We start from the raw sequence: 57,671 nt of genomic DNA, 5'->3' as shown, positions 1-57,671 counted from the left end.
ATTTATATTCGAAAAAATTAGAAATAGTTTTTTTCAGGCCGGCCGTACTTAACATATTCAGAAAACCCTGATTTGGATCATACTTCTCAACCAGCGTCATCAAATCAAACCGGCCCGGGTCAATGGAACCGCGCACGGCACCATAAAAATGAAAGACCGAATAAGGAATAAGGTTTTCCTGTATTGCCTTTTTTCCTTCTGTAGCCAAAAACTCGCTTTGTTGTTCAAATGTCGGTAATTTTTCAACCTGAAGGTAAACTGAATCCCTCCATTGATTGGCTGCTTCTGCACCTTCTTTCTGGGCTTTGAAAAGATAAAGATTGTAGTCAATCAGGTTGATATTCTGCATGGATGAAAAATGAAAATAACCTGTCCTTTCCTTGTTAAAACCCATATAGCCAATTGTGAGCAGTAACGGCAGAAACACAGAAAAATGGAAAGTCTTTGTCCTTACAAAATAGAAAAGAAAAAATAAAAGACTAACAATAGGGAAAAGATAGAAAGCTGGTTTTAAAAATACCAATACAATACCAATGAGCTGTATACGGAATGTCTTTTTTGAATCGAGTTTTCCGGTTAATTGCAATGCCATTAAAAGAGATAGAGTCATAACAAGCGCCTCGGTCATGACCAAATGCGTATAAATAAAAATGGAAGGAGTCAGCAGGACTAATGCCGTAACCAATAGGAAGGATTTTCCTCCCAGTTTTTTAAATAATTCTAAGGTTAGATAGATATTCAAAAAGCCTAACAAAGTTTGGAGCAGGACAATTACCAAATCGTTTGAAAAACCAGGAAAAAGAATTAATATGGGATATAGAAAGGGTCTTTTGGTCAACAGCGTCGCCATGCCAAAATCAGTTGATGAAGAAAAATATTCCCCGCTTTTCAAAAGTTCGGCAGTTGCAAAATAATCTTCCGAATCCGCTAACCGGAAATCACCCTGAATAATTCGGAGAGCCAGAAAAAACAACATAAAAAAACTGAGAAACAAAAAATGCTTTCGGAATTCAGAATCGTTAAGGTTGTTGAAAAAAGTTGTCAATTGTGCTTTTTTAAGAGTTTTCAGGCAAACAAACTTACTCAAAATATTGGAAACTAATTTTAGGAAATGTAGATTTGTCAACCATAGGATTAAGATGAAAACTAAAAAGGCAATTATTATCGGAGGCGGTCCGGCTGGCTTGACTGCTGCTTATGAATTTATTCAGAATACCGATATCCAGCCTGTTGTTTTAGAGCAGAGTGAATTTTGGGGCGGAATCTCCAGAACCGTAAATTATAAAGGAAACCGCATTGACATTGGCGGACACCGTTTCTTCTCAAAATCAGACGTCATTATGGACTGGTGGTGTAAAATCCTGCCTATTCTCTCAGAAGAAAAAGCAATCAGGATTTCCTACCAGAATAAATCGAAGGAGTTGAATACTATTGAATTTCCGTCGGATGTCAAAAACCTTGACAATGTCATGCTGGTCCGTAGCAGGAAATCAAGAATATATTATCAGAAACAGTTTTTTGATTATCCAATAGCACTCACACCGGAAACAGTATGGAAACTGGGTCTGTTCAATACGTTCCTGATAGGAATGAGTTATCTTAAAAGTGTTGCCTTTCCAATTCGCCATGAAAAGAATCTGGAAGACTTCTTTATCAACAGGTTTGGAAAAAAGCTCTACAAGACATTTTTTAAGGATTATACAGAAAAAGTCTGGGGCATAAAATGCACCGAAATAAGTTCGGAATGGGGGGCACAAAGAATCAAGGGACTGTCAATCAGAAAATCGGTTGCCCATTTCCTTAAAAAAAAGTTCTCAAAAAAAACGGATAAAAATATCAGCCAAAAAGATACGGAAACGTCGCTGATTGAATATTTCCTTTATCCAAAGTTTGGTCCCGGCCAGATGTGGGAAGAAGTAGCCCGAAAAGTTACTGACAATAAAGGAGAGCTGCATCAGAATTTGAAAGTGATAAAAATTCAGGCAGAAAACGATAGAATCAAGGCGGTAACAGCGCAAAACCTGTTGACCAATGAAGAAATAGTCTTTGAAGGCGACTATTTTATTTCGACTATGCCGGTTCAGGAACTTATTGCTTCTCTGGAAGTGGAAGTACCGGAAAAAATTAAGGATATTTCTGACGGACTGGTTTACCGAGATTTTATAACCGTAGGACTTTTGTTAAGGAAAATGACAAAAGAGGAGATTACAGACAACTGGATTTACATTCAGGAACCTTATGTTAAAGTAGGAAGGTTGCAGATTTTCAATAACTGGAGTCCGTTTATGGTTCAGGACCCGAATACGACCTGGGTTGGTCTGGAATATTTCTGCTATGAAGGCGATGCGCTCTGGAACAAGTCCGAAGCCGAAATGAAAGAGCTGGCAATAAAGGAAATGGTTGAAATAGGAATGATTAATAGGGAAGATGTTCTGGACAGTGTTGTCATCAAAATGCCAAAAACATATCCCGCCTATTTCGGAACCTATGAAAAGTTCAATGCAATTATTGATTATACTGCTCGGTTTGAAAACCTGTACCTGATTGGCAGAAACGGGATGCACAAATACAATAATCAGGACCATTCCATGCTTACGGCCATACAGGCAGTACAGAATATAAAAAACGGTATTTCCGGCAAAGAAAACATTTGGGCCATCAATACCGAACAGGAATATCACGAAGAAAAATAAACTTAACAAATAATAAAAAAGCCTTTTTTATCTTTGTCTAAAGCCAAAAGCTATGTTGCAATTAAATGTAAAAAACGAAACTTCAAGATTAAGAGCGGTAGTGCTGGGTTCTGCTGTAAATAACGGACCAACGCCAACTGCAGACGAAGCCTATGACCCAAAATCATTAGAACATATTCTAGCAGGAACCTATCCGGTAGAAAAAGATATGGTAGAAGAAATGGAAGCCTTTAATAAAGTTTTCCAGAAATATGATGTAAAAGTATACCGCCCGGAAATGATTGAAAATTACAATCAGATTTTTACAAGAGATATCGGGTTTGTTATTGATGATGTTTTTGTGAAAGCCAATATCCTTCCGGACAGAGAAAGAGAACTGGATGCCATTCAATATGTTATAGACCAGATTGACCCGAAAAAAGTGGTTCGTCCGCCGGATGAGGTGCATATTGAGGGAGGCGATGTAATGCTTTGGAATGATTATATTTTTATTGGAACTTACAAAGGATCGGATTATAAAGACTATATTACAGCACGGACCAATATGGAAGGTGTGAAGTATATCAAAGAATTGTTCCCGCACAAAAAAGTAAGGGAGTTTGACCTTGTCAAATCAAAACTGGAAGCCAGAGACAATGCCCTGCATTTGGATTGCTGTTTCCAGCCGGTAGGAAAAGATAAAGGAATTATTTATAAAAGCGGTTTCCGTCAGGAATCGGATTATATCTTTTTGGTAAACCTTTTCGGTAAAGACAACCTTTTCCATATTGACAGGAACGAAATGTACCATATGAATTCAAACGTATTTTCTATTGCTGAAAATGTAGTGGTGTCCGAAAGGAATTTTACAAGACTGAACAATTGGCTTAGAAGCCAGGGATTTACTGTTGAAGAGATTCCTTATGCTGAAATTGCAAAACAGGAAGGCTTGTTGCGATGCTCAACCTTGCCATTGATTAGAGATTAATTTGTTTTGGAAAGCGTTTCTTATTGAAACAGAATAACCCCCAAAACGTTATACCAAAATATATGAAACAAACAACAAATTCCATTTTGATGATTCGTCCGGTAGCTTTTCGGATGAATGAACAGACGGCGGTAAATAATTATTACCAGAAGGTATTGGATGGACTGCATCCGGAAACTGTGAACGCTAAAGCACAGCAGGAATTTGATGCTTTTGTAGAGAAATTAAGAGCGGCAGGAATCAATGTGATAGTGGTAGAAGATACCAAAAGTCCGGATACTCCCGATTCTATTTTTCCAAACAACTGGATTTCATTCCATGAAAACGGAGACGTAGCGCTTTATCCGATGTTTGCAGAAAACCGTCGTGAAGAGCGCCGCGAAGATATTTTAGATTTACTGGAAGACCAGGGTTACAGAATTGATAACATCGTTGACTATACCTCTGCGGAAGAAGATAATATCTTTTTGGAAGGAACGGGAAGCCTGTTGCTGGACCGTGCCAATGGAAAAGCCTATTGTGCCCTTTCGCCAAGAGCAGATGAAGAGCTCCTGATTGAATTTTGTGAAGATTTTGATTATGCCCCGGTTATTTTTGAAGCCTTTCAGACGGTAAATGGCGAGCGTAAATTGATTTACCATACGAATGTTATGATGTGTCTGGGAGAAACTTTTGCTGTTATCTGTGCAGATAGTATTGATGACAAGCAGGAACGAAAAATGGTATTGGATAACCTTAAGGCAGATGGAAAAGAAGTAATACTGATTACAGAAGACCAGGTTAATAATTTTGCAGGAAATATGCTGGAAGTAAGAGGCAAGGATGACAAGCGTTATCTGGTGATGAGTGCTGCGGCATACAAAAGCCTGAAACCGGTACAGATTGAAAAGCTGGAATACCATTGCGAAATCATCAGCTCCAGCCTTGATACCATTGAAGCTTGCGGCGGTGGAAGTGCAAGATGTATGATGGCTGAGGTATTTCTGCCAAAAGAATAAAAAAAGTAAAAACATAAAAAAAGCCCTGAAATTCAGGGCTTTTTTTATTGTGACGAGATTGTTTTCAGGATGTTTACAACCGAACTGCTAATGTATTGTACACCTATGGCAATAACAATAAAACCAATGATTCTCGAAATGGCGACAATCCCGGAAGCTCCCAGAATTCGGGATAAATAATGGGCACTTCGCATTACCAAAAAGATAACGATAGCAACAGCCGCTATAGATAGGCATACGATAATTTGTTCATTCAGATGTTGGTAGTCCTGATAAAGCGCAATCAATAAGGAAATAGAGCCTGGTCCGGCCAACATTGGAATGGCCAAGGGCGTGAGTGCGATATCGTTTCTGTTTTGGGCATCGTTTTCTACTTTTTTATTGACCCCTCGTGTTTTGTTGAATCTACCCGAAAGCAATGCAAATCCTGAATTTAAGATAATAAGCCCTCCCGCAATTCGTAAGGCGTCAATGCTGATTCCGAAGAAATTCAAAACATATTGGCCCACAAAAAAAGAAATGATGAGGATTATAAAGACGTTGATAGCTGTCCAAAGTGAAATTCTCGAGCGTTCTTCTTTGGTGTCCTGCTGGGTAAGCCCGACAAAAATAGGTATGGCACCAAGCGGATTGATAACTGAAAATAGCGCTGCAAATACATAAATGAAAATTTCCATAGTTTTTGTTGTAAAATTAGAATTGGAAATGCGGGATATAGTAAAGTTATAAATAAATTATTATTATCAAACACCGGGTTATATTTTGTCGGATATTTCAAGCAAGTTTTAGATTCATTATATTTGTATTTCACCCTTAACTTTTGCAAATGAATTTTTTTAAGAACCTTTTTACTATAATAGTACTTTTGATTAGCTTTCAAGGAGCTTATTCCCAGGTTTTGGAAGGGCATGTATATGATATGCAAAATAATGCCCTGCAGGCAGCAACCGTCTATTTGGATGGTTCAACAGTAGCGACAACGACAGATGCAGAAGGTTATTTCAGGATTAATGGTAATGCCAATAGCCGGGCTACTTTAATAGTCAGTTATATGGGATATAAAACCATACGGCTTGAAAATCCTTTCCAACATAAGAAAATAAAGGTTTTGATGGAAGAAGATGCCATTACAATGCCGGAAGTAGTGCTTCAAAAAGGGCCTTTTACCCGAAAAGAAATGATGAAGGCGTTCAAGGAGCAGTTTTTGGGAAATACAGATGCAGGAAGCTCCTGTAAGATACTAAACGAAGATGATATCAATCTGTATTATGATATTGCTACAAATACACTAAACGCCACTTCACACAAACCAATCAAGATAAAAAATTCCTATCTTGGTTATGAAGTGTTTTTTGAACTGGCAGACTTTAATGTGGTATACCGAAGAAGAAGCCTTTCGAGTTTTTCGATTGATAAAAGTTATTTTTCAGGAACTACATTCTACAAAGTGTTGTCCGAATCTAAAAAAACGGACAAGAGAAGACTGGCTTCTTATCTGGGCTCCACTTCCCATTTTGTCAATACAATTGCCAATGAAAGCTGGGATAAAGAAAAACTGGCTCTTTTTGTAGACGGATTTAAGGTTGACCCGAAAAAATATTTCGAGGTAAGTGACACGTTGGGATTTAAAAAAATTACAGTTCTTAAGGAGCCGATGCAGCAGGTTCCGATATACAAAAAAGAATTTCCTGAAACAGCAAGGAAAGGAAAGACCATAACCATTGGTTCAAAACCTGAAATTACAGGTTATAATGAGGTTGAGGTGCCGTTTAATGTTCTGTTTGACAACAAACATCAATCCTTAGCAGATTTTACTGAGAAGGTTATTTTTGTTGATGAAAATGGAAACTACAGTCCGGTATATGGAGTAATGGTAGGAGGTTACATGAGTTCTTTAAAAGTAGGAGACATGCTTCCTACTGATTATTATCAATCCGTCAAAGGAAAATATTGATGTTATTGTTTTGATAAAAAGCGTTTCTTTGCCTGAAAAATCAAGTAAATTTATAGTCTATAGACACATTCATGAAAAATAAAAAAACATTAGTATTGGGCGCATCAGCCAATCCGGCGCGTTATTCTTACATGGCCATCCGAAATTTAACGGCAAAAGGGCATTCCGTAGTTGCGATAGGTCTTAAGGAAGAAGAAGTGTTTGGAGTAAAAATCCAGACCAAACAGATTCCTTTTACCAATGTCGATACGGTAACGCTATATCTGAATCCGCAAAGACAGAGGGATTATTATAATTATGTCGTTTCCTTATCTCCAAAAAGGGTGATTTTTAATCCGGGAACAGAAAATCCGGAATTTTACCAGCTGCTCAAACTGAATAATATTCAGGTAGAAGTAGCTTGTACATTGGTACTGCTTTCAACAAATCAGTTTTAAAAAGAAAGGCCTGGAATTTCCAGGCCTTTCTTTTTTTAAGAATTATATTTTGATGAATTTCCGTACCAACTTTTGCGTCTTTGCGTGAAAATAATTGCTCGCAAAGGTGCAGAACCGCAAAGGATCAATAGTTTGATTAAAATCGCGTTTGCGTAGTTGCTTTTTTACTAATCAGCAATAATCCTAAAAAGGTTAGCCCTCCATTCAGGATAATCAATTCCTCTGCGAACTGATAATTGCCAAACAATTCCGTAGAATAGGAGCTGATTAAAAATGTAATGCTCGGAGCCAATATGCATATAATAGGGACATAACGGTCATTGACAGTTTTGGTTTTCATAAATAATCCAAAAGAATACAAGCCTAACAATGGCCCATAAGTATAGGCGGCAACTTTGAAAATTAATCCGACGACAGCATCACTGTTTAAAAGATAAATGACAAGAATAACCAGAAACATCAGTAATGAAAACCCGATGTGGACAAGATGGCGGGTACGAACCATATTCGGATTCATAGCATTTTCGGCCTTATCCATACCTAAAAAGTCAACACAAAATGAAGTGGTCAGTGCTGTCAATGCAGAATCTGTGGTTGCAAATGTTGCTGCTGTCAAACCCAATAAGAATACGATTGCGGGAACCAATGTCAGGTAATTGAAGGCGATTTCAGGGAAAAGAAGGTCGGTTCTGGGCTTTCCGGTTACAGCATCCAAAGGAACACTGATTCCGTTTTTCTCTGCATACATATACAGCAAAGCACCCACACTCAGGAAAAAGATATTGATAACTACAAAAATCCCTGTAAAAGTAAACATGTTCTTTTGGGCCTCGCCTATGTTTTTGCAGCTCAGGTTTTTCTGCATCAGGTCCTGGTCAAGTCCAACCATAGCCAGTGTCACAAATATACCTCCCAAAATCTGTTTCCAGAAATAATTGCTTTTCAGCCAGTCTTCAAAGAAAAATATCTTTGAATAACTGCTCTCTTTTACGGCTTCAAAAGCCTCTGGTAGGTTATAATCCAGGCTACTGCAAATAAAATAGATAGTAAAAATAACGGAAGAAACCAGGAATAAGGTCTGTAGCGTATCAGTAATGATAATCGTCTTGAGTCCACCGCGATACGTATAAGCAAAAATCAATCCTAAAGAAATCAGTACCGTTACCCAAAAAGGGACGCCAAAGGCGTTAAAAACATAGCGTTGCAATACGATAACGACAAGATAGAGCCTTGCTGCAGAGCCAATTGTACGGCTTATTAAAAATATAGTAGCTGCCGTTTTATAGGCAACATGACCTAAGCGCTGTTCGATATAACTGTAAATTGAAGTCAGATTCATTCGGTAATACAGCGGAAGTAGTACTTTGGCAATGAGTATAAAACCAATAGCATTTCCTAAAACAAACTGAAAGTATTTGAACTGTATATCGGGTGAGCCAACCTGTCCGGGAACAGAAATAAAAGTCACGCCGGATAGTGCCGTTCCAATCATCCCGAAAGCCACCAAATACCATTTCGAATTCTTGTTAGCCTTAAAAAAGGCATCGTTCCCCGAATCCTTTTTACTGACGATATTGGAAATCAATATCAATATGCCAAAATAAATAATGATTATCAGGAGAATGGTAAGTGGTTTCATCTAAGTTTGAGTTTATTGCAAAGCAAATAAAATTTACCCAAAAATAGCAATTAATCCCAGTTTTATCCTAAATTTGAAATAAATCAAAAAGAAAATTAGATGAGAAAAATCATTACTGCAATTGCCCTGTTTTTAGTTTCATATGCAGGATTTGCACAAGAAGATGCCGTTTCTGAGGTCAAGATTGACATGAATTTCAATAAATCGCTTTTCCCAATGGCAGAAGGAAATATGTACATGTCAGCAGAGCCTGTCGCCTTTATTATGGCAAATATGATGGCACAAACTTATGAAGATGCAAAAGCAGAAATGCAGGCTATCTCGGAGGACAAAGATTTAACCGATGTAAAAAAAGGAGAACTGAAAGAAAAAGGGAAAGATATTCTTTATCAGACTGCCTTAATCAAGAATGACGAAGGGCAAGATCTTGTTATGGAAATTTATGTCGTAAAAGTCGATAAGCAGAACACGATTATGGTTTCTGGCGGATACGATTTAAAAGCCAAAGAAACATTTAAGGATGAGATAAAAAAAGCGGCATTGTCTGCAAAGGCCGTAAAATAACCCTTTATAAAACAAACAAAAGCTTCCGGTTCTTCAGGAAGCTTTTTTGTTTAAAACAGTTTTGTCTCTGCTAAAAATCAGGACTCCGTTTAGTATATTTGCACTCTATGGAATTTTCTTCGAAACTTTTAGAAAAGGCAGTTTATGAGATGTCTCAATTGCCGGGAATTGGCAAGCGAACTGCATTGCGTTTGGTATTGCATTTGCTAAAGCAGCCAAAAGAACAGACGGGTTTGCTGTCGCAGGCACTTTTGACGATGCGGGAAGAAATCAAGTTTTGCCAGAGCTGCCACAATATTTCAGATGTTGCGGTTTGTGAAATCTGTTCCAATTCCAATCGCGACCATCAGTTGATTTGCGTTGTTGAAGATATCCGCGATGTAATGGCTATTGAAAATACCGGCCAATTCAGAGGGATTTATCACGTATTGGGAGGAAAAATATCTCCTATTGATGGCATTGGCCCAAGCCAGCTGAACATTCCTACCTTGGTCGAAAAAGTCAAATCGGGAAACATCAGGGAACTGATTTTTGCCCTAAGTTCCACTATGGAAGGCGATACCACTAATTTTTATATCTACAAGCAGATTAAAGATTATGATGTAATAACTTCTACAATTGCACGGGGAATTTCTGTAGGCGATGAACTCGAATATGCAGATGAAGTCACACTCGGGAGGAGTATCCTGCACCGGGTTCCCTTTGAAAATTCATTTAAAAATACGTAGATTGTTGTCATTTTCTAATTGAAGAACTCTATATTTGTTTACTAAAAAATTGATAATGAAGAAATCACTCCCGTTTCTTTCAATAGCAATAGTAATAGCTATTATATTTACCTCATGTGTGCCCAGCCAGGATTTGATATACCTTCAGAACAAGAACAATTCTGAAACGGCTTCTTCAGTCAATCCAGTTGTTGCAAAACCCTATAGAGTACAAACAAACGATATCCTGAGTATTAAAATTAAAGCATTGGACGCCGCTTTGGTAGAAATGTTCAATGCCACAGACGGAAATGTAAATAACCTGAACGAACAAAATTTATATTTTAACGGATATTCTGTTGACGACCACGGAAACATCAGAATTCCGGTTCTTGGTGAGGTGAAAGTTGTTGGGCTTACATTGGAAGAAATCCGGATTAAGATTGAAAAACAACTATTGGACGAATATTTCCACAAAGAAGCAAACATCTTTGTAAATGTAAAACTAACCGGTCTTCGTTATACCGTAAACGGAGAAATCGCATCGCCGGGAACAAAGGTATTGTTTCAGGAAAAAGTCAACGTAATGGAAGCCATTGCAAATTCGGGAGATATAACAATGGTGGGAAACAGGAAAGAAGTAACCATAATCCGCCAATATCCGCACGGAACAGAAATGCACACACTGGACCTGACAGATGCCAATGTCATGAAGTCCCCTTATTACTATATACAGCCCAATGATTATATTTATGTTAAGCCTTTAAAACAAAAATCCTGGGGAACCGGAACAACGGGAATCCAATCGCTGGCAACCGTTATTACCCTGATTTCTCTGGTTACCACAGCAATAGTGCTCATTAATAGATAATCAATACCATGCTTGATCCAAAGGACTTTTCATTTTTTGAAAATCAGAACAATTTCGATTTCAAAGGTTTCTTGATAAAAATATTGAGTTACTGGAAATGGTTTTTGGCGAGCCTTATTGTGTGTTTTGTTATAGCCTATCAGGTGAATATCCGTAAAGAAAAAATTTACGGAATGGAGAGCCTTATCGCCATCCGCGAAGAAAGCAATCCTTTTTTTACCTCAAATACGAGTTTGGTTTTTAACTGGGGAGGTACTTCAGATAAGGTGCAGACTATTATAACGACGCTAAAATCACGTTCTCATAATGAAATTGTCGTAGCCAAACTTGAATATTACATCAAATATTTTAAACAGGGAAAATACAACCTGATTGATGCCTATGGAGAAGCCCCGTTTAAGGTGGTAATTGACAAATCTAAAGGACAGTTGTCCGGAATTCCGATTAAAATAAAATTCCTGAATGCTTCAGAATATGAACTTTCGATTGCTTTTGAAAATGAAAGCGTCAATATTATCAACTATTATAACGACAGTCAAAGCCAGATTGCCGTTGCGATAGGAGACTACAGCAAAAGGTTTAAAGTAGGAGAGCAGGTCAAATTGCCTTATCTGAATTGGAAACTGGAATTAAAACCCGATGCGAGTTCGTATGCAGGTAAAGAATATTTTGTGAGATTTGACAATTTCAATAGTGTGGTCAGCCAGTATCAGGGCATTAGTGTAGATAGCGATACCAAAGGCAGTTCTATACTAAAACTTGCCATGCAGGGAACGAATAAGGCCAGAATGGTCGATTATCTGAACACTACGGTTGAGGTATTGCGGAAAAATCAGTTGGACAGCAAAAACCAGTTTGCGATTAATACGATTGCCTTTATTGATAGCACGCTAATCAAAATGGAAGACCAGCTCAAAGGAACCGAAGGACAATTGAAGGATTTCCGCAGGGGCAAAAACGTTCTTGAACTGGAAGACGGAGGTGAAAAAATTTCCGAGAAACTGGCAGGGCTCGATATAGAAAAAGATGCCATTAACCGTAAAATAGCCTATTATAATACATTGCGTTCGTATCTGAACAACAGTGTTGACTATTCAAAATTGCCGGCTCCGGCCGTTGCAGGAATTGATGACCCCAACATTGTGGGTAATGTTTCCCGATTAATAGCGCTTTCCATACAGCGTTCTGAAAAAGCATATGCCGTAAAGAATGACAGGTTTTTCAGGGACTTTGATAATGAAATGGAATCTGTCAAAAAAGTTCTTTTGGAAAACATTGCAGCGGCAAAAACGGTAATCCAGAATGATCTGGCATTGGTCAACGCTAAAATGGGTCAGGCAGAAAGCACCATAAAAAGATTGCCGGATGACCAGCAGGATTTATTGAAAATTACAAGAAAATATGATTTGGCAGAAAGCATATTCAATACTTTCCTGGCCAAAAGAAATGAGGCAAACATTGTCAAGGCAGCTAATCTTTCGGATATTCATTTTATTGATTCGGCAAAAGACACCGGCGGAGGATTAATTGGCCCGAAAACCAGTGTAAATTATGTGCTAGCCCTGTTTCTGGGATTGATGATTCCTTTGGTTGTTGTGTTTATCATTACGTTTATGGATAATAGTATCCATACTGTTGAAGACATAGCCAAACTAACCAAAATACCATTGTTGGGTGTTATTGGCAAAAAGAAAATGGCGAGCAATCTGGCTGTTTTTGAAAAACCAAAATCGGCATTGGCGGAATCTTTCCGTGCCGTCAGGTCATCGTTACAATTCCTGTATAAAAAACAAAATGTTTCAGGAGCAAAAACATTGATGCTGACTTCTTCCATCAGTGGGGAAGGAAAAACGTTCTGCTCCATAAACATTGCCACTGTTTTTGCGTTAAGTGAAAAGAAAACAGTCATTGTAGGTCTGGATTTAAGAAAGCCTAAAATATTTGGCGATTTTGACCTTGACAATAGTTTTGGAGTGGTCAATTATCTGATTGGACAGAAAACAGCAGATGAAATCATCCAGAAAACAAGGATATCGTATTTAGATGTCATTACTTCAGGACCTATTCCACCCAATCCGGCTGAGCTTATTCTTGGCGAAAGCATGAAAGACCTTTTGGATGATTTGAAAAGAAAATACGATTATATTATTTTAGACACGCCACCGGTTGGACTGGTTTCTGATGCTTTGGAATTGGCCCAGTTTTGCGATGCTACGTTGTATGTCGTCCGCCAGAATGTTACCAAAAAAGGAATGCTGGCTTTGGTCAATGACAAGCACAAACGAGGAGAGCTGACCAATATAAGCATTGTCTTTAATGGTTATGAAAGCAAAGCCAGATATGGTTACGGTTATGGATATGGTTATGGCGATTACAGTAATGGTTATCACGATGAAGGCGAACCGGAAAATCGTTTTAAAAGACTTTTAAACAAATGGCTGAAAAAATAGCAAGACAGGAAAACGACTTCAATAACCAGCAATGGCTTTATGAAATAACTCCTAAAAGGAAACTGATTTCTTTTAATTTTGATGAAATCTGGAGGTATCGTGATTTGTTGATGCTATTTGTAAAGCGCGATATCGTGACCTATTACAAACAGACTGTTCTGGGACCATTATGGTTTTTAATCCAGCCATTACTGACTTCTGTTATCCAGTTTGTGATTTTTAATAAAATAGCCCAGATTGAATCAGATGGAATCAATTATTTCCTGTTTGCTTTGGCAGGGAATACGCTTTGGTTCTATTTTTCGGATTGTTTTAAATCGACTTCAGATACTTTCAAAACCAATCAGAATATTTTCGGGAAGGTTTATTTTCCAAGGGTTATTATGCCCATATCTATAACCATATCCAATCTTTTAAAGTTTGGTATACAGTTTCTGTTCTTTATCTGCATGATGGCTTATTTCATAATGCAGGGCAAAGCAGTCATGCCGAATTGGGAAATCGTATTTACACCCATTCTCTTGATTTTGATGGCCTTAATTTCGCTTGGATTTGGGATGATTATTTCTTCCATGACAACAAAATACAGGGACCTGACTTTCTTGATTGGTTTTGGTGTACAGCTTTATATGTATCTTACTCCGGTAGTTTATCCGACTTCGTTAGTAGTAAAAAAATTAAAGCCTTATGGTTATGAAAACCTGGTGTATCTGAATCCGCTGACCAGTATTTTTGAGTTTTTCAAATATTCTTATCTGGGCAAAGGGGAGTTTACAACATTCGGACTTGTTTATTCGGTGGTATTTTCAATCGTTATCTTTTTATTAGGCCTTATCGTTTTTAATAGAACGGAAAAGAATTTTATTGATACTGTTTAAGGCGAGGTTATTCTGTTTTTACACTAAGAGGAATTTATAATATCAATTTGGATTAAAAAACTTTCCTTTCATTGCCCCTTCTAAAGATGAAAATTTCCTAAGGGAAGTGAATTTTTTATTGTTTATTTGGTGATATTGTGATATTAGCCAAATAGAAGTGAGAGATATAACCAAAGAAGAAGTAGAGAAATTTTTAAGCGAGAATAACTTTGAATATGTTCCTAATCAAGGAGCAGTAAGTTTTCCCAAATTACAGAGAATATACACTAGATTGAGTCAGGGCAAGAATTTAAGTTCTATAAAAGTTGCTGATGGCAAAATTATGGATGGACATCATAGATTTATATGTTCTAAATTATTAGGAGTTAAAATAGATATTGTTCCTGGTGCTAAAAATCATACAGATGTAGAATATAGATGGGAAACCATGGAACTTCACTCAATAGACTATGATACCCAAGATGAAATAGATAATTATGTTAAAGAATTTGACCAAGAATAAAATAATTTGTTGAACGAAGTTTATGGGGAAAGAAAAAACATCTACCTTTGTAAGATGCTAATACTGTTGGATATAGATGGAGTAATGGTTCCTGCTAACTCTTGGAGAAAACCTGAATTTTTAGATGATGGTTTCCCTGTTTTTAGTAATGGAGCAACTAAAGCACTTCAGAAACTTATTTCTGAAACAAGTGCAAATATTCTATTGACCACTTCTCATAAATCGAAATACTCTATTGATAAATGGAGAGAAATATTTCTATTAAGAGGAATTGATGTTCAAAGTATTGATGTTTTGCCTGAAAATACTTTGGGATTAAACAGAAGAGAAGAAATAATGAAATGGATAGATATCCAAAAAGTACATAGTCATTACATCATTATTGATGATGATAAATCGCTAAATGCCCTACCAGGTTTTGTTAAAGCTAATCTTTTGCAAACAAGTGGTTCTATAGGATTAACAGAATATCAAGTAGAAGAGGTATTGGAAAAAATATCTGATATGGCATAAACCTTCAAATTTTTTTTATTATCCATAAATCATTTTACCGAGAAAAAAAGATATTTAGTAAATAAAAAAGCGGGGACATAGTCCCCGCTTTTTAGTTGTAACTAACCCAACCCTTAATTCGCTTTTGGCGTTAGGTTGAATCTCAAGTAAAATTCATGCGTCCCGCTTGTTGCGCTTGCAATTTCATCTCGTAAGGAATGTTCATAAGCATACCCAAAATCAAACCAGTTGTTAACCTTTATGGTTGCCAATCCGTTGATGGCTTTGTCTGTTCTGTAGGCAACTCCAAGTCCAAACTGCTGTTTGTAAGTAACAACACCAGTAAGGTCCATTGAAACCGGAGCGCCGTTTACATAACGAAGCAAGGTAGAAGGCTGTAACATAAAGTTCTCATTCAGGATGATGTCATAACCACCACTTAGGTAAATATGAGGTCTGTCGGAAGCAACTGTTGCCACTCCGTCTTCATTTTTAGCACGCTGTGTGCTCAACATTTTTGGAGTAGAAAGCGAGACATAAAATTTCTTGTGCTTTAAATAAGCTCCAATACCGAAATTAGGATTGAATCGGTTGATGCTTACCAATGACGGGTCAGATTCTACATTATAGGTCTGTAATCCGTTCACGTTTACATCATAAAAATTTCCGCCCGCTTTTACTCCCAGGTACAGGTCAAGGGTTTCATTCAAAGGAACCAGATATGAGAAATCAGCAAAAACAGAAGTCTGTTTTTCAACGAATGTCTTATCGTTAATAATCGAAAGTCCGATTCCTAATTTTTTTCCTGTTGGCGTTCCAAAAGACACAGCTTGGGTTTCCGGAGCATCTTTTACTCCTGCCCATTGTGTCTTAAAGCTGCTTGAGACTATGGTTTCACCATCAGCCCCTGCATAAGCAGGGTTGATGATGTTCATATTGTTTCTGTAAAATGTAAAGCTGGTTTCCTGTTGCCCGTATGCATAAGCGGCAAAGAAAAATAACAGTACAGTGCTTAATTTATTGAGTGTTTTCATAATGATTGTCATTTTTATTTGTTCCTGATTATCGGGTTAAGTAAATCCATCCTTCATAAACAGGAGTTCCGTTTCCTAAATCAATTTGGTAATAGTATGAGGATTCAGGCAGCGGATTGCTGGAACCTTTATAATGACCATTCCAATCATTTTTGTATCCTTTGGCGCTGAATACTTCAGAACCCCATCGGTTAAACACTTTTACTACAGAATTTGGATAGTTGGTGATGTTGATAATCTGCCATGTATCGTTGATTCCGTCATTGTTTGGTGTAAATGCTTGAGAAATGTTGATTTCTGTCAAGTCGCAAACGTCTCCGATTCCGTCTTTGTCAATATCTTCCTGACCCGGGTTGTAGGTGTAAGGACAGTTATCGATATCGTTCGGAACGCCGTCGTTATCATAATCGTCGTCACAAGCATCGCCTATACCGTCATTGTCAGTATCGGTCTGGTCTGGGTTGTAAGTAAACGGACAGTTGTCAACAGAGTCTTCTATACCATCATTATCATCATCAGAATCACAATTGTCAGGAATACCGTCGCCGTCATTATCACCGAAAGTATTGATAACCGTTACTGCAGCCTCTGCCGATGAAACATTTCCATGAATATCCGTAACTGTCATTGTCACGAAATTAGTTCCTGTTTCACCACAATTGAATGCTGTCTGGCTTAACGTAATTGAAGCAATGCCACAATTGTCTGAAGAACCGTTGTTAATGTCTGCAACCGTGATATAGGCCATTCCGTCAGCATCAAGAGAAATAGTCACATCTTGTGTGATTGCGAATGGAGCCATTGCATCCTGAACCGTTACTGTTGCTGTTTGAGTAGCAACATTTCCGTTAACATCAGTTACACTTAAGATTACCGTGTTGTTACCCACATTTGAGCAAGAGAAGTTAGTCTTGTCAAGTGTGTAGCCCGAGATACCGCAATTGTCTGTCGAACCGTTATTTATCTGAGCAGGTGTGATAGTAGCCTGTCCGTTGATATCCAATTGAACCGTTATGTTCTGTGTAATTACTGTTGGAGCAACTGAATCAGCAACTGTCACGACAGCGGTATTGGAAGCCGTGTTTCCGTTAACATCAGTCACAGTTAAGGTTACTGTGTTGGCGCCTACGTTTGCACAAGTGAAATCTGTAATGTCAAGAACATAGGTTGCGATTCCACAGCTGTCTGCTGAACCATTGTCAATCTGAGCTGCTGTAATTGAAGCCTGTCCGTTAGCATCCAGCTGAACCGTAATATTCTGCGTGATTACTGTTGGAGCAATAGTGTCTTCTACTGTTACTACAGCTGTTGCTGAAGAAGCATTTCCGCTGGCGTCAGTAGCTGTAAGCGTTACCGTATTGGCACCTATGTTAGTACAGTTAAATTCTGTAATGTCTAACGTATAAGTTGCAATAGTACAATTGTCTGTCGAACCATTGTTGATTTGAGCAGGGGTAATTGTAACCTGTCCGTTAGCCTCTAACTGTACTGAAATATTCTGCGTTAGAACAGTCGGGGCTATAACATCTTCTACAGTTACAATAGCTGTATTAGAAGCCGAGTTTCCATTTACATCAGTTACTGTCAATGTTACTGTATTAGCACCTGTATTTGTACAATTGAAATCTGTGATATCAAGAGTATACGTTGCAATGCCGCAATTGTCTGTTGATGCATTATTGATTTGAGCAGGCATAATAGTAGCCTGTCCGTTAGCATCCAGCTGAACTATGATGTTCTGCGTGTTTACAATTGGATTAACCGTATCAATTACGGTTACAGTAGCGGTATTTGAAGCCGCATTTCCATAATTGTCAGTTACAGTCAGAGTTACCGTGTTAGCACCAACATTTGTACAATTAAAGCTTGTAATGTCCAATGCATACGTTGCAATTCCACAATTGTCTGTTGAACCATTATTGATTTGTGCAGGTGTGATTGTAGCCTGTCCGTTAGCATCCAATTCCACTGTAATGTTTTGTGTTCTTACAGTTGGAGCCATCATATCGGCAACAGTTATTATCGCGGTGGTAGAAGCATAATTTCCGTTAACATCAACACCAAATAACGTAATCGTATTGGTCGTTCCTATGTCTGAACAGTTAAAGAAAGTGCGGGAAATACCCATTGTTTCGATAGCACAGTTGTCAAATGAACCATTATCCACATCAGCCGTTGTCAATGTATATTCACCATTGATGTTTAGGTGAACGGTTACGTTTTGAGCAATCATCGTTGGAAGGATGTTGTCTTCAACAGTTACCACAGCTGTGTTAGAAGCTGAATTTCCGTTCACATCAGTTACAGTTAATGTGACTGTATTTGTTCCAACATTTGTACAGTCGAAAGTTGTAGTGTCAAGAACATAAGTAGCAATCGTACAGTTGTCAAATGAACCATTGTTGATTTGAGCCGGCGTAATTGTCGCCTGTCCGTTTGCATCTAACTGAACCGTGATGTTCTGTGTAAGAACAGTTGGGTTGATGTTGTCTTCCACTGTTACTACCGCTGTATTTGAAGCCGAATTTCCATGGATATCGGTTACAGTCAGTACTACGGTATTCGGACCTACATTAGCACAGTTAAAGCTGGTAATGTCTAAAGTATAGGTAGCAATGGCACAATTGTCTGTAGACGCATTGTTGATTTGAGCAGGTGTGATAGTAGCCTGACCGTTTGCATCCAATTCAACCGTAATGTTTTGTGTAAGAACAATAGGAGCAAGTACGTCTTCAACAGTTACTACTGCTGTGTTAGTAGCAACGTTTCCGTTTACATCGGTTACAGTAAGCGTTACCGTATTGGTACCCACGTTTGTACAGTCGAAAGCTGTAATGTCAAGAACATACGTAGCAATTGCACAGTTGTCTGTTGAAGCATTGTTGATTTGGGCAGGAGTAATTGTCGCCTGTCCGTTAGCATCCAATTGTACAGTGATGTTCTGTGTAAGTACAATAGGAGCAATATTGTCTTCGACTGTTACTACTGCCGTATTCGAAGCGGAATTTCCGTTCACATCGGTTACAGTAAGCGTTACCGTGTTTGCTCCCACATTTGTACAGTCGAAAGCTGTGATGTCGAGAACATACGTAGCAATCGTACAGTTGTCTGTCGAAGCACTGTTGATTTGGGCAGGAGTGATTGTAGCCTGTCCGTTAGCATCCAATTGTACAGTGATGTTCTGTGTAAGTACAATAGGAGCAATATTGTCTTCGACTGTTACTACTGCCGTATTCGAAGCGGAATTTCCGTTCACGTCCGTTACAGTAAGCGTTACCGTGTTTGCGCCTACATTTGTACAGTCGAAAGCTGTAATATCAAGCGTGTAAGTAGCAATTGTACAGTTGTCTGTCGACGCATTGTTGATTTGGGCAGGAGTGATTGTCGCCTGTCCGTTAGCGTCCAATTGTACAGTGATATTCTGTGTAAGTACTGTTGGGGCAATTACATCTTCTACGGTTACAACAGCCGTATTTGAAGCCGAATTTCCGTTCACATCGGTTACAGTAAGCGTTACCGTGTTTGCACCCACATTTGTACAATCGAAAGATGTTACGTCAAGTGCATAAGTAGCAATTGCACAGTTGTCTGTCGATGCATTGTTGATTTGAGCGGGAATGATAGTAGCCTGTCCGTTAGCATCCAATTGAACTGTGATATTCTGTGTAAGAACAATCGGAGCAATCAAATCCTGTACAGTTACAATAGCCGTATTTGAAGCCGAGTTTCCGCTGGCATCAGTTCCGGTTAAAGTTACCGTATTGGCACCAATGTCTGTACAGTCAAAAGAAGTAATATCCAGCGCCAATGCTGTGATAGCACAATTATCAAAAGAACCATTGTTGATTTGGGCCGGAACAATTGTAGTCTGTCCGTTAGCATCCAGTTGTACAGTAATGTTTTGAGTAAGGATAGTTGGGTTTGTAGTATCCTGAACGGTTACAACAGCCGTTGCAGTTCCTACGTTTCCGTGAATATCGGTTACAGAAAGCGTTACCGTATTGGCTCCGGTTTCAGAACAGTTAAAAGTAGTCTTGCTTAAAGCATAAGAAGCAATACCGCAATTGTCTGTCGAACCGTTATTGATTTGAGCAGGTGTTATTGTTGCCTGTCCGCTTTCGTTTAGCTGTACGGTAATGTTTTGCGTAATTACGTTAGGCGCCATAACATCGGCCACAGTAACTACAGCCGTAGCAGCACCCAGGTTACCCGAAGGGTCATTTCCAAAAAGCGTAATCGTAAAGCTTTGACCTACATCAGCGCAGGTAAACAAAGCCCTGGTGATTCCAAGATTGGAAATACCACAATTATCATAAGAACCATTGTCAACTTCTGAAGGAACCAGATTGTAAATTCCGGCCGCATTCACATTTACAGTGATGTTTCTGGTAATGATTGTTGGGTTAGTAGTATCCTGAACCGTTACCACTGCAGTTGAAGAAGAAGTATTTCCGCTGGCATCTACAGCCGTTAATGTTACAGTATTTGGCCCTAAATTCGAACAATTGAATGTATTCGGGCTTACGGTTAAGGAGGTGATTCCAACGTTATCGAAAGAACCATTATTCACTTGCGCCGGAGTTATCGATACTTGTCCGTTAGCAGCAATAGATACAGTAGTGTTTTGAGTAATTACTGTTGGAGCAATATTATCAATAACTGTAACAGTTGAAGTTGCCGTGCCAACATTCCCTTTCACGTCTGTAACTGTAAGAGTTACGGTGTTTGCACCAAGATTAGTACCATTGAAAGTTAATGGAGAAGCAGTAATACTTGCAATACCACAATTATCAGACGAACCGTTGTTGATAGCGGCAGCGGTAGTAGTAGCCTGACCGTTTGTTCCTAGATAAACAGTAAGATTTTGTGCAACAGCAGTTGGATTCACTGTATCGTCAAAAGTAACGGTGAATGTTCGTGTTGATGTTGTACCGTCACCGTCTGTTGCTCTTAAAGTTACGGTTGAAGTTCCGAATTGTCCAGAAACCGGAGTGAAGTTTACCGTTCTGGTTGCTCCCGTACCTGTAACTGTGATGTTAGCTAAAGGAAGCAACGCCGTGTTGGTAGAACCTGTTGCCTGAAGCGAAATGTTTGCTACAGGAGATTCGCTATCTGCTACAGTAACATTCACAGAACCTGCAGTATTGTAGCAATAGCCCTGGTTAGCTACAGCTGAAATAGTAGGAGGTGTACTTACAATTGAGGTTAAGCAATATCCGTTAAAACGTACTCTGTGTTCGTTTACTGAACCACCTGTGGCAGCCGTAAAGCCCCAATATGCATATTGGTTTCCTAAAACCGCATTTGGAATATCGATTACGGTATTGAAGATTACTGTACCTTCATAAGTCACCTTAAGCGTTTTTGAAGAAGCAATCCATTCAAAAACGGCATCGTGCCAGTTGCCATCTTCAATTTGACCAGCATTGTAATAAGGAGCAAATTCTGAATGTGCAGAAATACTTGCTGCCAATCCATTTTTTACGATAGCAATATGGTCATTCGAAATAGGATCCGCACCCGGATTATAATAGGTGTCAAATTCTACTGCAAGAGAAGGACTAATTCCTTGATAGCCAAGTCCGCCTCCTGAAACTCCCTGGTTGGAAGATAAAGGCTGTAGAACGAAAGCCAATCCATCGGCACCTGAATCGGATGCACCAAAATAAAGCTGGGTACTTATTTTGAAGTTTTCATTCAGGTCAAGTCTCGCTTTACCCCAAACTGTACCGTACAGGTTGCCTTGACTTTCTGTAAGGCGTACTTCATTTCCGGTCAATAACGCGTTTCCGTTTGTAATAACGTCTGATGCGTTAAAGGTATTGCAAGGAGTAATGTAAATTGAGAAGCTTGTTGTTGCCGTACAGCCATTGTTGTTTGCTGTAACTGTGTAGCTTGCCGTAGACTGTGAACCGGTTGGAGTTCCGGTAATGGTTCCATTGGCAGTGTTAAATGTCAATCCTGCGGGTAGTGCCGGAGTAATGCTCCAGTTTGTACTTGCTCCGCCAGTGTTAATAGCCGTAATAGGTGTAATAGTCTGGCTTTGGTATAAATTATAGGTAGCCGATGCATACGATATTACAGGGAACTGGTTAACGGTTACTGTGAAAGTTGTAGTAGCAGTAGCACCCAATTGGTCTGTAACTGTAAGTGTTATCGTAGCTGTTCCGTGCTGGTTGGCTGCCGGAGTAACAGTAACTGTTCTGTTAGCACCTGTACCCGCCACTACTATGTTTGCATTTGGAACTAAAGTAGTGTTCGAAGAGCTTCTTGTAACGGTTAAACTTGCTGCCGGAGTTTCCACATCAGCCACCGTAAAGGCAAGTGCAGTAGTTGCTGCATTAGCACAAACAGACTGATTGGCAACAGTTGAAATGGTAGGGTTATTATTAGCCACAGTAGTGAATGTAACCTGTGGTCCATAACCTGTACCTACAGAGTTAGTAGCATAAGCCCTGACATAGTAAGTAGTACCTGCATTCAATCCTGCCATCGCACTCGTGAATGTGCCCAAACCAGAACCGTCTGTAGTTCTGCTGTTGGCAATAGTTGGATTTGCAGTCGTACTCCAGCAAATACCTCTTTCAGTAACGGCCTGACCGCCATCTGAACCTACAGTTCCTCCGGAAGAAGCCGAGTTTGCCGTAATGGCACTGGCAGTTGTCGTGGCAGTGACATTCGGAACAGTATAAGCTAATGTCGTGAATGAGGTGTGGTAAATCGTTGAATAAGCAGGAACTGCGTCGCGCGTTACAAAATACAATTCATAAGTTGTATTTGGCGTCAGTCCCGAAATAGGGAAAGGCACTTCAACATTGGCAGGCATAGCAGATGAGCCATGTGCCACAGGCGTAACAGAACCATAAGTGGTACCTGCCTGGATTTGAGCTTCGGTTGGTGCTGGTGAACCTTGAGGAACGACAATATAATAACCGTTTACAGCATTTTGTGAAGTAGAATTAAAAACAGCCGATGTGTAAGTGATATTGTTCACAGCACCACTTGCCTGAGCTACATCTTCAATAATATCGTCAATATCTGCAATTGTTCCCGCAGCATAATACCATGTAAAATCATCGCTGGCATTTACAGCCAGGTTGTTGAAACGTACATAAAAACCATACGAACCATCCGTAGTTCCGGAGTTTACTACAGAAGTTGCCGGGTTTTGGTTAATGACATTGTTCCAGTCACAACAAGAATTTACTATTGTATTACCTCTTGGAGAATTGGAATAAAAAAGAATAGCCTCATCATTATTATAAATTTTTAATGCGGCAGAAGGTTGCGAAGCCAGAGTGTTTAATACAAAGGCGCCGTTTACAAGATTTCCTTTTTGTTTGATGTTACTGTCTGTCAAACCGACAAAGTCATCCCGGGTTCCTACCCAAATTCTGACATTGCTGATAGGTGCAGCGCTGACATTCTTAACTTTTACTTTTACCTCGATATAACCGGCATTTTGTAAAAGAGTAAAGGTGTTTTCGACTTCAAGAAGCGAACCGCCAACATTGATGTTTCCTTTTGAAACCACCTTGCCATATCCGTTTGGAGCGGTAGTAAAGGTGAAACCCGAATAATCTATAGTTTGATTAGTCAATGCAGGGTTTTGAACGATTGTTCCGGTTGTGTTCCATTCATTGGTTCCATCTCCTCCAACAGCATAGGCATTATCAAGAGCATAATTGCTGTAGGTTAATTTTCTCCATTGCGCAGCAATTGAATTGTAATAAAAAGGCTGCTGCATATTTCCCGAATTGTTAATGGAATTTTCTGACCCATTACCAACACGCAATTTGTTGTTATTGATGACTCTCGTCTGAGCTTCTGTAAAAGAAGGTATCAGTAACATGAGTACAGGAACAATCAATAAAATTGCCTGGGATAATTTTTGAAAGTAATTTTTATTTCCCATTGATTAAACTTTATTGATTGCTACAGTTTTAACAGTCCATTCAGCGCCTTGTTTGTTAAGTTCCAGGTCTGCCCGAACTGCTTTTGGGCTTTGATTCTGGTCATAATTGTAAACAAATGACACACGTGCTGTTTTTTCATTTATTTCAAATGTCCAAAACAGCAGGTATGCCTGCGGCTGTTGCGATTTGATTTCCTGCTTGGATAAAAAGACCAAAGGTTTTCCATTTTTTGAGACCTTTATGTCTTTGTCAAAAGAAACGCCATGTTGCATGACATATAGGGGCTGGGTAGATTTTCCAGGCAGATAATCCTGGAGCTCTTTAAGGTCGATGCATTTTTGTAGCACCTTAATTTGGTCATCGGGGGATTGTGCATACGTATAGTTAATGCACAAGATGACCATGAAGAGAATTAGTGATAATTTTCTCATATCTAAATTAATTGGTTAACGATTATTGAAGTTTAGGGCTGAAACAAAAGGCCATTCTTAATGACAATTTGTTTATTTAAATCATAAAGATTTTATGAGAGCAGTAATCTGATTACTGTAAACAGAATCAGACCCACAAAAAAGCATAGCATGACGCGAAGTCGAAAGGGGATTTTTTTAGCATAGATAATCATACGTTAGAATTATTTTTTTAGTTTTTGCCCTCGACAAATCATCTTCCTTTACATAGGGAAGTATGACCCGAATAAGTTGGGGCGTAATAATAAAATTAGATTTGGGGCGTGGTATTTGTTAATGTTATTACAAATTAAGCCCATTAATGAGCTGAAAAAATAGAAAATGGTATAGATAAAGTATAGACAAATGTAGGTTTGGAGTGTTATATTTTATGTTTTAAATCTCTGTAAATCAATAAATTAATTAATTATCTATATTTTGTCTATGAAGTGCGGAAATCGACAAGGCAATTTTTAAGCATTTAAACAGCCAAAATTTGCGTTTTTGAAGTTTGTTTTTATGGTTATTACGTACTTCATCGAATAAATATGTCGGTTGGTCGATTTTTTGTTTTAGACGGGAAAAATCAAAGGCCGATTAATGTAAAAAAAAGCAAAAAAAAGACCCGCATAAAGCAGGTCTTTTTCGCAAGATTTTGGATTAAATTTCTGAAATTATTTTCTGAAACTCATTATCGTCCTGAATGTTTATTTTTTTCTTGATGCGATACTTTTTCGTAATTACACTTTCGTGTGAAATCTGAAGTAAAGTGGCTATTTCCTTATTTGAAAGATTTAGTTTTAATAGCGAACAGAAATTGATATCGTTTTTGGTTAGTATAGGAAACCGTTCCTGTAATTTATCGTTGAAGTTCGGGTGTATCTGTCCAAACTTAATCGAAAACTCTTTCCAGTAATCTTTTTGCTTGATAATCTGTTGCAATGATGATTTGACAGAGTTTGATTTGGAATCGGTACCAGAAGATTCATTTTCAATAATCGAAGAAATCTGGTCCTGCAAATTGGCAAGCTGCAAGGTTATTGAAGTTAATTCTTGTTCTCTTAGTTGTATAATTTGTTGCTGATCTTCAGTTATTCTTTTTTTATAAGCATTTCTTTCAAGCAGATTCATTTTTTCAATTTCTGCTTCTCTTAGTTTGGCTTTTTCTAGTTTGTGTTTAAGCCAGTATGCTCTTGAGACAGCGAATCCCAAAGCACAAATTACGACTATTCCGGAACCAATAAGTATGTAATTTCGCCTTTGAGCACTTACCTTTTGGCTCAATAGTTCATTTTTTTGTTTTAGGAAAAGATTTTTTTCCTGTTGGGTTTGTGTTTGGAATTTGGCCTGAAGTTCTTCTGTAGTAGATTCTTTGTGGGCTTTGGCCAGAGAGTCTTTAATAATAATAGCTTTTTCAAGAGCCTCAATTCCTTTGTCCTTGATATTTGTATTCTTAAAAGTAACAGCAGATACCTCATAAAAGAACATCTGGTCTTCTGCATTGAAGGTTTTTCGGTTAGGGGAATTTTCAACCAGTTTGATAATGCCCAACGCTTTTTCAAAATCACCAATCTGATTCAGAAGCTGTATGTATTCTGCTCCAATAAGCATAAACCGGAAAGAGTCTGTATTTTTTATTCCATCAAAGGCTTTTTTATAGTAAAAGCCGGAGAGGTCGTATTTTTTTTCGTGCAGTGCTATCTTTCCTAGTTTGCTGTAGGCAAGGCTGATAAATTCTGCATTGTGAAAATCTTCAAGACCTTTGGCAGCCTCCATAAGTGCTTTTTTTGCTTTGGTATTGTCTTTGACATAAGTCAGACAATCACCATAATTGATAAGTGTCAGATAGTAGTTTTTTAAATCCCTGACTTCTTTCATGGCCGGAAGGCACTCTTCATATAAGTCAATAGCAAACTTGAAGTTCTCTAATTTAAAGTAAATATTGGCTAACTTCTGCTTTTGCACGACCAGATTTTTTCTGTCTGTTTTATCATCGGACTTGCTTAAAATTTCAATACCTTTTAATAAATAACGTGTCGCACTTTTATTGTCAATCATATAGGCATAATTGGAAGCCATTTCGCCATATACGATTGCTTTTCCTCTTTCATTATCTAAAGATTCATAAATTTTCAGGGCATCGTCCAGATACTCCAATGAAGTTTTATAATCGCCGGTGTTTCTATGGGCAATGGAAAGATTAATGAAACTTCCGGCTTTGTTTTTCGGGTATTTGGCGTATTTTGATACAGCTTTATTAAAAAAGATTTTAGCCGAATCATGTTTGGCAGTCAGGCTGTAATACACACCAAAATTATTGTAGTTTTTAGCAACAACCGTGTCATGAAGCAGATGGTTGTTTTTTAGCATTATATCAAGATAGATTCTGGCACTGTCGGGTTTTGAAAAGATATACTGTGTAATCCGTTCTTGTGTCTTGACAGCGTCAAAGGGTTTGTTTTGTGCAAAAATTCCCATGGGGATGAGAAGAAAAATTACTTTTTTCATCATAGAATGTGGTAGTAAAAATATTCTTGTGTAAATTAAATAGGGCCGGTAAAATTATAATTAATTCCAATATCATTAAAACATGCGGGGTAAATTGTTTCTAATTTAAGAATTAAATCACAAAAAACTAATAAAAAGAGTTTTATGGTGTATTGTTTTTTGTTGTGAGAATTTTATTTTTATAATTTAGAAAATGGAGGGCACAATAATGAGTTATAATGTTAAAAGCCTTACTTTTGCCAAAATTTGTTTCGTAGTCAATAATTTTACGAATCACTATTAAATTAGTCCGAAAAAAATAAAATGAAAATAACCAAAATATGTTGTATCGGTGCAGGATATGTCGGAGGACCGACAATGGCTGTTATCGCACAAAAATGTCCGGATATTAAAGTTACCGTTGTCGACCTGAATGAGGCTAGAATTGCAGCCTGGAATGATGAAGATACAAACAATATCCCTATTTATGAGCCCGGACTGTCTGATGTAGTTGCGGAGGCAAGAGGAAGGAACCTGTTTTTTTCTACCGAGATTGAAAAAGCAATTGATGAAGCAGAAATGATTTTCATTTCGGTTAATACGCCTACGAAAACCTATGGTTCAGGAAAAGGTATGGCGGCCGATTTGAAATATATAGAATTATGCGCAAGACAGATTGCACGCGTTTCCAAATCCAACAAGATTGTTGTCGAAAAATCCACACTTCCGGTACGAACAGCAGAAGCAATCAAAAATATTTTAGATAATACAGGAAATGGTGTACGTTTCCAGATTCTATCCAATCCGGAATTCCTGGCAGAAGGAACCGCCGTTCAGGACTTACTGAATCCGGATAGAATTCTGATTGGAGGCGACACTACTGAAGAAGGACAGCGTGCTATAAATGCGCTTGTCGATGTTTATGCCAATTGGGTTGACAGAGCACGAATATTGACCACAAATCTTTGGTCTTCTGAATTGTCAAAGTTAACAGCCAATGCATTTTTGGCGCAACGTGTTTCTTCGATAAACGCGCTTTCAGAACTTTGTGAAAAGACCGGGGCAGATGTAAGTGAAGTGGCGAAGGCTATTGGAATGGACAGCCGTATAGGGCCAAAATTCCTAAAAGCATCTGTTGGTTTTGGAGGGTCATGCTTTCAAAAAGACATCCTCAACCTGGTTTATATTGCCAAAGCCTACGGACTTAACGAGGTGGCAGATTATTGGGAACAGGTAATTATCATGAACGACCATCAGAAAAGAAGGTTTTCGCATAAGATTGTTACAACACTTTATAATACCGTATCAGGAAAGAAAATAGCGTTCCTGGGTTGGGCTTTCAAGAAAGATACAAACGATACGCGTGAGTCGGCGGCCATTTATGTAGCTGATGACCTGATTAATGAACAGGCAGAATTACATGTCTTTGACCCGAAAGTAGAAGAAGGACAGATTCTTTCAGATTTGAATTATTTGGATTCGAGAACTCCTGAAGAAAACAGGCAACAGGTAACCGTAGCAGAAAATCCGTATGAAGCCTGTAAAGATGCCCATGCAATTGCAGTCTTGACAGAATGGGATGAATTTAGGGACTACGATTGGAAAAAAATCTATGACAATATGATGAAGCCTGCCTTTGTATTTGATGGAAGGAATATTCTTGACGCTAAAAAACTGACAGAAATCGGATTTGTATATAAAGGAATCGGATCATAAAATCAAAAAGATGAAACAGATATTGATTACAGGAGGAGCAGGCTTTATAGGGTCGCACGTTGTAAGGAGATTTGTAAAAAAATATCCTGACTGCCATATTTTCAATTTAGATGCATTGACTTATGCGGGAAATCTTGAAAATATTGCCGATATAGAAAATGAACCTAATTATACTTTCATAAAAGGCGATATTGTTGATGCTGATTTTATAAATGATTTGTTTGCAAAACATCAGTTTGAGGGTGTGTTGCATCTGGCAGCAGAATCTCATGTAGATCGCTCTATAACAGACCCGTTGGCATTCGTGAAAACTAACGTCATCGGAACCATGAACCTGCTAAATGCCTTTAAAGAAAAATGGAAAGGAAATTTTGAAGGAAAACGTTTCTATCATATCAGTACGGATGAGGTTTACGGTAGTCTTGGTGCCGAAGGACTTTTTACAGAAACAACACCTTATGACCCTAATTCGCCCTATTCGGCATCAAAAGCAAGTTCAGATCATTTTGTGCGGGCTTATGGGGAAACTTATGGGTTGCCTTATGTCCTGACAAACTGTTCCAATAATTATGGGCCGAATCATTTTCCGGAAAAACTGATTCCGCTTTTCATCAATAATATTATCAATAATAAATCGTTGCCGGTTTATGGCGATGGAAATTATACCCGCGACTGGCTTTTTGTAGAAGACCATGCTGTAGCAATTGATTTGGTTTTCCATGAAGGGAAAAACCATGAAACCTATAATATTGGTGGTTTTAACGAATGGAAGAACATCGATTTGGTGAGATTGCTGTGTAAAATCATGGACAGTAAATTGGGAAGGGAAGAAGGCACATCTGAAAAGCTGATTACTTATGTAAAAGACCGTCCGGGTCATGATTTGCGCTATGCCATCGATGCTTCAAAAATTAATAAGGAATTGGGCTGGAAGCCATCCGTTACTTTTGAACAAGGTCTGGAAAGGACAATCGACTGGTATTTGGCCAATGAAGCTTGGCTTAAAAATGTTACCAGCGGAGAATATAGCAAATACTACGAAAAACAATATAACTAACTATTTGCCGTCTAAAACAAACCAGTTAAAATAAAACTGAAATGAAAATTGAAAACACGCCGATAGAAGATTTGCTTGTCATCACTCCAAGAGTATTTGAAGATGAAAGAGGCTACTTTTTTGAATCTTATAATGAAGCATTATTTCGTGAAAATGGCATTGATATAAAATTTATTCAGGACAACCAGTCCTTTTCAAAATATGGAGTTATTCGCGGACTACATTTACAGGTGCCACCATTTGCTCAGACAAAATTAGTTCGTGTTTTGCAAGGAGAAATCCTTGATGTTGCTGTAGACATCCGTAAAGATTCTAAAACCTATGGGCAACATTTTAGCATTTTGTTGTCGGCAGAAAATAAGAAACAGTTGCTGATTCCCCAAGGATTTGCACATGGATTTTCAGTTTTGAGCCCAACAGCCATGGTTTCGTATAAAGTAGACCAACTGTATGATAAGGATAGCGAAAGGGGAATCCGTTTTGATGACCCGTCACTAAACATTGACTGGAAACTTAATCATAAGGAAAGTATCGTTTCTGCAAAAGACCAGATTCTGGGAGAATTGAAAGATTTAGAGTAGTCGCAATCTATGAAAAAAATACTGATAACCGGTGCCAATGGACAATTAGGGAGTGAAATAAGAGTGCTGTCCCCGCTTTTTTCCGATTTTGATTTCGTTTTTGCTGACAGAGCTGAATTTTCACTTGAAAGCGAGTCGGAAACGCGGTCTTTTTTAGAAAAAACGAAACCTGACTATTTGATTAATTGTGCAGCCTACACAGCAGTTGACAAGGCTGAAACAGAAGTCGAATTGGCAGATTTAGTCAATCATAAAGCTGTAGCCCTGTTAGCAAAATGGAGTTTTGAAAATAATTGTAAACTCATCCATATCTCTACAGATTATGTTTTTGACGGAACTTCTGAAATTCCCTTAAAGGAAAACGACCAGACCAATCCTCAAAACGAATACGGCAGGACAAAATTGCTGGGCGAGATTGCCTGTCAGGAAAACAATCCTGACAGTATTATTATCAGGACTGCGTGGGTATATTCTGAATTTGGAAGTAATTTTGTCAAGACCATGTTGCGGTTGATGAATGAAAAGGATTCGATAAGTGTAGTCAATGACCAGATTGGAAGCCCGACCTATGCAAAAGATTTGGCAGAAGCCATCTTAAAAATCATTGAAACAGAAAATTGGTATCCCGGAATCTATAATTTTTCAAATGAAGGAAAAATAAGCTGGTTTGAGTTTGCTCTCGCTATCAAGGAAATTTCAGGAAACAATTGTGATGTAAAAGGTATTCCATCTGAAGCCTATCCTACGCCTGCCAAAAGACCGGCATACTCATTATTAGATAAGACCAAGATTAAAGGAGTTTATAAAATCAAGATTTCAGATTACAAATCAAGTCTGGAAAAATGTTTAAATAATATAGGCAAAAACATATGAAAGGTATAATATTAGCCGGAGGTTCGGGAACAAGGTTATATCCGCTAACCCGTTCGATATCGAAACAATTAATGGCGATTTATGACAAGCCAATGATCTATTATCCATTATCGGTTTTAATGTTGGCCGGAATCGATGAGGTTTTGGTAATATCTACACCGCATGATTTGCCTAATTTCAGAAACCTTTTAGGGAATGGAGATGATTTCGGAATCAAGATTGAATATGCAGAACAGCCAAGTCCGGATGGATTGGCCCAGGCTTTTATAATTGGAGAGAAATTTATTGGCTCGGACGACGTTTGCCTTATTTTAGGAGACAATATTTTTTACGGGCACGGACTCACAGACCTGCTTAAAACAGCAGTGAATAATGTAGTAGTCGATAAAAAGGCTACGGTTTTTGGATACTATGTTCAGGATCCGGAACGTTATGGTGTTGCCGAATTTGACAAAACAGGGAACGTAATTTCAATTGAAGAAAAACCAAAAGAACCAAAAAGCAATTATGCCGTTGTTGGCTTGTATTTCTTTCCAAACTCTGTTGTTGAAATTGCAAAAAATATAAAACCAAGCGATAGGGGAGAATTGGAAATCACCACAGTGAATCAGGAATACCTGCATTCAAAAAATTTGAAAGTAGAATTGATGGGACGCGGTTATGCATGGTTGGATACCGGAACTCACGAATCATTATTGGAAGCTTCAAACTTTATCCAGACCATCGAAAAAAGACAGGGGCTTAAAGTAGCCTGTTTGGAAGAAATTGCCTATGAAATGGGATATATTACAAAAGAAAAACTGATTGAATTGGCCACCCCGTTGCAAAAAAACGAATACGGACAGTATTTGTTGCGACTGGCTAATAGAAAATAAGTACTTTAGTATTGCTAATTGCTATAACCCAAGCGTGGTAGAAAAAATGTCGAAGATACTTATTACAGGAGGAGCAGGATTTATAGGATCCAATTTGTGTGAATATTTCCTGGAAAAAGGGAACCAGATTGTTTGTCTGGATAATTTTGCTACAGGGCATAGACATAATATTGAGCCTTTTTTCGATAATCCGGACTTTATGCTGATTGAAGGCGACATTCGAAACCTTGAAACCTGCATGAAAGCAGTCCAAGGAATCGATTATGTATTGCATCAGGCAGCCTTAGGGTCGGTTCCACGTTCTATAAACGATCCGATAACAAGTAATGAAGTCAATGTTTCCGGCTTTTTGAATATGCTTGTCGCTTCTCGTGATGCTAATGTAAAACGATTTATATATGCAGCCAGTTCGTCAACCTATGGCGATTCGGAAACCTTGCCAAAAGTAGAAGATAAAATAGGGAAACCACTATCTCCTTATGCTATTACTAAATATGTTAACGAGTTGTATGCTGATGTTTTCAGCAGAACTTACGGATTACAAACAATTGGCCTGAGATATTTTAATGTTTTTGGCAGGCGACAAGATCCTAATGGAGCCTATGCAGCTGTAATTCCTTTGTTTGTAAAGCAATTTATGAATTATGAAAGCCCGGTAATTAATGGAGCCGGAGATTTTTCACGAGATTTTACGTATATTGACAATGTCATTCAGATGAATGAAAAGGCAATGTTAACGGAAAATCCGAAAGCACTAAACACCGTTTATAATACGGCTGTTGGTGACCGAACGACATTGAATGAATTGGTAAATTATTTAAAACAATTTTTGACCGTTTTAGATCCAAAAATTGAGGCTGTAGAAATAAAACATGGGCCTAACAGAAAAGGAGATATACCACATTCCCTGGCAAGTATTGAAAAAGCCCAAAAGTTATTAGGATATGAACCGACACATAATATAAAAGAAGGATTAAAAGAAGCTGTTAGTTGGTATTGGGAAAATTTGAAATAATTTCTGTAGGTATTTAATAATGTACAGAATAACTAAATAAACTTCAATGAGTTTAAAAAAAATTGCTGTAATAGGTCTGGGTTATGTAGGATTGCCACTTGCAAGGCTATTTTCTACAAAATATCAGGTAGTAGGATTTGATATTAACCAAAATAGGATAAAAGAACTGCGTTTAGGTATAGATACTACTCTTGAAGTTTCTGATATTGAACTGCAAGAAGTCCTGAAAGTTAGTCTTGATGGACTCGAGAATGGATTGTTTTGTTCATCAAACATAGAGGATATAGCCAACTGCAATTATTATATAGTCACTGTTCCTACTCCCGTTGACAAAAATAACCGTCCTGACCTGACTCCGCTTTATAAAGCAAGTGAGACAGTAGGAAAAGTATTGAAAAAAGGAGATATTGTTATTTATGAATCTACTGTTTATCCCGGAGTTACTGAAGAAGAATGTGTGCCGGTTTTAGAAAAAATATCGGGATTAAAATTTAATGTAGATTTTTACGCAGGTTATTCTCCTGAAAGAATCAATCCTGGCGATAAGGAGCATACTGTAGAACAAATACTTAAAGTAACCGCTGGATCTACACCTGAGATTGGACAAAAAGTAAATGAATTATATAAATCAGTAATTACAGCCGGAACACATTTGGCGCCTACAATTAAAGTAGCTGAAGCGGCAAAAGTAATAGAGAATTCTCAAAGAGATATTAATATTGCTTTTGTCAACGAACTGGCAAAAATTTTTAATCTGTTAGGTATTGATACCCATGATGTACTTAAAGCTGCAGGCACAAAATGGAACTTTCTGGCATTTAAACCAGGATTGGTTGGAGGTCACTGCATAGGTGTCGACCCCTATTACTTGGCGCAAAAAGCACAGGAAGTAGGCTATCACCCGGAGATTATCCTGGCAGGTAGAAGACTTAATGATAGTATGGGAGAATATGTAGCGTCGCAGATCGTAAAACTGATGATTAAAAAAGGAATCAAAGTCAACGGTGCGGAACTGCTAATGTTGGGAATTACTTTTAAAGAAAACTGTCCGGATGTACGCAATACAAAGATTATTGACGTCATTAAGGCTTTGGAAGAATATTCTATGAAAATTACCATATATGACCCATGGGCAAATCCAGAAGAAGTCAGACATGAATACGACCTGAGCACTACAAAATTATTACCAAATAAGCAGTTTGATTCAGTAGTTTTAGGAGTAGCACATAAAGAATTTTTAAATCTGGATATGGCATCCTTATGTAAAGACAATGGATTGGTTTATGATGTAAAAGGAGTTTTGGATAACGCAGACGGAAGATTATAAATAAAACACGAGAAGAAGCAAAAAAAGTCAAAATAGATATGTTGAAAAATAAAACGCTTTTAATAACGGGAGGAACAGGTTCATTTGGAAATGCAGTATTACATCGTTTTCTGCATACGGATCATTTTAAAGAAATCAGAATTTTTTCCAGAGATGAGAAAAAACAGGATGATATGAGAAATCAGCTTAAAAATGATAAGCTGAAATTTTATATTGGAGATGTCCGTGATTATAGCAGTATTGAAAAAGCCATGCACGGTGTGGACTATGTTTTTCATGCTGCAGCTTTAAAACAAGTTCCATCCTGCGAATTTTTCCCGATAGAAGCTACTAAAACCAATGTTTTTGGAACACAAAATACAATTGACGCCGCTGTAGCCAATGGTGTACAGAAAATAATTTGCCTGAGTACAGATAAGGCGGCTTATCCTATCAATGCAATGGGAATTTCAAAAGCATTGATGGAAAAAGTAGCCATTGCAGCATCCAGAAACATACATGAAAATAAAACAGTTGTCTGTTTGACAAGATATGGAAATGTGATGGCGTCAAGAGGATCAGTAATTCCATTGTTTTTGAATCAGATCAAATCAGGAAAGCAAATTACAATAACAGATCCAAAAATGACACGTTTTTTAATGTCTCTTGATGAGGCGGTAGAATTAGTCCTTTTTGCTTTTGAACACGGAAATCAGGGCGATCTTTTTGTAAATAAAGCTCCTGCAGGAACCATTAATGACCTGGCTCTAGCTTTGAAAGATCTGTGTAAGGCAGATAATGAAATCAAAGTCATAGGAACACGTCATGGAGAAAAACTATACGAGACATTATGTACCCGTGAAGAAATGGCAAAAGCGGAAGATATGGGAGAATTTTATAGAATTCCGGCAGACAATAGGGATTTGAATTATGCCCAATATTTTTCCGAGGGTGAAAAAGACATTTCAATTATCGAAGATTATCATTCTCACAATACAGAACAGCTTGGTGTGGAAGGGATGAAGAAATTATTAGTCAAATTGCCTTTGGTAAGAAAAGAAGTTTTTGGCGAAGATGTAGCCCAATTGCCAAGTTAAGATGAAGAATCAGCCTCAAATAATTCAGGGTAATATTCATGAGGATGAAAGAGGGAAACTGTTTTATGCCAATGAATTTGACCTTTCAGAAGTCAAACGTTATTACATTATAGAACATCCCGACACTATAGTAATCAGAGCGTGGCAGGCACATAAAAGAGAGCAGAAATGGTTTCAGGTCATTTCAGGAAGCTTTTTAGTAGCGGTTGTCCAGCCGGATGATTGGAAAAATCCTTCTGAAAAACTAGAAGTCAGGGAATTTGTTCTGAATGCTGATGAAAATCAGATTTTGCATATTCCGGGTAATTTTGCAAATGGTTTCAAAGCCTTAGAAAAAAACTCAAGAATGATTGTTTTCTCTGATTTTTCATTAGAAGAATCATCGAAAGATAATTTTAGATTTGATAGCAAACTCTGGTTTGACTGGAATTAAAAAAAATATATAAAATAAAGATGCTAAGAGTAGGAATTACTGGCCAGGCCGGATTTGTAGGGAAACATTTGTATAATACAATCGGACTTTTTCAGGAGGAATTTCAAAGAATTGAATTTGAAAAAGATTTCTTTGAAGATGAAGGAAAACTATACGATTTTGTTTCGCAATGCGATGTGATTGTGCATTTGGCTGCTATGAACAGGCATAATGACCCTCAGGTAATTTATGACACTAATTTAGGGTTGGTTCAAAAGTTGGTCAATGCTTTAAACAAAACAAACAGTAAAGCCCATGTTATTTTTTCTTCTTCGACACAAGAGGAAAGAGACAATTTGTATGGGAAATCCAAAAAAGAAGGCAGGGAATTAATGGCTCAATGGGCTAAAACTTCAGGTGGAAAATTCACAGGCATGATTATTCCCAATGTTTTTGGTCCTTTTGGACATCCCAACTACAATTCGGTAGTCGCTACTTTTTCTCATAAAATAGCTCGAAATGAAACTCCAACTATTGAGGTTGACGGAGATCTGAAGCTGATTTATGTAGGTGAACTGGTCGATGAAATTTTAAAAACCATAAAAAAAGGCGAGAGTAATGAATCGCTTATTATACCTCACACAGCTGAATCCAAAGTTTCCAATTTGATGGCCTTGTTGGAAAGATATAAATCAGAATATCAGGACAAGGGCATTATCCCTCAATTAAACAGCAAGTTTGAAACTAACCTTTTCAATACGTTTCGTTGCTATATTGATATTCCAAATTATTTCCCGGTTAAATTTACGCAGCATACAGACCCAAGAGGTGCCTTTGTTGAAGTAATACGCCTGAATGTTGGCGGTCAGGTTTCGTTTTCTACGACTGTTCCCGGTATAACAAGGGGAAATCATTTCCACACCAGAAAAATTGAACGTTTCGCTGTAATTAAAGGAAAGGCATTAATCCAATTAAGGCAAATAGGTACGGAAGAAGTTCTTGATTTTTATTTAGATGGAAATGAACCTGCTTATGTAGATATGCCTATCTGGTATACGCATAACATAAAAAATGTAGGCGAGGAGGAGTTATATACTATTTTTTGGATTAATGAATTCTATGATCCGAATGACCCTGATACTTATTTTGAAAATGTATAATAAAAAATATAACAAATAGCCTGGATAGAATGAAATCAAGACTTAAAGTAATGACAGTGGTCGGAACTAGGCCAGAGATTATACGTCTTTCTCGTGTTATGGCTGCTTTGGATAAATCAGAAGCAATTGAGCATATTATTGTCCATACCGGTCAAAACTATGACTACGAACTAAATCAGATATTTTTTGATGATTTAGGTATTCGCAAGCCTGACTTTTTTTTAAATGCGGCTGGTGCAACGGCAACTGAAACTGTTGGCCAGATTTTGATAAAGATAGATCCGTTGTTGGAAAGTGAAAATCCTGATACTTTTTTGGTATTGGGAGATACGAATAGCTGTCTTTGTGCTATTCCGGCCAAGAAAAGACATATTCCTATTTTTCACATGGAAGCAGGAAACCGTTGTTTTGACCAAAGAGTTCCTGAAGAGACTAACAGAAAGATTGTCGACCACGTTTCAGATATTAATCTGACATATAGCGACATTGCAAGAGAATATCTTTTAAGAGAAGGATTGCCTGCAGACAGGATCATAAAAACAGGATCTCCAATGTTTGAAGTCCTAAACCATTATCTTCCGTCAATCAAATCTTCTGATGTTTTGGAAAGATTAGGATTGGAAGAAGGAAAGTTTTTTGTTGTGTCTTCGCACCGTGAAGAAAACATCAATAGCGAAAAGAACTTTAATGGCTTGATGCAGAGTTTGAACCTCATTGCAGAAAAATATGATTATCCGATTATTGTAAGTACACATCCACGTACGAGAAACATGATCGAGAAAAAAAACATACAGATGCATTCTAATGTTCAGTTTCTAAAACCATTAGGATTCAACGATTATAATGCCTTACAAATGAAATCCTTTGCAGTGCTTTCTGATAGCGGCACCATTTCAGAGGAATCTTCTGTTTTGAATTTTAGGGCATTAAATATCCGTGAAGCTCACGAAAGACCAGAGGCAATGGAAGAAGCATCAGTAATGATGGTAGGGCTAAGTCCTGCAAGAATAATGCAGGGATTAGTACAGCTTCAGTATCAAAAAACAGGCGATGAACGCAATTTCAGACCTGTTGCAGACTATTCGATGCCTAATGTGTCAGAGAAAATGGTTCGTATTATACTGAGCTATACCGATTATGTGAATCGTACTGTTTGGAAAAAAAACTAAGAAAGGCGTGAGAGTCCTGATGATTAATACCGTTTCCGGTTACGGAAGTACTGGCTCTATCTGTGAAGATATTGCAAGTGTCTTGGAGCATCAAGGACACGAATGCTTTATTGCTTATGGACAGCTGACGACAGATTATGCCCGAAGTTATAAAGTTGGGACAGTCATAGAAAATCATCTGCATAATGTAGGTTCAAGATTGTTAGGAAAGCAAGGTTATTTTACAAAAAAAGGCACCCGCAAGCTGGTTTCCTATATTCAGGAAATAAAACCGGATGTTATTCACCTTCATAATCTTCATGGTAATTATCTGAATCTTCAGATTTTGTTTGAATATCTGATTGACTCTGGAATTCCGTTAGCATGGACGCTTCATGATTGTTGGGCTTTTACAGGAAAATGTGCCCATTATACAGACGTTCAATGTTATAAGTGGCAGACTCATTGTTATGCATGTCCGCAAGTAAAAAAATACCCGCCAAGCTTGTTTTTTGACAGATCAAACGAAATGTATGATGACAAAAAGAAATGGTTTACGAACCTATCGCAAATGACTGTTATTCCGGTTTCAAACTGGCTGGCTGGTGAAGTAAAAAAATCTTTTTTGAATAAGTATACTATTAGCCCGATATACAACTGGATTGACCACGCTACTTTTAAGGATTTTGGGGAGCAGAATTTTTCAACCGTATATAATATAGATTCTGGGAAGTTTACAATTTTATTGGTTAGTGCTAGCTGGCATTCCAATGATCCAAAATTTCAGGATGCCTTAAAATTGTCAAAAATTATTTCTGAGGATATGCAAATCGTAATGATTGGTAATTTGGATGATAAGAAACTGTTGCCACAAAACATACAACATATTTCCTATGTGCATGGAAAAGAAGAGTTGGCAAAAGCCTATTCCTTTTCAGATGTATATGTTCATCTTTCAACCGAAGATACATTTGGAAAAGTAATAGCGGAAGCTTTAAGTTGCGGAACTCCGGCAATCGTCTATGACTCAACCGCCTGCCCGGAAGTATTAGGAGAGAATTGTGGCTATGTTGTGGAAAAAAGAAATGTTGAACAACTATCTGAAGCTATTGATAAAGTTAAAGAAAAAGGTAAGGTGTATTTTTCTGCTAGTTGTAGAAAAAGAGTAATTGAAAATTTTGATTTTAATACAAATATCAATGAAACCATTGCTATTTATAAAAGCATGACCCAATTATGATTGTCAATTTAATAGTCATAGTATTAACTCTATTGTTTGGGCAGTATTATTCGAAAGTAGCTAAGAATAGTAATAAAAATAATAGTGCTCGGAAGAGCTATGTAAAAACTATATGTTTTTTATTGATTCTTCAGTCCGGATTAAGGAATGTGGCAGTAGGAGATGATACTTTCAATTATTTCCTCACCTATGAAGAAAATAAAACATTTTCATGGGATTATATCTATAATTCTTTTATCGAGTATTATAAATATGGAATGGGTAAAGATCCAGGGTATTTACTTTTTCAGAAAATCATTCAGATTTTTGCAGATAATTATCAGATATATCTTTTTGTAGTTGCGATACTTTTTTTTAGTGCTTTAGGTAGCTTTATATATAAAAATACCAAAACCGTATTTGATGCAATGTTAGCATTCATAATATATTCAGTACTCTTTTATTCCTTTTTTTCTATTACAGGAATACGACAAACAATTGCTACTGCGGCTGCATTGTACGCTTATGAATTGATTAAAAATAAAAAGATGATAAGGTTTCTTATTCTTATCTTTTTAGCTTCTACAATACATAAATCAGTCTTAATATTTATTCCTTTTTATTTTATAGCTCAAATAAAGAAGACCAAATATTTTTACAGGATAATATTATTTCTTTTCCCTGTTTTTATGATCTATAAAGGATCTTTAGCGGCTTTAGTTAGAAGCGTTGCAGGTTATAATGAATATGAAGATTATGAAGGAGCTGGTACTTATACTTTTACAGCAATGTTTCTGCTGATAGCTGTTGTTGCATTATTTAGAAGCAAGATAATCATGAAAAACAATTCAAATGCCCAGCATTATTATAATGCCTTTGCTTTAGCTTTGCTGTTTTTACCATTATCATGGATTAATCCATCTTTTTTGAGGATAATTATGTATTTTACTATATTCATGCTGATTTTTATTCCTGTAATTATAGAATCTTTCAATACAATTTCTGTAAAAGTAAAATATGACATCAGAAGAGTAGTTATAATACTATTAATTGCCCTATTTGTAAAATCGAGTTGGGATGGTCGGGGTTATGCTTTTTTCTGGGAACAAATGCGACTTCCGGAAACTTATTATATTAGTGATTAAGCAATGAAAATATATGATAGAAGATAAGAAATACATATTATCAGTAATAATACCTACTAGGAATAGAGAAACCTATGCATACATGTCTGTTATGCATATTTTACAGACTACAGATGATGATGTTCAGGTAGTTATTCAAGATAACAGTGATACAAATTCATTAATCAATAAGTTTGAAAATAATGAGTTTAGGAATAGAATAAAATATAACTATTCTGAAGGAGTACTATCATTTGTAGATAATTTTAGTAAGGGCGTTGAAGGAGCTGACGGCGAGTATATATGCATGATTGGAGATGATGATGGTATAAACCCTGAAATTGTAGAAGTTGTACGTTGGGCAAAAGAGAATGGTATTGAGGCAATTACGCCGGAAATAAGATTAAATTATATTTGGCCCAATACAGGAATATCATATTACAAAAATGATAACGGTAATCTCATGATTGTTAATTTCAATCTTGAGGCTAGATTTTATGATACAAAAAAAGAACTTCAAAAGCTTTTAGATTCAGGAGGTCAAAATTATTTGAAGTACAATTTGGTAAAAATATATCATGGGATAGTTAGGAAAAGTGCTATGGATAAGGTTAAGCAGGTTACAGGAAGATATTTCGGAGGACTTTCTCCAGATATTTATAGTTCTGTAGCATTGTCCTTAGTTATTGATAAAGTGCTGAAGATTGATTATCCGTTAACTATTCCCGGAGTTTGCAGAAAAAGTGGTGCTGGACATTCTTCAACTGGAAGGCATCATGGAAAGCTAGAAGACGCACCCCAGTTGGTAGGACATACAAATTATCAATGGTCAAGCTTGGTCCCTAGATTTTATAGTGTTGAAACCTTATGGGCAGATTCTGCATTAGCTGGTTTTGTGGAAATGCAAAAAGATGATTTTGTCAAAAAATTTAATGTTTCTACTTTATCGGCATACTGTTTTTATAATTACAAGGAATTTGATGAATTTACTGAAATAAACTACAATCAGTATTGCGCTGCTAGAAAAATAAACTTAATAGGTAAAAAATCAAAGCTATTGAAAGGTTATTTAGTTGGTCCGTTAAAGGATTTATTTAATAGGGGATATAATAAACTGACCAGAAAAAAAGATGCTGTTGAAAAATTTGAAGGAATAGAAACTATTGATGGGGCTGAAAAAATATTAAGTCAATATCTAAAAAGAAAATCTTTATCCGCAGCTATAATGATTGAAAAATTAAACCGGCTAAATAAATAAGTATGCTATTACTGATTGACAGAATAATTAATAAACTGATTAGAGTATATAGGAAGAAGATTTTTCTGCTGAAAATCAAAAGCAAAGAAAATACAGTTAATGTTTTAGGGAAAGTATACGTCAATGCAACAAATATTAAAATTGGTAAAAATGTGACTATATATCCAAATGTATACTTTTGGGGTGATGGTCTTATAGAAATAGGAGATAATGTTGATTTAGGAATAGGAACCATCATTTTTGCGAAGCAACAAGTAATAATTGGGAACAATACTGCTATTGCTGCACAGTGTTATATAATTGATAGTAATCATGGAGTTAAGAAAGATGTGTTAATTAATAAACAGCCTCTTCATGTAGATTCCGAAGGAATTATAATTGGTAACGATGTTTGGATTGCTGCAGGTTGCAAAATTGTCAAGGGAGCGAAAATCAGCGATGGAGCAGTTATTGGTGCATTGAGTATTGTTAATTCAGAAATAGAAAAAAATAGCATTGCTGTTGGTATACCTGCGAAAGTAAAAAAATATAGAGAGTAGTAAGATGGATAACTTAAATAATAGTGTTGGTGTAGCCTTGATTTTTTTCAATAGACCGGAACCGCTAGAGAAAGTTTTTAACGCTTTGAGACAATCAAAACCTAAAAATCTTTTCCTAATTCAAGATGGGCCTCGTCTAAATAATGAAAAAGATGTTGTCGGAATCAAACGTTGTAGAGAAATAGTTCAAAAAGTAGATTGGGATTGCAACGTATATGAAAACTTTTCTGAAACAAATCTTTCATGTGACCATAGGGTTTTTACAGGTATAAGTTGGGCATTTGAATATGTTGATAGATTAGTTATTTTAGAAGATGATTGTGTGCCTTCCAACAGTTTTCTGCCATTTTGTGAAAATGTTTTAGAGAAATATAAAGATGATAGAAGAATCCACATGATAAGCGGAATGAATTATGTCGATGAGTTTAAAGGAACAGATGATAGTTATTTTTTTTCAAATACTGCAGCTGGATGGGGTTGGGCGACGTGGAAAAGGTCTTGGAATCTTGTGGTTGAACAAAAAGATTTTGTTTTTTTAGAGAATGAGTTGACCAAAAAACTCATTACAAATTATATTGCTGAGTTAGGTTTAAAAGTAAATGGAGTTAAGAATTTTATAGAGATTGTTGAGAATTTAAGACAAAAAAATCTTCAAACAGGAAAAGTTAATTCATGGGAAAATGCTTTAGGAATAGCCATGTTCCTATCTTCGGCTATGATAATAACACCTCAAAAAAACCTTGTGTCTAATATTGGATTGACTAACGAAAGTACACATGCCGTTAATTCTATCAAAAAATTAAGCAAGGCTACGCAGCAACTGTTTTTTAAAAAAACGTATGAAATTAATTTTCCATTAAAGCATCCAAAATATATTGTTAGAAATGTGGAATATGAAAAATTGCATAGAAAAATAGTAGGTTCAAATAATTTTGTGCTTTTTGGAAGGAGAATGGAAAGCATAATTCGAAGATTTATATATTCTTCTAATTCAGAAAGAGCTGCCCTTTTAAAGAAATTTTTTTAAGAAAATTTGCTAAACTCTAGTTCTCAAATCAAATTAGGAGCCATGATCTCCTACATAGCAATAGTATTTAATATTATTGTAGGTTTCCTATACACACCATGGATGATTAAGCAAATAGGCAAATCAGATTACGGTTTATATATTTTAGTTACTGCATTTCTGTCTTATTTTGTGATGGATTTTGGCTTGGGACAAACAATTGCCCGTTTTCTATCCAAATACAGAGCAAATAATGAGCCTGAAAAAATAAACCAGATGTTGGGGCTTACCTCAAAGTTTTATTTGCTGATTAATGGCTTGATCCTGATTACGCTAATCGTTGTTTATTTTTTTATAGAGAACATATTCATAGAGCTAAGTCCTGTCGAAATTGAAAAATTTAAAATAGTCTATCTGATTGCTGGCGGTTTTAGTTTGATTTCCTTTCCTTTTATGCCATTGGATGGAGTTCTGATTGCCTATGAACGATTTGTTCTTTTAAAATTATGCGATATCATCAGTAAGGTAGGAATCGTAATCTTAATGATCATAGCATTACTGTTAGGTTATAAGCTATATGCCCTGGTTGCCATAAATGCAGCTATTGGTATACTTATTATAGGGATAAAGTTTTTCTATCTCTCAAAGAAAACACCGATTAAGATTGATTTCGGGTTTAAAAGCAAAAAACTCTTAGGAGAGTTGGTCAAGTTTTCTTTCTGGGTATCAATTATCGGAATTGCACAAAGACTTTTAATCAATATTGCTCCATTTATTTTGGGCATAGTTTCCGGAACAGAGCAAATAGCCATTTTCTCAATCGGAATCATTATTGAAGGTTATACATGGACATTAGCGCATGCCTTGAATGGTTTGTTCTTGCCTAAAGTATCACAGCTTGATACACAAAAGAACAATCTTCATGAAATTACCAATCTGATGATTAGAGTTGGCAGGATACAATTGATATTAATGGGACTGTTAATCATCGGACTTGTGGTTTTTGGACAGGAGTTTGTAATTCTATGGATGGGAAGCGGGTTTAGTGAATCGTATTATGTCATTTTGCTATTAATTTTGCCAGGATTTGTGACCCTAACTCAGGAAATTGCCTATACCTATTTATTTGTTATAAACGAATTGCGATACAGGGCAGTGATATTTGTGGGTGCCTCTATTCTCAGCGTTATAATCTCTTTTATTTTAGCACCCCATTATGGAGCTATGGGATGTGCTATAGGAATCTTTTCTGCCACCATGCTTTGCCATGTTGTAGGTATGAATTTTATCTACTGGAAAAAAATAAAACTAGAGATACCACGATTTTTTAAAGAATGCTATTACAGTCTGATTGGAGCTTTTGTATTAACGCTTTCTGTCGGATTTTTATTGAATTATTTTCTGCCAGCAGAAACTTTGATTCGTTTTTCCTGTAAAGTTGTTCTTTTATCTCTTTTTTATATAATTTCGGTATGGTTTACGGGACTGCGTGCTGACGAAAAAGAGCTTTTTAAATCGGTACTTTTAAAACTTGCAGCAAAATTTAAAAACAAATAATCATGATTTTTATAAAAAGCCTTTTTAAAACAGTTTACAAATACTCCACGGTGCGGTTTTTAAAGAAAAGCGTTCCGCAGGGACAAGTTGTGGCTGGTAAAAAAGTTTTAGATATCCAACAGGCAAATAAGTTTATCTACGAAGGAATCATGTCTGGTAAATCATTCATGGCCGGTAGATACGGAGGGTGTGAAAATGATATTTTGGCGAGTTATTACCTGCACAAAAAATTAGGTGCTCCCATATCTAAATTAAAATTCAATTATTTGTGTTCCAATGCTGGATTTTTCCCTAAAGATGTTTCTCTTTTGCAAGGATATGTAAATGAAATGGAAACTGCCGCTAAGCAAGTTGATATTCTTGGAGCCTGGAATTGGTTTTTAGAAGATTATATCATCGGGACTTTTGCTCCTCAATCCCAAATTACAACACTAGGAAATTTGGAACCCTGGTTTTCTGAAAAACCATGGAGTGCGGCTTTAAAAGGAAAGAAAGTACTGGTTGTACACCCATTTCAGGATTCAATCGAACTGCAATATAAAAAAAGAGAACTGCTATTTCCCGGCTCTGAAATCTTACCGGAATTCGAATTAAAGACATTCAAAGCAGTTCAGTCAATAGCAGGCAATCAGCCGGAAGGATTTGAAACCTGGTTTGATGCGTTGGATTATATGACAAGAGAAATTGAAAAGATTGATTTTGATATAGCCATTATCGGATGTGGTGCCTATGGTTTTCCTTTGGCAGCAAGGGTGAAAAAGATGAACAAGCAGGCGATACATTTGGCAGGAGCAACGCAATTATTATTCGGGATAAAAGGCAGTCGTTGGGAACAAGGAAATTACAAGCCGATATTTGAAAAAATTTTCAACGAAAACTGGATTCGCCCTTTAGAAACAGAAAAGCCTAAAAAAGCAGAAGCTATTGAAGGCGCTTGTTATTGGTAAATCTCAAGGAATGAAAAAACAGCCCAAAGTTTTAGTAATAAGTCGTGATTCCTGGAATGACACGAACAATAGCGGAAATACTTTATCTAATCTCTTTCAAAATTGGGATGCGGAGAATATTGCCAATATATACTGCAGAGACGAAATTCCAAACAACAAGATTTGTTCAGATTATTTCAAAATCTCAGAAAGCCTTCTTCTGAAAAAACTCCTGCGGAAAGCTCCTGTGGCGGGTATAAAGGTTCAGAGACAAGAAGCAGCTCTAGCCATATCTGAAGTCAAAGATGAGCAGAATGAAAAGAAAATCTATGACTTTTTTAGAAAAAACAGATTCCATATTTTTTTATGGGGTAGGGAACTGCTTTGGAAAATAGTAAACTGGAAAAGCAAAGAGTTGAAAGATTTTATTAAAGATTTTAATCCTGATGTTATTTATTCGCCTTCCTATGATTCCTTTTACATGCATGACATTTTAAAATTTGTCCAAAAAGAATCAAGTGTAAAAGTTGTATATTTTCACTGCGATGATTTGGTTACTTACAGGCAATATTCCTGGTCGCCTTTGTATTGGATCAACAGATATGTTCTTCGGAAACACATGGACAAAAGTATACGGCTGGCAGCTAAAAACTATTGCATCATTGATGAACAATCCAGAGTTTATAAAAAAATCTATAACCTCGATTTTGATATTCTATATAAAACAGGAGATTTTACAAATTTCCCACAAACACATTCTCCAAATGTCCCTTTAAAGCTAATCTATACGGGCAATATAATTTATGGAAGAATTCATAGCCTGTTTTCCATAGCCGACGCATTAAAGAAGATTAATTCAGATGGGATTAAGGCAAAATTATATTTGTATACGGCAAATGAAATTACTCCAGAAGTAAGGCACAGATTAGAAAGTTCCGGATCGGTTGAAATAATGGGCAAAGTTCCGTATTCTCAAATTTCGGGAATTTTAAATAATGGCGATATACTCGTACATGTAGAATCCTTTGAAAAACAGCAAATGCTGGCTACTTCGCTGTCATTCTCTACCAAAATAGTAGACTATTTAGAAGCAGGAAAACCTATCTTTGCAATGGGTTGGAAAGAAGCTGCATCAATCAAATACCTTCATGATAATGGTATTGGTGTTACAGCAAACAATAATCAGGAAGTTTTAGGTAAGTTAAAAGATCTGATTAACCATACAGAAAGTTTAAATGATAAAGGCTTAAAAGCGTGGGAATTTGGAAAGGAAAAGCATAATAAAAAGGACGTGCTAAAGAATTTTGAGGATAATCTGGAAGCCCTAAAAAAGGACTAGCGCTATGAAAAAGAAAATATGTTTTATAGTATCGACTCCCTATACAGCAAAAGCTTTTCTGGAAAACCATTTTGAGGTGCTTTCGGAACATTATGATGTTTACCTAGTAGCTAATTTGGATGATCCGGAAATTAAAAATTATTCAAATAAATATTTACAAGAAGTAAAACATATACCCATTTACAGAAAAATCAGCCTGTTAAAAGATATCAAGGCACTGTTTCTGTTGATTCGTTATCTCAATAAGAGCAACTTTGATATAACGACAACGTTTACACCCAAAGCGGGTCTTATAGGTATTCTTGCCAGTAAGATTGTAGGCGTAAAGAAGAGAGTTTATTTTTTTACCGGACAGGTCTGGCACACTAAAAAAGGAGTCTTTAAAAAATTTCTGATGACTTTGGATAAATTTGTGGTAGCTTTAAGTACAGATATAATTGTTGATGGACAGCCACAAAGAAATTTTTTAATAGAAAACAAAATTATCAAGCCTAACAGATCAATCGTGTTAGGGAAAGGAACAATAAGCGGTATTGATATTTCAAGATTCTCATTGAAAAATGAAATCAGAGAAAAAATCCGGTCCGAATTGAACTATTCTCAAGAAGACTTCGTTTTCATGTTTCTCGGAAGATTAAATACAGACAAAGGCATAATGGATCTGGTTCAGGCTTTTAAAAAAATCAATGCAAAGTATCCGGAAGCAAAGCTGTTGGTAATTGGGCCGGATGAAGAGAATATAAGTGCAAAAATCATTGCGGAGTTAGACCGAGGAACTTATATTTTGTATGGTTCTACAGATAAACCCGAAAACCTAATGCAAGTAGGTGATGTTTTTTGCCTGCCTAGCCATAGGGAAGCATTCGGCTTAAGTATAATTGAGGCTTCAGCTTGCGGAAGACCAATATTGTGCAGTGATACCTACGGACTTAAAGATACTATTATCGAAAATGTTACAGGTTTAAGACATAAAGCTCATGATGTAGATTCCATTTATAAGCAGATGGAAGTTTTGATAAAGGATAGTGCCTTAAGACAAAATCTTGGGATAAACGGCAGGAAATATGTTGAAGAACATTTTTCCAAAAATATCCTGACAGGACTATGGCTTAAATATTACAATTCGTTGCTAAAAAACTGATTTAGTACATGATCTATAAAAGATATATAAAAAGAATAATCGATTTTAGTTTGTCCCTGATGGGATTTATATGCTTGTTGCCCATATTTTTGGTAATAACGATCTTTTTGTTTTTTGCCAATCAAGGGAAACCATTTTTTGTACAGAAGCGGCCGGGAAAAAATGGAGATATTTTCAAAATAGTCAAGTTTAAGACTATGAACGATAAGAAGGACAAGCAAGGGAAATTGCTTCCTGATGCTGATCGTTTGACCAAAATTGGAGCCTTTGTCCGTAAGACTTCACTTGATGAGATTCCGCAGCTTATAAACGTTATAAAAGGAGATATGAGCCTCATAGGGCCCAGGCCGTTACTTGTGCACTACTTACATTTGTATTCGGATTTTCAGAACAGAAGACACGAAGTAAAACCAGGAATTACCGGTTGGGCTCAAGTGAATGGCAGAAATGCCATCAGTTGGGATAAAAAATTTGAACTGGATGTTTGGTATGTTGATAACATCTCTTTTAAATTAGATATGAAAATACTTTTTATGACAGTGAAAAAAGTGATAATAAGTGAAGGTATAAATGCAGCAGATGCTGCCACAATAGAACCTTTTAATGGAGAATAGTATTGTATTATATGGAGCAAGTGGGCACTGCAAAGTAATTATGGATTCCGTTTTCCTGCAGGGAGATACCGTAGAGGCTGTTTTGGATGATAATCCCAAGAAAGAGCATGTCTTTGAAATTCCTGTGGTTAAAGCGGAGAATTTTAAAATCACTAAGAACACTCTTTTAACCATTTCCATTGGGGATAATAAGGTCCGCAAAATGATCTCTGAAAAAATCAGCGCCAAATTTCATAAAGTAATACATCCAACGGCAATACTTTCCAAACATTCGTCTGTTGGAGAAGGGACGGTCGTAATGGCTGGTGCTATTATAAACCCGGACTCAGTTATTGGAAAACATTGTATTATTAATACAGGCGCTGTAATAGACCATGACTGCAATATTGGCGATTATGCCCATATTTCGCCAAATGCCTCACTGGCTGGGGATGTGAAAGTAGGACAAGGAACACATATTGGTATTGGAGCATCCGTAATACAAGGTGTTACGATTGGCAAATGGGCAATTGTCGGAGCCGGAGCAGTAGTGTTAAAAGATGTTGAAGACTATGCTGTTGTTGTGGGAAACCCGGGCAGAATTATAAAATATACAGAAAAATAAAAAATATAAAATGAGCAATCAAAAAATATGGCTTTCTTCTCCGCATATGGGGGGTACCGAACAGAATTATGTCAATGAAGCTTTTGAATCAAACTGGGTAGCGCCACTCGGACCAAATGTAACCGGATTTGAGCAAGATTTAGAAAAATTTATCGGACAGAATTCTTATGTCGGGGCTTTGAGTTCCGGAACTGCCGCCTTACACTTAGGGCTGGTAATTTTAGGCGTCAAAGCAGGTGACGAAGTTATTTGCCAAAGTATGACATTTTCAGCTTCGGCCAATCCGATAATGTATCAGGGAGCAACTCCAATTTTTATTGATAGCGAAAAAGAAACATGGAACCTTTGTCCGATTGCTTTAGAAGAAGCAATAACCGACAGAATTGCCAAAGGAAAGAAACCCAAAGCTATTATAGCTGTACACCTTTATGGGATGCCTTATAAAGTAGATGAAATTCATGCGATTGCTAAAAAATACGAAATCCCCGTTTTGGAAGACAGTGCTGAGGCATTAGGTAGCCATTACAAAAAACAGAAATGTGGTACTTTTGGAGAAATTGGCGTTCTTTCATTTAACGGAAATAAAATTATTACTACTTCTGGTGGAGGTGCTATAGTAACGAAAAGCAAAGAATTAAAAGATAAAGTTGTATTTCTCTCCACTCAAGCCAGAGACAATGCTCCACATTACCAGCATAGCGAAGTAGGTTATAATTACAGGATGAGCAATATTTGTGCTGGAATAGGAAGAGGGCAAATGGAAGTCTTGGAAGAGCATGTGGGGTTAAGAAGAAAAATGCACGAGTTTTACAAGGATTATTTCAAGGATATTGATGGAGTATCGGTGCTTTGTGAGCCTGATAGTAACTATTTTTCAAATCATTGGCTTTCTGCCATCGTAATTGACCCTTCAAAAACAGGAGGAAAGACTCGTGAAGATTTGAGGCTGGCACTGGAACAGGCAAATATAGAAAGCCGCCCATTGTGGAAACCGATGCACCTGCAACCTGTTTTTGAAAAGTATCCATACTATGGTAAAAATGTTTCTGAAAAGCTATTTGATGACGGTCTGTGCATGCCTTCAGGATCAAATATGACGGAAGAGGAAAAAAGTAGAATTACAATCGCTCTAAATCAGTTTTTTAATAAAAAACATAAATAGAAAATTATCATTATTTTTAAAAAGAATTGTTGTATAGTGCTGACAAGGCTGTAATGAAACAATTGTTTAACAAAAACAGTTAATAAAGCCATAAAATTTTAGTATTTGCTTAACATACTTCTTTTTTACATAACTTTGTCAAATAAATAGACCAGACTATTAAAACCCCCCAAAAGGTTTAACCAATAAATAGAAAAGAATTTGGACAAGAAATCTTTTAGAACTGATTTGTTAACAGCAATGTCAGGACTAAAATTGAATTTTAGTTTTAAGAATTTGGGATACCTTCCCAGATGGGTAGTTTTGCTGTTAGATTTGGGGATTGTTTTTGCTGCTGGGCTAATAACTTATCTTCTCTTAAAAGGAATTAAGCTGACTTATATTCCTGATGGTTACCTCTTTTATGGGGTTATGCTGTATTTTTCGGTAAACATTTTTTTCTTTTGGGTTTTTCGTACCTATTCCGGAATTATACGGCACTCTTCCTACATAGATGCGGTTAAAATCTTCTTTGCGCAGTTTTGTGCCTTAATCACGCTCGTATTTGTCAATTTCGTATTCCTGTTGGACCATGATTACAAGATATTTTTAAATACAGGAATTTTTATCAATGGTGTTCTTTCTTTCTGTTTTCTGTTCTTTTATAGAATAGTCGTAAAGCAGACTTTTGAAAAATATCTTAGTATTTCAAGAAAAGAGGGGCAGATGCGTGCCTTGATTTATGGTTTTGATAATAATGCAATAGCGGTGGCAAATGCCTTGAGGTCAGAAAATCCAAGCCGATTCAAACTGCTCGGTTTTATTGATAAATTCAACCAGAATAGCTCAAAAAGAATTCTGGATCTGCCAATCTTACAGCTTAAGAGACGTGTGCCGGTTGTGATGCGCTCTGTGGGTGCCGAAGCACTTATTATTGCTGACAAATCGTTGACAAAAGAAGAAAGACTGGCTATCGTTGATGAATGCCTGGAATACAACTATAAGGTGTATACAATATCTCTGATTACCGATTGGGAAAATCAGGAAGAAATTTCCAAGAATATCAAGAGTTTCGAAATCCAGGATTTGCTGGAAAGAAAGCCTATTGTTCTTGATATGCATTCTATTTCTTCGCAATTGCGGGACAAGACAATCATGGTAACTGGTGCTGCCGGCTCAATAGGAAGTGAGATAGTAAGGCAGGTAATTGGATTTGAACCAAAAACTATTGTGATTCTCGATCAGGCAGAAACACCTTTGCATAACCTTTCGCTTGAAATTGCCAATTGCAATCCCAATATCAGGATACATAATATACTGGCGGATGTAAGGAACAAACAGGTATTGAAACAGGTATTTAAGCTTTATCAGCCACAGGTTGTATATCATGCTGCAGCATACAAACATGTGCCGTTAATGGAAGAAAATCCTTCCCAAGCCATATTTACTAATATTTTGGGAACAAAAATTCTGGCTGATTTGTCTCATAAACATAAAGTAGAGCGATTTGTTATGGTTTCTACAGATAAAGCCGTAAATCCAAGTAGCGTAATGGGAGCTAGTAAAAGGATAGCTGAAAAGTATGTTCAGTCTCTGAATTATAAATATAAGAATGATGCTGAATATAATGGCACAAAATTTATAACAACCCGATTTGGAAACGTTCTGGGATCTAATGGTTCTGTCGTGCCGCTCTTTAAAAAGCAAATAGAAGAAGGTGGTCCGGTTACAATTACACATCCAGATATTATCCGTTATTTTATGACAATTCCAGAAGCATGCCAATTGGTTCTTGAGGCTGGAGCAATGGGTAATGGAGGTGAGATTTATATTTTTGATATGGGTGATCCGGTTAAGATTATCGATTTAGCAAGAAAGATGATCAAGTTGGCAGGATTTGCGCCAGACAAACAGATAAAGATAAAAATAGTTGGCCTTCGTCCGGGTGAAAAACTCTATGAAGAATTGCTAAACGATACCGCCAAGACATTGCCAACACACCATGAAAAGATAATGATTGCAGAAGAAATATTTGATGATTATGAAGCGGTTACTATGGCCATCCATGACCTTATCGAAATTTCAGAAATTACTTCAAATGAAGAAATTGTGGCAAAAATGAAGCTGATTGTTCCGGAATTTAAAAGTATGAACTCTATTTTTGAAACTTTAGACAATAATCATGTAAGGCAAATTTAGTTTTCTTTAGCCTGTTAATTGTTAAATAGTATCTTTGCATTAAAAACCATATGAAAAAGTTGAATTATTTTAGGCCTGTAATCTTACTCTTTTTATCCCTTTTCATATTCTCATGCGCTTCGAGAAAGAATGTAGCTTATTATCAGAATATTGACCAGCTTGTTAATCTTGAAAGCTCATCCTCATACGAAACGATACTACAACCTGACGATTTGTTAATGATCGTTGTCATGGCTGAAAATCCCGAAGTAGCGGCACCTTTTAATTTACCATCTGTCATCATGCAATCTACCACTGAGCTTGAGAACCAGCAGATGCGTATGAATAGTTATTTGATAGATTCTAAAGGATTTATCCAATTCCCGGTATTGGGATCTATCCAAATAGGTGGTCTTACCAGAACACAAGCGATAGCCAAAATAACCAATGAGCTTGAAAAATACATCAAAAAACCTTCTATAAATCTTAGAATATTAAATTATAAGGTTACAGTTCAGGGAGAAGTAACACAACCTGGAATTCACAACATTACAAGTGAACGAATTACACTGACTGAAGCATTGAGCATGTCAGGAGATCTGACTGTTTATGGTAAAAGAGATAATATTTTAGTTATCCGTGAAGTGGACGGAAAAAAACAAGCCACCAGAGTAGATATTACAAAAGCAGATTTTTTGAATTCTCCTTTTTATTACCTGAAGCAGAATGACGTAGTATATGTAGAACCAAACAAGACTAAAGTAAATTCTTCTGTGGTTGGACCAAATACTGCCATTGTTCTTTCCTCAATTTCCATTCTTGTAACGATAATAGCCTTAACAATACGATAGTAAACGATGAATAATAAACAAGAAATATCACAGGAAAACCACGAATCAGATTTTAATATAAGAGAACAGATAGAAAAATATCTCGTTCATTGGAAATGGTTTTTGCTTTCAGTTATCGTAGTATTAGGTCTGGCTTTTTTGTACTTAAGATATAGTACCCCTTTATATAAAGCTACAGCTACTATTTTGGTAAAAGATGATAAGAAAGGTGGCCTGGCTTCTGAACTTTCAGTTTTGTCTGATCTTGGAGTAGGTACATCCAAAAGTAATGTCGATAATGAAGTTGAGATTCTAAAATCACGAACGCTAACGGAAAAAACCGTAAGCAAGCTGCATCTGAATATTCATTATTTGAGTCATGGCCGCGTTAAATCATCCGAATTGTATAAAGCATCGCCTATTGTAGTTGTTTATTCTCCTGCAAATGAGCAGTACAAAAAAGAAGTACATACCTTTACGATTGAATCAGTAAATGCCAATAAGTTTAAGCTTTTTAAAACGGAAGATAAAGAGTTGGGAACTTTTAGTTATGGAAGTCTTATCAAAATCCCAGAAGGTACTCTTTCAGTTACCAAAGTCGATATTGCAGATAAAAGTTCATTTTCAATAGATTGTAATATTTATCCTGTTGAAACGATGACGACTTATTACAGAGGAGCTTTAGGGATATCTCCTGTTGGAAAAAACACAAGTGTCATCGAACTGTCTGTAGTAGATCAAAACTCACAAAGAGCAGCTGATTTCTTGAATACTTTAGTAGAAATTTACAATGATGATGCAATTGAAGATAAAAACTTAGTTGCAGAAAAGACCTCGCAATTTATTTCTACACGTCTTGGACTGATAACAGATGAACTTACTGATGTGGAAAAAGATGTAGAGGGCTTTAAAAAACAAAACAATCTTACTGATATCCCCACAGAGGCTACCATGTTTCTTGAAAATGCTTCTGAGTATGAAAAGAAACAGATAGAAACAGAAATCCAATTGAATGTAGTGGCATCAATGCGTCAGTTTTTAAATTCAAGCGGACCTGGAGATCTTATTCCTAGTAATCTCCTTTCGACACAGTCTGAAGCATCAGAACTGATAATGGAGTACAATAGGCTTGTAATCGAGTATAATCGAATTGCTGCCGGTGCCACAGCTGAAAACCCGGTAGTGGTTAATGCTGCCAAGAAAATCCAGGCTATGAAGTCAAACATAAGTCAAAGCCTGGCCAGAATGCAATCTTCTTTAACTATTACCAAAAAGAATTTGGATCAGCAAGGATCGGTTTTAGGAAACAAAAAAGCAAAAGTGCCTCGCTTAGAAAGAGAATTCAGGATTATAGACAGACAGCAAAAAGTAAAAGAGGCTTTATATCTATACCTACTTCAGAAAAGAGAAGAAACAGCTTTGACTTTAGCGGCAACCGAGCAAAGTGCTAAAGTTATTGATTCCAGCTATTTCTCTGGAATTCCGGTTTCTCCAAAAAAAAGCATGATTTATCTTATTGCTTTGGTAATAGGATTGGCTATACCTGCAGCCATTATCTATTTGCAGGAACTGCTGAACACTAAGATCAAAAGCAGACTGGATATCGAAAAACGTTTGGCAATTCCATTCCTGGGAGATGTTCCAAAATCAGATTCTCATGAAGAAATGATCAATACCAACAGCCGTTCAGGTTCTGCGGAAGCCATACGTATTGTCAGGACTAACCTGGAATTTATGCTAACCGGAACAAGTACTGAAAGAGGAAAGGTTATTTTTGTTACTTCGACAATTCCGGGAGAAGGAAAAACTTTTATTTCCGTAAATCTTGCAGGGACAATTGCTTTGTCCGGTAAAAAAGTATTGCTGGTAGGAATGGATATCAGAAATCCGAAACTGGCTGAATATATTCCAATCCGATCCGAAGGAGTTACCAACTATCTTTCAAAACAGGATAAAGATTTGTCCAGTTACATAACCAGGTTGGATAATTTTGAAGATTTCCATGTATTGTCTTCAGGAGTCATACCCCCAAACCCGGTAGAACTCTTGATGAACGACAAGATAAACAAGATGTTTGCCGAACTTAAAGAGACTTACGACTACATAATCGTCGATACGGCTCCGGTAAGCGTGGTTACGGATACGTTACTTATTGCTAAGAATGCCGATGCGTTTATCTATGTAGTAAGGGCAAATTATCTTGACAAACGACTCCTGCACGTACCGGAAATGTTCTACAACCAAAAAAAGCTGCCTAACATGTCTTTGGTGCTAAATGCAACAGAAGTAATGAATAAAGGTTATGGCTATGGTTACGGTTATGGCTATGGAGCTGATGTAGAAGTAAAACCGTGGTATAAAACCCTGTTTAAGAAATAAAAATAAAGAAGCCCTTTTTTTTAAAAAAGGGCTTTCTTTTTAAAATTAGTGATATTAAACAGTGTGCTCATAAAATACACAGCATTTCAAAACTTGGCGGCTCTGCGTCTTTGTGAGCAACTATTTCATACAAAGACACAGAATCGCTAAGCATAAAAGAATAAATTATACCCGGAAAAAATCGTTGCGTCTTATCGCTTCTTTTAAAGCGGCAGTGTCAGAAAAGGCAAGTTTTTTGTCAAAGCTTTTCAAGTGATTTTCATGATGCAGGTCAGATCCCGTAAAATCAATCATTCCTTTCTCAAGAAGCTTTTGAGCCACTTTAGCTACCGCTGAACCATAATATCCTACTGTCGACAACAGGTTCATTTGAAACATACAGCCTGCTTTTTTCAGCTTATTGTATTCCTCAAAATTGGTGTGATAAAAAATATAGCGTTCCGGATGCGCCAAAACAGGCTGATAACCAGCAATCCTGATGTCAAAAATAATATCATACAACTGCATTGGCGGATTGATATAGGACATTTCAACTAACAAATAATTGTCTTTAAGCGTAAGCAGTTTTTCTGATTCCATCAATTTTGAAAAGGAATCATCCATCATATATTCAGCTGCTGCCTTAAAGGGAAGATTTACATTTTCTTTAGAAAGCTTTTCTGTAGTAGAGGCACAAAGTGTTTCTATACCGCTTCGTGAATTGTCCCAAATGTTTTTGATGATATGTGGAGTAGTTATAAACTGTTCAAATCCTATTTTCTGTAATGATTGTATAAGCGAAAGCGTGGTTTCGAAATTTTTGGAACCATCATCAATTCCCGGTAGCAGATGGGAATGGATATCGGTATAATTTTCAATCAGATCCCTAAGAATCGGTTTGTTTTTAGAAAAGAAAAGCAAAGTCGTGTGTTTAAAAATTTGATTGCAAATTTATAACATATATTTAATAATTAGTTGTTTTTAAAACGGAATATAACAGTAAAAAATCATTTTGTAAAAATGCTTTTGGAACTCTTACAGTCTGCAAATTAAATTACTTATTCCTATATTTGGCATGCATATCAACATCGCAATATTTTAAGTCTCTACCACGAAATGGACAAAGAAATAATACTAAAAGCTGAAGGAATCTCAAAACAATACCGTTTGGGCAAAGTTGGGACAGGAACACTCAGCCATGATCTTAACCGTTGGTGGGCAAACGTTCGCGGAAAAGAAGACCCATATCTTAAAGTGGGTGATACTAACGACCGTACTTCAAAAGGCACATCAGACTATGTATGGGCTTTGCAGGACATCAGTTTTGAAGTTCAGAAAGGCGAAGTTTTAGGTATCATAGGTAAAAACGGAGCCGGAAAATCAACACTGCTTAAAATCCTTTCAAGGGTTACTGCTCCTACCACAGGTGTCATAAAAACAAAAGGACGTATTGCCTCTTTACTTGAAGTAGGAACGGGCTTCCATAGTGAAATGACCGGCCGTGAAAATATTTATCTTAATGGAGCCATTCTGGGAATGACCAAAAAGGAAATCAGGTC

The 57,671-nt window shown here is 36.9% G+C and carries 47 protein-coding genes (2 of these 47 cut by a window edge); 39 read left to right on the top strand and 8 right to left on the bottom strand.

Annotation, left to right across the window (positions count from 1 at the left end):
- Positions 1-1,087 carry the 5' portion of a hypothetical protein gene (locus B0G92_RS14940; protein WP_143395055.1) on the bottom strand. It extends 263 nt beyond the left edge of the window, so only the first 1,087 of its 1,350 coding nucleotides appear in the window; it begins with the start codon at positions 1,085-1,087; the stop codon falls past the left edge of the window.
- A 52-nt stretch (positions 1,088-1,139) separates the two neighbouring features.
- On the opposite strand from B0G92_RS14940, the gene B0G92_RS14935 reads away from it, so the two are divergent.
- From B0G92_RS14935 to ctlX, 3 genes are all read left to right on the top strand, one after another.
- Complete coding sequence (locus B0G92_RS14935; protein ID WP_101472840.1) at positions 1,140-2,693, top strand: NAD(P)/FAD-dependent oxidoreductase; 1,554 nt, start codon at positions 1,140-1,142, stop codon at positions 2,691-2,693.
- A 52-nt stretch (positions 2,694-2,745) separates the two neighbouring features.
- On the top strand, positions 2,746-3,660 hold the full coding sequence (locus B0G92_RS14930; protein WP_101472839.1) for a dimethylarginine dimethylaminohydrolase family protein: 915 nt from the start codon (positions 2,746-2,748) through the stop codon (positions 3,658-3,660).
- A gap of 62 nt (positions 3,661-3,722) precedes the next feature.
- The gene (gene ctlX / locus B0G92_RS14925; protein WP_101472838.1) at positions 3,723-4,658 is read left to right on the top strand and encodes a citrulline utilization hydrolase CtlX; all 936 of its coding nucleotides are present in this window, start codon (positions 3,723-3,725) and stop codon (positions 4,656-4,658) included.
- A 44-nt stretch (positions 4,659-4,702) separates the two neighbouring features.
- Here ctlX and B0G92_RS14920 read toward each other — a convergent pair whose 3' ends face one another.
- Entirely contained in the window at positions 4,703-5,335 is a 633-nt protein-coding gene (locus tag B0G92_RS14920) for a MarC family NAAT transporter (RefSeq protein ID WP_101472837.1), read from the bottom strand.
- 149 nt (positions 5,336-5,484) lie between these two features.
- On the opposite strand from B0G92_RS14920, the gene B0G92_RS14915 reads away from it, so the two are divergent.
- Positions 5,485-6,612, top strand: coding sequence for a carboxypeptidase-like regulatory domain-containing protein (locus tag B0G92_RS14915; protein ID WP_101472836.1), 1,128 nt, complete (start codon positions 5,485-5,487; stop codon positions 6,610-6,612).
- Between the two features lie 71 nt (positions 6,613-6,683).
- The gene (locus tag B0G92_RS14910; protein WP_101472835.1) at positions 6,684-7,049 is read left to right on the top strand and encodes a CoA-binding protein; all 366 of its coding nucleotides are present in this window, start codon (positions 6,684-6,686) and stop codon (positions 7,047-7,049) included.
- Positions 7,050-7,185: 136 nt separating this feature from the next.
- Here the strand turns inward: B0G92_RS14910 and B0G92_RS14905 are convergent, their stop codons facing one another.
- On the bottom strand, positions 7,186-8,688 hold the full coding sequence (locus tag B0G92_RS14905) for a sodium:solute symporter (RefSeq protein ID WP_101472834.1): 1,503 nt from the start codon (positions 8,686-8,688) through the stop codon (positions 7,186-7,188).
- Positions 8,689-8,787: 99 nt separating this feature from the next.
- Between B0G92_RS14905 and B0G92_RS14900 the strand changes: the two genes are divergently transcribed.
- From B0G92_RS14900 to B0G92_RS14870, 7 genes are all read left to right on the top strand, one after another.
- Entirely contained in the window at positions 8,788-9,252 is a 465-nt protein-coding gene (locus B0G92_RS14900) for a hypothetical protein (RefSeq protein ID WP_101472833.1), read from the top strand.
- A 107-nt stretch (positions 9,253-9,359) separates the two neighbouring features.
- Entirely contained in the window at positions 9,360-9,980 is a 621-nt protein-coding gene (recR, locus tag B0G92_RS14895) for a recombination mediator RecR (RefSeq protein ID WP_101472832.1), read from the top strand.
- Positions 9,981-10,035: 55 nt separating this feature from the next.
- A complete protein-coding gene (locus B0G92_RS14890; protein WP_056068749.1) occupies positions 10,036-10,830 on the top strand; it encodes a polysaccharide biosynthesis/export family protein in 795 nt (264 codons plus the stop codon).
- A gap of 8 nt (positions 10,831-10,838) precedes the next feature.
- Positions 10,839-13,280, top strand: coding sequence for a polysaccharide biosynthesis tyrosine autokinase (locus B0G92_RS14885; protein ID WP_101472831.1), 2,442 nt, complete (start codon positions 10,839-10,841; stop codon positions 13,278-13,280).
- Positions 13,265-14,158: an ABC transporter permease gene (locus tag B0G92_RS14880; protein ID WP_056068745.1), complete on the top strand. Its 894-nt coding sequence runs from the start codon at positions 13,265-13,267 to the stop codon at positions 14,156-14,158. The genes B0G92_RS14885 and B0G92_RS14880 overlap by 16 nt, the downstream gene beginning before the upstream one ends.
- Before the next feature lie 157 nt (positions 14,159-14,315).
- The gene (locus B0G92_RS14875) at positions 14,316-14,660 is read left to right on the top strand and encodes a ParB N-terminal domain-containing protein (protein WP_101472830.1); all 345 of its coding nucleotides are present in this window, start codon (positions 14,316-14,318) and stop codon (positions 14,658-14,660) included.
- Positions 14,661-14,669: 9 nt separating this feature from the next.
- Positions 14,670-15,173 carry an HAD domain-containing protein gene (locus B0G92_RS14870; RefSeq protein ID WP_245867898.1) on the top strand — a complete coding sequence of 168 codons (504 nt, stop codon included), beginning with the start codon at positions 14,670-14,672 and terminating at the stop codon, positions 15,171-15,173.
- Positions 15,174-15,286: 113 nt separating this feature from the next.
- Here B0G92_RS14870 and B0G92_RS14865 read toward each other — a convergent pair whose 3' ends face one another.
- The 4 genes from B0G92_RS14865 to B0G92_RS14850 all read right to left on the bottom strand — a co-directional run bounded on the left by B0G92_RS14865 (position 15,287) and on the right by B0G92_RS14850 (position 27,062).
- The gene (locus B0G92_RS14865; protein ID WP_180326461.1) at positions 15,287-16,186 is read right to left on the bottom strand and encodes a PorP/SprF family type IX secretion system membrane protein; all 900 of its coding nucleotides are present in this window, start codon (positions 16,184-16,186) and stop codon (positions 15,287-15,289) included.
- Between the two features lie 28 nt (positions 16,187-16,214).
- On the bottom strand, positions 16,215-24,101 hold the full coding sequence (locus B0G92_RS14860) for a lectin-like domain-containing protein (RefSeq protein ID WP_101472828.1): 7,887 nt from the start codon (positions 24,099-24,101) through the stop codon (positions 16,215-16,217).
- Between the two features lie 3 nt (positions 24,102-24,104).
- Positions 24,105-24,533 carry a hypothetical protein gene (locus B0G92_RS14855; protein WP_143395054.1) on the bottom strand — a complete coding sequence of 143 codons (429 nt, stop codon included), beginning with the start codon at positions 24,531-24,533 and terminating at the stop codon, positions 24,105-24,107.
- Between the two features lie 678 nt (positions 24,534-25,211).
- Entirely contained in the window at positions 25,212-27,062 is a 1,851-nt protein-coding gene (locus tag B0G92_RS14850; RefSeq protein WP_082482179.1) for a tetratricopeptide repeat protein, read from the bottom strand.
- Between the two features lie 300 nt (positions 27,063-27,362).
- Here B0G92_RS14850 and B0G92_RS14845 point away from each other — a divergent pair, with 300 nt between their 5' ends.
- The 26 genes from B0G92_RS14845 (at position 27,363) to B0G92_RS14720 (ending at position 56,133) form a co-directional block, all read left to right on the top strand.
- Positions 27,363-28,754 carry a UDP-glucose 6-dehydrogenase gene (locus B0G92_RS14845; protein WP_101472826.1) on the top strand — a complete coding sequence of 464 codons (1,392 nt, stop codon included), beginning with the start codon at positions 27,363-27,365 and terminating at the stop codon, positions 28,752-28,754.
- Positions 28,755-28,764: 10 nt separating this feature from the next.
- Positions 28,765-29,811, top strand: a complete 1,047-nt coding sequence (gene rfbB, locus B0G92_RS14840) for a dTDP-glucose 4,6-dehydratase (RefSeq protein WP_056068730.1) — start codon at positions 28,765-28,767, stop codon at positions 29,809-29,811.
- Between the two features lie 41 nt (positions 29,812-29,852).
- Positions 29,853-30,392 (top strand): dTDP-4-dehydrorhamnose 3,5-epimerase, encoded by a 540-nt coding sequence (gene rfbC / locus B0G92_RS14835; RefSeq protein WP_101472825.1) that lies wholly within the window; start codon positions 29,853-29,855, stop codon positions 30,390-30,392.
- A 9-nt stretch (positions 30,393-30,401) separates the two neighbouring features.
- Positions 30,402-31,265, top strand: coding sequence for a dTDP-4-dehydrorhamnose reductase (gene rfbD / locus B0G92_RS14830; protein ID WP_101472824.1), 864 nt, complete (start codon positions 30,402-30,404; stop codon positions 31,263-31,265).
- On the top strand, positions 31,262-32,140 hold the full coding sequence (rfbA, locus tag B0G92_RS14825) for a glucose-1-phosphate thymidylyltransferase RfbA (RefSeq protein ID WP_101472823.1): 879 nt from the start codon (positions 31,262-31,264) through the stop codon (positions 32,138-32,140). Before rfbD ends, rfbA begins: the two co-directional genes overlap by 4 nt.
- A gap of 46 nt (positions 32,141-32,186) precedes the next feature.
- On the top strand, positions 32,187-33,155 hold the full coding sequence (locus tag B0G92_RS14820; protein ID WP_101472822.1) for an SDR family oxidoreductase: 969 nt from the start codon (positions 32,187-32,189) through the stop codon (positions 33,153-33,155).
- 46 nt (positions 33,156-33,201) lie between these two features.
- A complete protein-coding gene (locus tag B0G92_RS14815; RefSeq protein ID WP_101472821.1) occupies positions 33,202-34,482 on the top strand; it encodes a nucleotide sugar dehydrogenase in 1,281 nt (426 codons plus the stop codon).
- Between the two features lie 38 nt (positions 34,483-34,520).
- A complete protein-coding gene (locus B0G92_RS14810) occupies positions 34,521-35,558 on the top strand; it encodes a polysaccharide biosynthesis protein (RefSeq protein WP_056068719.1) in 1,038 nt (345 codons plus the stop codon).
- Between the two features lies 1 nt (position 35,559).
- A complete protein-coding gene (locus tag B0G92_RS14805; RefSeq protein ID WP_101472820.1) occupies positions 35,560-35,991 on the top strand; it encodes a dTDP-4-dehydrorhamnose 3,5-epimerase family protein in 432 nt (143 codons plus the stop codon).
- 20 nt (positions 35,992-36,011) lie between these two features.
- Positions 36,012-37,130, top strand: coding sequence for a polysaccharide biosynthesis C-terminal domain-containing protein (locus B0G92_RS14800; protein WP_101472819.1), 1,119 nt, complete (start codon positions 36,012-36,014; stop codon positions 37,128-37,130).
- Between the two features lie 29 nt (positions 37,131-37,159).
- Complete coding sequence (gene wecB / locus B0G92_RS14795) at positions 37,160-38,299, top strand: non-hydrolyzing UDP-N-acetylglucosamine 2-epimerase (protein ID WP_101472818.1); 1,140 nt, start codon at positions 37,160-37,162, stop codon at positions 38,297-38,299.
- A 7-nt stretch (positions 38,300-38,306) separates the two neighbouring features.
- Positions 38,307-39,518 (top strand): glycosyltransferase, encoded by a 1,212-nt coding sequence (locus B0G92_RS14790; RefSeq protein ID WP_143395053.1) that lies wholly within the window; start codon positions 38,307-38,309, stop codon positions 39,516-39,518.
- Positions 39,515-40,642 (top strand): EpsG family protein, encoded by a 1,128-nt coding sequence (locus tag B0G92_RS14785; protein ID WP_101472816.1) that lies wholly within the window; start codon positions 39,515-39,517, stop codon positions 40,640-40,642. Before B0G92_RS14790 ends, B0G92_RS14785 begins: the two co-directional genes overlap by 4 nt.
- Before the next feature lie 13 nt (positions 40,643-40,655).
- Positions 40,656-41,879 carry a glycosyltransferase family A protein gene (locus tag B0G92_RS14780; RefSeq protein ID WP_101472815.1) on the top strand — a complete coding sequence of 408 codons (1,224 nt, stop codon included), beginning with the start codon at positions 40,656-40,658 and terminating at the stop codon, positions 41,877-41,879.
- A gap of 2 nt (positions 41,880-41,881) precedes the next feature.
- Entirely contained in the window at positions 41,882-42,418 is a 537-nt protein-coding gene (locus tag B0G92_RS14775; protein WP_101472814.1) for an acyltransferase, read from the top strand.
- Between the two features lie 4 nt (positions 42,419-42,422).
- Entirely contained in the window at positions 42,423-43,445 is a 1,023-nt protein-coding gene (locus tag B0G92_RS14770) for a hypothetical protein (RefSeq protein ID WP_101472813.1), read from the top strand.
- Between the two features lie 42 nt (positions 43,446-43,487).
- Entirely contained in the window at positions 43,488-44,981 is a 1,494-nt protein-coding gene (locus B0G92_RS14765; protein ID WP_101472812.1) for a lipopolysaccharide biosynthesis protein, read from the top strand.
- A 2-nt stretch (positions 44,982-44,983) separates the two neighbouring features.
- Positions 44,984-45,928 carry a hypothetical protein gene (locus B0G92_RS14760; protein WP_101472811.1) on the top strand — a complete coding sequence of 315 codons (945 nt, stop codon included), beginning with the start codon at positions 44,984-44,986 and terminating at the stop codon, positions 45,926-45,928.
- A 10-nt stretch (positions 45,929-45,938) separates the two neighbouring features.
- Positions 45,939-47,246 carry a glycosyltransferase family protein gene (locus B0G92_RS14755; RefSeq protein ID WP_143395052.1) on the top strand — a complete coding sequence of 436 codons (1,308 nt, stop codon included), beginning with the start codon at positions 45,939-45,941 and terminating at the stop codon, positions 47,244-47,246.
- Positions 47,247-47,250: 4 nt separating this feature from the next.
- Positions 47,251-48,387, top strand: a complete 1,137-nt coding sequence (locus tag B0G92_RS14750) for a glycosyltransferase family 4 protein (protein ID WP_101472809.1) — start codon at positions 47,251-47,253, stop codon at positions 48,385-48,387.
- 11 nt (positions 48,388-48,398) lie between these two features.
- Positions 48,399-49,001, top strand: coding sequence for a sugar transferase (locus B0G92_RS14745; protein ID WP_101472904.1), 603 nt, complete (start codon positions 48,399-48,401; stop codon positions 48,999-49,001).
- A gap of 1 nt (position 49,002) precedes the next feature.
- Positions 49,003-49,605 carry an acetyltransferase gene (locus B0G92_RS14740; protein ID WP_101472903.1) on the top strand — a complete coding sequence of 201 codons (603 nt, stop codon included), beginning with the start codon at positions 49,003-49,005 and terminating at the stop codon, positions 49,603-49,605.
- A 10-nt stretch (positions 49,606-49,615) separates the two neighbouring features.
- The gene (locus B0G92_RS14735) at positions 49,616-50,767 is read left to right on the top strand and encodes a DegT/DnrJ/EryC1/StrS family aminotransferase (RefSeq protein WP_101472808.1); all 1,152 of its coding nucleotides are present in this window, start codon (positions 49,616-49,618) and stop codon (positions 50,765-50,767) included.
- A 240-nt stretch (positions 50,768-51,007) separates the two neighbouring features.
- Positions 51,008-52,945, top strand: a complete 1,938-nt coding sequence (locus tag B0G92_RS14730) for a polysaccharide biosynthesis protein (RefSeq protein ID WP_101472807.1) — start codon at positions 51,008-51,010, stop codon at positions 52,943-52,945.
- A gap of 50 nt (positions 52,946-52,995) precedes the next feature.
- Positions 52,996-53,775, top strand: coding sequence for a polysaccharide biosynthesis/export family protein (locus tag B0G92_RS14725; RefSeq protein WP_101472806.1), 780 nt, complete (start codon positions 52,996-52,998; stop codon positions 53,773-53,775).
- A gap of 6 nt (positions 53,776-53,781) precedes the next feature.
- On the top strand, positions 53,782-56,133 hold the full coding sequence (locus B0G92_RS14720; protein WP_101472805.1) for a GumC family protein: 2,352 nt from the start codon (positions 53,782-53,784) through the stop codon (positions 56,131-56,133).
- A 165-nt stretch (positions 56,134-56,298) separates the two neighbouring features.
- Here B0G92_RS14720 and B0G92_RS14715 read toward each other — a convergent pair whose 3' ends face one another.
- Positions 56,299-57,033: a tyrosine-protein phosphatase gene (locus tag B0G92_RS14715; RefSeq protein WP_101472804.1), complete on the bottom strand. Its 735-nt coding sequence runs from the start codon at positions 57,031-57,033 to the stop codon at positions 56,299-56,301.
- 195 nt (positions 57,034-57,228) lie between these two features.
- On the opposite strand from B0G92_RS14715, the gene B0G92_RS14710 reads away from it, so the two are divergent.
- Positions 57,229-57,671: the beginning of an ABC transporter ATP-binding protein gene (locus B0G92_RS14710; protein ID WP_101472803.1), read on the top strand. Its footprint extends 826 nt past the window's final position; 443 of the gene's 1,269 nt are visible here — the first part of the coding sequence; its start codon is at positions 57,229-57,231; its stop codon lies off the right edge, out of view.

Origin of the sequence: Flavobacterium lindanitolerans (genome assembly GCF_002846575.1) — a bacterium.
Lineage (GTDB): Bacteria > Bacteroidota > Bacteroidia > Flavobacteriales > Flavobacteriaceae > Flavobacterium > Flavobacterium lindanitolerans.
The sequence above is the reverse complement of the archived record's forward strand: the minus strand, read 5'-3'. Positions and strand labels throughout refer to the sequence as shown.

Excerpts from the sequence above, each read along its gene's own strand:
- B0G92_RS14905 (WP_101472834.1), bottom strand. The coding sequence starts at position 8,688 with ATGAAACCACTTACCATTCTCCTGATAATCATTATTTATTTTGGCATA.
- B0G92_RS14885 (WP_101472831.1), top strand. The coding sequence starts at position 10,839 with ATGCTTGATCCAAAGGACTTTTCATTTTTTGAAAATCAGAACAATTTC.
- recR (WP_101472832.1), top strand. The coding sequence starts at position 9,360 with ATGGAATTTTCTTCGAAACTTTTAGAAAAGGCAGTTTATGAGATGTCT.
- B0G92_RS14800 (WP_101472819.1), top strand. The coding sequence starts at position 36,012 with ATGCTAAGAGTAGGAATTACTGGCCAGGCCGGATTTGTAGGGAAACAT.
- B0G92_RS14775 (WP_101472814.1), top strand. The coding sequence starts at position 41,882 with ATGCTATTACTGATTGACAGAATAATTAATAAACTGATTAGAGTATAT.
- rfbA (WP_101472823.1), top strand. The coding sequence starts at position 31,262 with ATGAAAGGTATAATATTAGCCGGAGGTTCGGGAACAAGGTTATATCCG.
- B0G92_RS14815 (WP_101472821.1), top strand. The coding sequence starts at position 33,202 with ATGAGTTTAAAAAAAATTGCTGTAATAGGTCTGGGTTATGTAGGATTG.
- B0G92_RS14770 (WP_101472813.1), top strand. The coding sequence starts at position 42,423 with ATGGATAACTTAAATAATAGTGTTGGTGTAGCCTTGATTTTTTTCAAT.
- B0G92_RS14920 (WP_101472837.1), bottom strand. The coding sequence starts at position 5,335 with ATGGAAATTTTCATTTATGTATTTGCAGCGCTATTTTCAGTTATCAAT.
- B0G92_RS14720 (WP_101472805.1), top strand. The coding sequence starts at position 53,782 with ATGAATAATAAACAAGAAATATCACAGGAAAACCACGAATCAGATTTT.
- B0G92_RS14805 (WP_101472820.1), top strand. The coding sequence starts at position 35,560 with ATGAAGAATCAGCCTCAAATAATTCAGGGTAATATTCATGAGGATGAA.
- B0G92_RS14820 (WP_101472822.1), top strand. The coding sequence starts at position 32,187 with ATGTCGAAGATACTTATTACAGGAGGAGCAGGATTTATAGGATCCAAT.
- B0G92_RS14890 (WP_056068749.1), top strand. The coding sequence starts at position 10,036 with ATGAAGAAATCACTCCCGTTTCTTTCAATAGCAATAGTAATAGCTATT.
- B0G92_RS14760 (WP_101472811.1), top strand. The coding sequence starts at position 44,984 with ATGATTTTTATAAAAAGCCTTTTTAAAACAGTTTACAAATACTCCACG.
- B0G92_RS14730 (WP_101472807.1), top strand. The coding sequence starts at position 51,008 with ATGTCAGGACTAAAATTGAATTTTAGTTTTAAGAATTTGGGATACCTT.
- B0G92_RS14755 (WP_143395052.1), top strand. The coding sequence starts at position 45,939 with ATGAAAAAACAGCCCAAAGTTTTAGTAATAAGTCGTGATTCCTGGAAT.
- B0G92_RS14910 (WP_101472835.1), top strand. The coding sequence starts at position 6,684 with ATGAAAAATAAAAAAACATTAGTATTGGGCGCATCAGCCAATCCGGCG.
- wecB (WP_101472818.1), top strand. The coding sequence starts at position 37,160 with ATGAAATCAAGACTTAAAGTAATGACAGTGGTCGGAACTAGGCCAGAG.
- B0G92_RS14845 (WP_101472826.1), top strand. The coding sequence starts at position 27,363 with ATGAAAATAACCAAAATATGTTGTATCGGTGCAGGATATGTCGGAGGA.
- B0G92_RS14765 (WP_101472812.1), top strand. The coding sequence starts at position 43,488 with ATGATCTCCTACATAGCAATAGTATTTAATATTATTGTAGGTTTCCTA.
- B0G92_RS14900 (WP_101472833.1), top strand. The coding sequence starts at position 8,788 with ATGAGAAAAATCATTACTGCAATTGCCCTGTTTTTAGTTTCATATGCA.
- ctlX (WP_101472838.1), top strand. The coding sequence starts at position 3,723 with ATGAAACAAACAACAAATTCCATTTTGATGATTCGTCCGGTAGCTTTT.
- B0G92_RS14865 (WP_180326461.1), bottom strand. The coding sequence starts at position 16,186 with ATGAAAACACTCAATAAATTAAGCACTGTACTGTTATTTTTCTTTGCC.
- B0G92_RS14850 (WP_082482179.1), bottom strand. The coding sequence starts at position 27,062 with ATGATGAAAAAAGTAATTTTTCTTCTCATCCCCATGGGAATTTTTGCA.
- B0G92_RS14915 (WP_101472836.1), top strand. The coding sequence starts at position 5,485 with ATGAATTTTTTTAAGAACCTTTTTACTATAATAGTACTTTTGATTAGC.
- rfbD (WP_101472824.1), top strand. The coding sequence starts at position 30,402 with ATGAAAAAAATACTGATAACCGGTGCCAATGGACAATTAGGGAGTGAA.
- B0G92_RS14935 (WP_101472840.1), top strand. The coding sequence starts at position 1,140 with ATGAAAACTAAAAAGGCAATTATTATCGGAGGCGGTCCGGCTGGCTTG.
- B0G92_RS14725 (WP_101472806.1), top strand. The coding sequence starts at position 52,996 with ATGAAAAAGTTGAATTATTTTAGGCCTGTAATCTTACTCTTTTTATCC.
- B0G92_RS14735 (WP_101472808.1), top strand. The coding sequence starts at position 49,616 with ATGAGCAATCAAAAAATATGGCTTTCTTCTCCGCATATGGGGGGTACC.
- B0G92_RS14750 (WP_101472809.1), top strand. The coding sequence starts at position 47,251 with ATGAAAAAGAAAATATGTTTTATAGTATCGACTCCCTATACAGCAAAA.
- B0G92_RS14855 (WP_143395054.1), bottom strand. The coding sequence starts at position 24,533 with ATGAGAAAATTATCACTAATTCTCTTCATGGTCATCTTGTGCATTAAC.
- B0G92_RS14860 (WP_101472828.1), bottom strand. The coding sequence starts at position 24,101 with ATGGGAAATAAAAATTACTTTCAAAAATTATCCCAGGCAATTTTATTG.
- B0G92_RS14780 (WP_101472815.1), top strand. The coding sequence starts at position 40,656 with ATGATAGAAGATAAGAAATACATATTATCAGTAATAATACCTACTAGG.
- B0G92_RS14785 (WP_101472816.1), top strand. The coding sequence starts at position 39,515 with ATGATTGTCAATTTAATAGTCATAGTATTAACTCTATTGTTTGGGCAG.
- rfbC (WP_101472825.1), top strand. The coding sequence starts at position 29,853 with ATGAAAATTGAAAACACGCCGATAGAAGATTTGCTTGTCATCACTCCA.
- rfbB (WP_056068730.1), top strand. The coding sequence starts at position 28,765 with ATGAAACAGATATTGATTACAGGAGGAGCAGGCTTTATAGGGTCGCAC.
- B0G92_RS14880 (WP_056068745.1), top strand. The coding sequence starts at position 13,265 with ATGGCTGAAAAAATAGCAAGACAGGAAAACGACTTCAATAACCAGCAA.
- B0G92_RS14930 (WP_101472839.1), top strand. The coding sequence starts at position 2,746 with ATGTTGCAATTAAATGTAAAAAACGAAACTTCAAGATTAAGAGCGGTA.
- B0G92_RS14810 (WP_056068719.1), top strand. The coding sequence starts at position 34,521 with ATGTTGAAAAATAAAACGCTTTTAATAACGGGAGGAACAGGTTCATTT.